56 protein-coding genes and 2 pseudogenes (2 of these 58 only partly in view) are annotated in these 55961 nt (G+C 72.5%); 20 read left to right on the forward strand and 38 right to left on the reverse strand.

The annotated features are described in order from the left end of the window. Both AC1DUE_RS01450 and AC1DUE_RS01455 read right to left on the reverse strand, forming a co-directional pair. Positions 1-83 carry the 5' portion of a hypothetical protein gene (locus tag AC1DUE_RS01450; protein ID WP_477037601.1) on the reverse strand. Its footprint begins 67 nt before the window's first position, so 83 of the gene's 150 nt are visible here — the first part of the coding sequence; it begins with the start codon at positions 81-83; the stop codon falls past the left edge of the window. Positions 84-199: 116 nt separating this feature from the next. Beyond that, complete coding sequence (locus AC1DUE_RS01455) at positions 200-1132, reverse strand: aldo/keto reductase (RefSeq protein ID WP_477037602.1); 933 nt, start codon at positions 1130-1132, stop codon at positions 200-202. A 142-nt stretch (positions 1133-1274) separates the two neighbouring features. Between AC1DUE_RS01455 and AC1DUE_RS01460 the strand changes: the two genes are divergently transcribed. Genes AC1DUE_RS01460 through AC1DUE_RS01470 form a run of 3 tightly spaced genes read left to right on the forward strand, consistent with a single transcriptional unit; the run spans position 1275 to position 3534 of the window. Further along, a complete protein-coding gene (locus AC1DUE_RS01460; protein WP_477037603.1) occupies positions 1275-2033 on the forward strand; it encodes a DeoR/GlpR family DNA-binding transcription regulator in 759 nt (252 codons plus the stop codon). Further along, positions 2026-3234, forward strand: a complete 1209-nt coding sequence (locus AC1DUE_RS01465; protein ID WP_477037604.1) for an MFS transporter — start codon at positions 2026-2028, stop codon at positions 3232-3234. Before AC1DUE_RS01460 ends, AC1DUE_RS01465 begins: the two co-directional genes overlap by 8 nt. Before the next feature lie 33 nt (positions 3235-3267). Next, entirely contained in the window at positions 3268-3534 is a 267-nt protein-coding gene (locus AC1DUE_RS01470; RefSeq protein WP_477037605.1) for a TFIIB-type zinc ribbon-containing protein, read from the forward strand. Here AC1DUE_RS01470 and AC1DUE_RS01475 read toward each other — a convergent pair. From AC1DUE_RS01475 to AC1DUE_RS01495, 5 genes are all read right to left on the reverse strand, one after another. Then, positions 3477-6464: an alpha-mannosidase gene (locus tag AC1DUE_RS01475; RefSeq protein ID WP_477037606.1), complete on the reverse strand. Its 2988-nt coding sequence runs from the start codon at positions 6462-6464 to the stop codon at positions 3477-3479. The two genes, AC1DUE_RS01470 and AC1DUE_RS01475, sit on opposite strands and share 58 nt — an antisense overlap. Positions 6465-6494: 30 nt before the next feature. Beyond that, a complete protein-coding gene (locus tag AC1DUE_RS01480) occupies positions 6495-7385 on the reverse strand; it encodes a carbohydrate ABC transporter permease (protein WP_477037607.1) in 891 nt (296 codons plus the stop codon). After that, positions 7385-8230, reverse strand: coding sequence for a carbohydrate ABC transporter permease (locus AC1DUE_RS01485; RefSeq protein ID WP_477037864.1), 846 nt, complete (start codon positions 8228-8230; stop codon positions 7385-7387). The genes AC1DUE_RS01480 and AC1DUE_RS01485 overlap by 1 nt, the downstream gene beginning before the upstream one ends. 105 nt (positions 8231-8335) lie before the next feature. After that, on the reverse strand, positions 8336-9703 hold the full coding sequence (locus AC1DUE_RS01490) for an extracellular solute-binding protein (protein ID WP_477037608.1): 1368 nt from the start codon (positions 9701-9703) through the stop codon (positions 8336-8338). A 156-nt stretch (positions 9704-9859) separates the two neighbouring features. Then, positions 9860-11092 (reverse strand): ROK family transcriptional regulator, encoded by a 1233-nt coding sequence (locus AC1DUE_RS01495; protein ID WP_477037609.1) that lies wholly within the window; start codon positions 11090-11092, stop codon positions 9860-9862. Positions 11093-11265: 173 nt separating this feature from the next. Between AC1DUE_RS01495 and AC1DUE_RS01500 the strand changes: the two are divergent. Continuing rightward, positions 11266-12186, forward strand: a pseudogene (locus tag AC1DUE_RS01500) (LacI family DNA-binding transcriptional regulator); the annotation flags it as partial. Between the two features lie 12 nt (positions 12187-12198). Here the strand turns inward: AC1DUE_RS01500 and AC1DUE_RS01505 are convergent. Further along, the gene (locus AC1DUE_RS01505; RefSeq protein ID WP_477037610.1) at positions 12199-14241 is read right to left on the reverse strand and encodes a carbohydrate-binding module family 20 domain-containing protein; all 2043 of its coding nucleotides are present in this window, start codon (positions 14239-14241) and stop codon (positions 12199-12201) included. Positions 14242-14468: 227 nt separating this feature from the next. Between AC1DUE_RS01505 and AC1DUE_RS01510 the strand changes: the two genes are divergently transcribed. Continuing rightward, positions 14469-15572: a serine hydrolase domain-containing protein gene (locus tag AC1DUE_RS01510; RefSeq protein WP_477037611.1), complete on the forward strand. Its 1104-nt coding sequence runs from the start codon at positions 14469-14471 to the stop codon at positions 15570-15572. On the opposite strand, the gene AC1DUE_RS01515 is transcribed toward AC1DUE_RS01510, so the two are convergent. Continuing rightward, entirely contained in the window at positions 15538-15831 is a 294-nt protein-coding gene (locus AC1DUE_RS01515; RefSeq protein ID WP_477037612.1) for a DUF1905 domain-containing protein, read from the reverse strand. The two genes, AC1DUE_RS01510 and AC1DUE_RS01515, sit on opposite strands and share 35 nt — an antisense overlap. 44 nt (positions 15832-15875) lie before the next feature. Between AC1DUE_RS01515 and AC1DUE_RS01520 the strand changes: the two genes are divergently transcribed. Both AC1DUE_RS01520 and AC1DUE_RS01525 read left to right on the forward strand, forming a co-directional pair. Beyond that, positions 15876-16847 carry an alpha/beta hydrolase gene (locus tag AC1DUE_RS01520; protein WP_477037613.1) on the forward strand — a complete coding sequence of 324 codons (972 nt, stop codon included), beginning with the start codon at positions 15876-15878 and terminating at the stop codon, positions 16845-16847. Positions 16848-16907: 60 nt separating this feature from the next. Further along, a complete protein-coding gene (locus AC1DUE_RS01525; protein WP_477037865.1) occupies positions 16908-17777 on the forward strand; it encodes an aminoglycoside phosphotransferase family protein in 870 nt (289 codons plus the stop codon). On the opposite strand, the gene AC1DUE_RS01530 is transcribed toward AC1DUE_RS01525, so the two are convergent. From AC1DUE_RS01530 to AC1DUE_RS01540, 3 genes are all read right to left on the reverse strand, one after another. Beyond that, a complete protein-coding gene (locus AC1DUE_RS01530; RefSeq protein ID WP_477037614.1) occupies positions 17774-18088 on the reverse strand; it encodes an ArsR/SmtB family transcription factor in 315 nt (104 codons plus the stop codon). The genes AC1DUE_RS01525 and AC1DUE_RS01530 overlap by 4 nt on opposite strands. Further along, the gene (locus tag AC1DUE_RS01535) at positions 18085-18567 is read right to left on the reverse strand and encodes an SRPBCC domain-containing protein (protein ID WP_477037615.1); all 483 of its coding nucleotides are present in this window, start codon (positions 18565-18567) and stop codon (positions 18085-18087) included. Before AC1DUE_RS01535 ends, AC1DUE_RS01530 begins: the two co-directional genes overlap by 4 nt. 71 nt (positions 18568-18638) lie before the next feature. Continuing rightward, complete coding sequence (locus AC1DUE_RS01540; protein WP_477037616.1) at positions 18639-18851, reverse strand: hypothetical protein; 213 nt, start codon at positions 18849-18851, stop codon at positions 18639-18641. Positions 18852-18855: 4 nt separating this feature from the next. On the opposite strand from AC1DUE_RS01540, the gene AC1DUE_RS01545 reads away from it, so the two are divergent. Genes AC1DUE_RS01545 through AC1DUE_RS01560 form a run of 4 tightly spaced genes read left to right on the forward strand, consistent with a single transcriptional unit; the run spans position 18856 to position 21411 of the window. After that, positions 18856-19350, forward strand: a complete 495-nt coding sequence (locus AC1DUE_RS01545; protein ID WP_477037617.1) for an FBP domain-containing protein — start codon at positions 18856-18858, stop codon at positions 19348-19350. Next, complete coding sequence (locus tag AC1DUE_RS01550; RefSeq protein WP_477037618.1) at positions 19343-20275, forward strand: DUF4037 domain-containing protein; 933 nt, start codon at positions 19343-19345, stop codon at positions 20273-20275. Before AC1DUE_RS01545 ends, AC1DUE_RS01550 begins: the two co-directional genes overlap by 8 nt. A 9-nt stretch (positions 20276-20284) precedes the next feature. Further along, positions 20285-20884 carry a dihydrofolate reductase family protein gene (locus tag AC1DUE_RS01555; RefSeq protein WP_477037619.1) on the forward strand — a complete coding sequence of 200 codons (600 nt, stop codon included), beginning with the start codon at positions 20285-20287 and terminating at the stop codon, positions 20882-20884. Then, positions 20884-21411, forward strand: coding sequence for a GNAT family N-acetyltransferase (locus AC1DUE_RS01560; RefSeq protein ID WP_477037620.1), 528 nt, complete (start codon positions 20884-20886; stop codon positions 21409-21411). Before AC1DUE_RS01555 ends, AC1DUE_RS01560 begins: the two co-directional genes overlap by 1 nt. Before the next feature lie 75 nt (positions 21412-21486). On the opposite strand, the gene AC1DUE_RS01565 is transcribed toward AC1DUE_RS01560, so the two are convergent. Further along, positions 21487-22644 carry a peptidoglycan-binding domain-containing protein gene (locus AC1DUE_RS01565; RefSeq protein WP_477037621.1) on the reverse strand — a complete coding sequence of 386 codons (1158 nt, stop codon included), beginning with the start codon at positions 22642-22644 and terminating at the stop codon, positions 21487-21489. Between the two features lie 144 nt (positions 22645-22788). Continuing rightward, the gene (locus tag AC1DUE_RS01570; RefSeq protein WP_477037622.1) at positions 22789-23544 is read right to left on the reverse strand and encodes a DinB family protein; all 756 of its coding nucleotides are present in this window, start codon (positions 23542-23544) and stop codon (positions 22789-22791) included. Between the two features lie 83 nt (positions 23545-23627). Between AC1DUE_RS01570 and AC1DUE_RS01575 the strand changes: the two genes are divergently transcribed. Continuing rightward, on the forward strand, positions 23628-24071 hold the full coding sequence (locus AC1DUE_RS01575; protein ID WP_477037623.1) for an NINE protein: 444 nt from the start codon (positions 23628-23630) through the stop codon (positions 24069-24071). On the opposite strand, the gene AC1DUE_RS01580 is transcribed toward AC1DUE_RS01575, so the two are convergent. The 10 genes from AC1DUE_RS01580 to AC1DUE_RS01625 form a co-directional block, all read right to left on the reverse strand. Further along, positions 24068-24253 (reverse strand): hypothetical protein, encoded by a 186-nt coding sequence (locus AC1DUE_RS01580; RefSeq protein ID WP_477037624.1) that lies wholly within the window; start codon positions 24251-24253, stop codon positions 24068-24070. The two genes, AC1DUE_RS01575 and AC1DUE_RS01580, sit on opposite strands and share 4 nt — an antisense overlap. A gap of 91 nt (positions 24254-24344) precedes the next feature. Then, the gene (locus tag AC1DUE_RS01585; protein ID WP_477037625.1) at positions 24345-25418 is read right to left on the reverse strand and encodes a hypothetical protein; all 1074 of its coding nucleotides are present in this window, start codon (positions 25416-25418) and stop codon (positions 24345-24347) included. A gap of 198 nt (positions 25419-25616) precedes the next feature. Next, positions 25617-26087 (reverse strand): hypothetical protein, encoded by a 471-nt coding sequence (locus AC1DUE_RS01590; RefSeq protein ID WP_477037626.1) that lies wholly within the window; start codon positions 26085-26087, stop codon positions 25617-25619. Beyond that, the gene (locus AC1DUE_RS01595; RefSeq protein WP_477037627.1) at positions 26065-28077 is read right to left on the reverse strand and encodes a DNA/RNA non-specific endonuclease; all 2013 of its coding nucleotides are present in this window, start codon (positions 28075-28077) and stop codon (positions 26065-26067) included. Before AC1DUE_RS01595 ends, AC1DUE_RS01590 begins: the two co-directional genes overlap by 23 nt. After that, a complete protein-coding gene (locus AC1DUE_RS01600; protein WP_477037628.1) occupies positions 28074-28367 on the reverse strand; it encodes a hypothetical protein in 294 nt (97 codons plus the stop codon). The genes AC1DUE_RS01595 and AC1DUE_RS01600 overlap by 4 nt, the downstream gene beginning before the upstream one ends. 9 nt (positions 28368-28376) lie before the next feature. Then, positions 28377-28874, reverse strand: a complete 498-nt coding sequence (locus AC1DUE_RS01605) for a hypothetical protein (protein WP_477037629.1) — start codon at positions 28872-28874, stop codon at positions 28377-28379. 15 nt (positions 28875-28889) lie between these two features. After that, complete coding sequence (locus tag AC1DUE_RS01610; protein WP_477037630.1) at positions 28890-29492, reverse strand: FMN-binding negative transcriptional regulator; 603 nt, start codon at positions 29490-29492, stop codon at positions 28890-28892. Beyond that, the gene (locus AC1DUE_RS01615) at positions 29492-29965 is read right to left on the reverse strand and encodes a GNAT family N-acetyltransferase (RefSeq protein ID WP_477037631.1); all 474 of its coding nucleotides are present in this window, start codon (positions 29963-29965) and stop codon (positions 29492-29494) included. The genes AC1DUE_RS01610 and AC1DUE_RS01615 overlap by 1 nt, the downstream gene beginning before the upstream one ends. A 37-nt stretch (positions 29966-30002) precedes the next feature. Next, entirely contained in the window at positions 30003-30401 is a 399-nt protein-coding gene (locus AC1DUE_RS01620; protein ID WP_477037632.1) for an SRPBCC family protein, read from the reverse strand. Between the two features lie 154 nt (positions 30402-30555). Then, the gene (locus tag AC1DUE_RS01625; protein ID WP_477037633.1) at positions 30556-32160 is read right to left on the reverse strand and encodes a glycoside hydrolase family 6 protein; all 1605 of its coding nucleotides are present in this window, start codon (positions 32158-32160) and stop codon (positions 30556-30558) included. A gap of 153 nt (positions 32161-32313) precedes the next feature. Here AC1DUE_RS01625 and AC1DUE_RS01630 point away from each other — a divergent pair, with 153 nt between their 5' ends. Together AC1DUE_RS01630 and AC1DUE_RS01635 are read left to right on the forward strand one after the other, a co-directional pair. Beyond that, on the forward strand, positions 32314-33396 hold the full coding sequence (locus AC1DUE_RS01630; protein WP_477037634.1) for a LacI family DNA-binding transcriptional regulator: 1083 nt from the start codon (positions 32314-32316) through the stop codon (positions 33394-33396). Between the two features lie 40 nt (positions 33397-33436). Then, positions 33437-33832, forward strand: a complete 396-nt coding sequence (locus tag AC1DUE_RS01635) for a VOC family protein (RefSeq protein WP_477037635.1) — start codon at positions 33437-33439, stop codon at positions 33830-33832. 1 nt (position 33833) lies between these two features. Here the strand turns inward: AC1DUE_RS01635 and AC1DUE_RS01640 are convergent, their stop codons facing one another. Continuing rightward, complete coding sequence (locus tag AC1DUE_RS01640; protein WP_477037636.1) at positions 33834-34514, reverse strand: pyridoxine/pyridoxamine 5'-phosphate oxidase; 681 nt, start codon at positions 34512-34514, stop codon at positions 33834-33836. A gap of 73 nt (positions 34515-34587) precedes the next feature. Here AC1DUE_RS01640 and AC1DUE_RS01645 point away from each other — a divergent pair, with 73 nt between their 5' ends. After that, positions 34588-35244 carry a TOPRIM nucleotidyl transferase/hydrolase domain-containing protein gene (locus AC1DUE_RS01645; protein ID WP_477037637.1) on the forward strand — a complete coding sequence of 219 codons (657 nt, stop codon included), beginning with the start codon at positions 34588-34590 and terminating at the stop codon, positions 35242-35244. On the opposite strand, the gene AC1DUE_RS01650 is transcribed toward AC1DUE_RS01645, so the two are convergent. The 5 genes and pseudogenes from AC1DUE_RS01650 to AC1DUE_RS01670 all read right to left on the reverse strand — a co-directional run bounded on the left by AC1DUE_RS01650 (position 35219) and on the right by AC1DUE_RS01670 (position 39665). Then, a complete protein-coding gene (locus AC1DUE_RS01650) occupies positions 35219-35671 on the reverse strand; it encodes a GNAT family N-acetyltransferase (protein ID WP_477037638.1) in 453 nt (150 codons plus the stop codon). The genes AC1DUE_RS01645 and AC1DUE_RS01650 overlap by 26 nt on opposite strands. Before the next feature lie 91 nt (positions 35672-35762). Then, positions 35763-36434 (reverse strand): DUF998 domain-containing protein, encoded by a 672-nt coding sequence (locus AC1DUE_RS01655; protein WP_477037639.1) that lies wholly within the window; start codon positions 36432-36434, stop codon positions 35763-35765. 61 nt (positions 36435-36495) lie between these two features. Beyond that, a pseudogene (locus tag AC1DUE_RS01660) lies at positions 36496-37436 on the reverse strand (carbon-nitrogen hydrolase family protein). Between the two features lie 52 nt (positions 37437-37488). Beyond that, on the reverse strand, positions 37489-39090 hold the full coding sequence (locus AC1DUE_RS01665; protein ID WP_477037640.1) for an FAD-dependent oxidoreductase: 1602 nt from the start codon (positions 39088-39090) through the stop codon (positions 37489-37491). 62 nt (positions 39091-39152) lie between these two features. Next, on the reverse strand, positions 39153-39665 hold the full coding sequence (locus tag AC1DUE_RS01670; protein WP_477037641.1) for an N-acetyltransferase family protein: 513 nt from the start codon (positions 39663-39665) through the stop codon (positions 39153-39155). 63 nt (positions 39666-39728) lie between these two features. Here AC1DUE_RS01670 and AC1DUE_RS01675 point away from each other — a divergent pair, with 63 nt between their 5' ends. Together AC1DUE_RS01675 and AC1DUE_RS01680 are read left to right on the forward strand one after the other, a co-directional pair. Next, complete coding sequence (locus tag AC1DUE_RS01675; RefSeq protein ID WP_477037642.1) at positions 39729-39881, forward strand: hypothetical protein; 153 nt, start codon at positions 39729-39731, stop codon at positions 39879-39881. A 3-nt stretch (positions 39882-39884) separates the two neighbouring features. Then, complete coding sequence (locus AC1DUE_RS01680) at positions 39885-40673, forward strand: alpha/beta hydrolase (RefSeq protein WP_477037643.1); 789 nt, start codon at positions 39885-39887, stop codon at positions 40671-40673. Between the two features lie 25 nt (positions 40674-40698). On the opposite strand, the gene AC1DUE_RS01685 is transcribed toward AC1DUE_RS01680, so the two are convergent. From AC1DUE_RS01685 to AC1DUE_RS01710, 6 genes are all read right to left on the reverse strand, one after another. After that, positions 40699-41652, reverse strand: a complete 954-nt coding sequence (locus tag AC1DUE_RS01685; protein WP_477037644.1) for a threonine ammonia-lyase — start codon at positions 41650-41652, stop codon at positions 40699-40701. 131 nt (positions 41653-41783) lie between these two features. Beyond that, complete coding sequence (locus tag AC1DUE_RS01690; protein ID WP_477037645.1) at positions 41784-42245, reverse strand: Rieske (2Fe-2S) protein; 462 nt, start codon at positions 42243-42245, stop codon at positions 41784-41786. Position 42246: 1 nt separating this feature from the next. Continuing rightward, positions 42247-42813 carry a DUF6529 family protein gene (locus AC1DUE_RS01695; protein ID WP_477037646.1) on the reverse strand — a complete coding sequence of 189 codons (567 nt, stop codon included), beginning with the start codon at positions 42811-42813 and terminating at the stop codon, positions 42247-42249. Between the two features lie 63 nt (positions 42814-42876). Beyond that, positions 42877-43536 carry a Type 1 glutamine amidotransferase-like domain-containing protein gene (locus AC1DUE_RS01700; RefSeq protein WP_477037647.1) on the reverse strand — a complete coding sequence of 220 codons (660 nt, stop codon included), beginning with the start codon at positions 43534-43536 and terminating at the stop codon, positions 42877-42879. A gap of 111 nt (positions 43537-43647) precedes the next feature. Beyond that, complete coding sequence (locus AC1DUE_RS01705; protein ID WP_477037648.1) at positions 43648-44217, reverse strand: hypothetical protein; 570 nt, start codon at positions 44215-44217, stop codon at positions 43648-43650. A gap of 59 nt (positions 44218-44276) precedes the next feature. After that, on the reverse strand, positions 44277-46037 hold the full coding sequence (locus AC1DUE_RS01710) for an MFS transporter (RefSeq protein WP_477037649.1): 1761 nt from the start codon (positions 46035-46037) through the stop codon (positions 44277-44279). A gap of 105 nt (positions 46038-46142) precedes the next feature. Between AC1DUE_RS01710 and AC1DUE_RS01715 the strand changes: the two genes are divergently transcribed. The 3 genes from AC1DUE_RS01715 to AC1DUE_RS01725 all read left to right on the forward strand — a co-directional run bounded on the left by AC1DUE_RS01715 (position 46143) and on the right by AC1DUE_RS01725 (position 50577). After that, positions 46143-46655, forward strand: a complete 513-nt coding sequence (locus AC1DUE_RS01715; protein ID WP_477037650.1) for an Lrp/AsnC family transcriptional regulator — start codon at positions 46143-46145, stop codon at positions 46653-46655. A 224-nt stretch (positions 46656-46879) separates the two neighbouring features. Further along, a complete protein-coding gene (locus AC1DUE_RS01720; protein ID WP_477037651.1) occupies positions 46880-48799 on the forward strand; it encodes an ATP-binding cassette domain-containing protein in 1920 nt (639 codons plus the stop codon). Then, positions 48796-50577 (forward strand): ABC transporter ATP-binding protein, encoded by a 1782-nt coding sequence (locus tag AC1DUE_RS01725; protein WP_477037652.1) that lies wholly within the window; start codon positions 48796-48798, stop codon positions 50575-50577. The genes AC1DUE_RS01720 and AC1DUE_RS01725 overlap by 4 nt, the downstream gene beginning before the upstream one ends. Before the next feature lie 41 nt (positions 50578-50618). Here AC1DUE_RS01725 and AC1DUE_RS01730 read toward each other — a convergent pair whose 3' ends face one another. Next, positions 50619-53351, reverse strand: a complete 2733-nt coding sequence (locus AC1DUE_RS01730; protein ID WP_477037653.1) for an FtsX-like permease family protein — start codon at positions 53349-53351, stop codon at positions 50619-50621. After that, positions 53348-55961, reverse strand: the 3' portion of a protein-coding gene (locus AC1DUE_RS01735) for an FtsX-like permease family protein (RefSeq protein ID WP_477037654.1). It continues 560 nt past the right edge of the window; the window shows 2614 of its 3174 coding nt (coding positions 561-3174); the start codon falls outside the window, past its right edge — the gene reads right to left on this strand; it ends in the stop codon at positions 53348-53350. The genes AC1DUE_RS01730 and AC1DUE_RS01735 overlap by 4 nt, the downstream gene beginning before the upstream one ends.

The following is a 55961-nucleotide window of genomic DNA, read 5'->3' on the forward strand; positions in this document are numbered from 1 at the left end:
CAGATGAGCAGGCTGCCCAGACCCGCGAACCCGAGCGCGGCCAGGCCGACGCCGATCAGCGCGATGATGAGCCAGACCGGCATGTCTTCTCCTCGGAGGTCGCGGGGAGCGCCACCGTACAGCGGGCGCGGGCGACGCTCGCCCGGGCCGGCCGGCTGGGGCGTGCCAGCGGCTGACCCGGGCGAGGTCGCGACGAGCGTCAGGGGACGATGTGCCCCGCGGCGCGGAAGAGCTCGTACCACTGGGCACGGGTCAGCGGGATCTCGGAGCCGAGGGCCGCACCCCGCACCCGGTCGGGGCTCGTCGTGCCCAGGACCACCTGCATCTGCGCGGGGTGCCGGGTGATCCAGGCCGTCGCGATGGCGATCGGCGGCACGTCGTACTCCGACGCCAGCCGGTTGATGACCGCGTTGAGCTCGGGGTACTCCGGGTTGTCGAGGAAGACGCCCGTGAAGAACCCGGCCTGGAACGGCGACCACGCCTGGATGGTGATGTCGTGCAGGCGGCAGTAGTCGACGATGCCGCTGTCGCGGGAGATCGACTGGTCCTCGTCGAGCATGTTCGACGAGACCCCCTGCGCGACGATCGGCGCGTGGGTGATCGACAGCTGGAGCTGGTTGGCCACGAGCGGCTGCTTCACGTAGCGACGGAGCAGCTCGATCTGCCCCGGCGTCTGGTTGGAGACGCCGAACGCGCGCACCTTGCCGGCGGCGTGCAGCTCGTCGAACGCGCGGGCGACCTCCTCGGGCTCGACGAGGGCGTCGGGGCGGTGCAGAAGCAGGATGTCGATGTAGTCCGTGTCCAACGCCGCGAGCGAGCCGTCCACCGACTCGACCAGGTGCTCGTAGGAGAAGTCGAAGTACGGCCCGCTGGGCACGATGCCGGCCTTCGTCTGGAGGATCAGCTCGGCGCGGTCGGCGGGCGTGAGGCGCAGCGCCTCGGCGAACCGGCGCTCGCAGCCGTGCAGCGGGGACCCGTAGACGTCGGCGTGGTCGAGGAACGCGATCCCGGAGTCGCGCGCCGCGGACACCAGCTCGCGGACCTCGTCGTCGGTCTTGTCCTGGATACGCATGAGGCCGAGCACGACGTTGGGGACGACCATGTCGGTGCCGGGCAGGGTGAAGGTCTTCACAGCGGTGTGGTCCTCTCGGTGGTTTAGTCCACCGTCGAGACTAATCCCCTCAGGGTGTCGGTGGGTCGCCGAGGACCTGGAGCTCACGGCAAACGATCACCTGAAACTTGCGTTCGTAACCACAGCACGTATGTTTAACGCCATGGACAGCCCCTCCCGCCAGCACCTGATCGTGCAGCGCCTCCGCGAGACCGAGCGGCTCGACGTCGCCGACCTGGCCCTCGAGCTCGACACCTCGGAGGTCACCGTGCGCCGTGACCTCGACGCCCTCGCGGCCGCCGGCGCCCTGCGCCGGGTGCACGGCGGCGCGGTCAGCCTGCTGCTGCGCGGCGAGGAGCTGCCGTTCGCGCTGCGGGAGGTCGAGTCGTCCACGGCCAAGGAGGCCATCGCCGCCGCCGTCGCCGGGATGATCAGCGACGGTGAGGCCGTCATCCTCGACAGCGGCACCACGGGCCTGGCGCTCGCGCGCCGGCTGGTGAACCGGCGCCTCACGGTCGTCCCGCTCTCGCTGCCCGCGGCGCACGTCCTGTCCGCGAGCCCCGAGACCACGCTCAAGGTCCCCGGCGGCACGTCGCGGTTCGGCGAGGGCTCCCTCGTCGGCCCCATGACGGAGGCGTCCCTGCGGGCGCTGCGCGTCGACACCGCGATCATCAGCTGCTGCGGCCTGTCGATGGCCGACGGCGTCACCGCGTACGACGACGTCGAGGCCGCCACCAAGCGCGCCGCGATGGCCAGCGCCCGCCGCACGATCCTGGTCGGCGAGGCCGCCAAGTTCGTCCGCACCGCCCTGGCGGTCGTGTGCCCGCTGACCGAGTTCGACGTGCTGGTCACTGACGACGAGACCCCGCAGGACACCCTCGACGAGCTCCGCCGCGCGGGGATCGAGGTGCACGTTGCCTGAGCAGGTCACGACCCTCAAGAACGCCCGCGTCGCCGTCGCCGTCCTGTTCTTCACCAACGGCGCCGTCTTCGCCAACCTCTTCCCCGAGTACCCCGCCATCAAGGAGGACCTCGGCCTGAGCAACGCCCAGTACGGGCTCGCGATCGCCGCGTTCCCGGTCGGTGCGCTCCTGGCGGGCCTCGCCGCAGGCGTCCTGATCCGACGCTTCCGCTCGTCCCGCGTGGCCGTCGTCGGCACGGTCCTGACCGCGTTCGGCGTGCTTCTGGCCGGCGTCTCGGGCACGTGGGCGCTCCTCGCGCTCGGCCTCCTGCTGGCCGGTTCGATGGACGCGATCACCGACGTCGCCCAGAACGCGCACGGCCTGCGCGTCCAGCGCCGCTACGGCCGATCGATCCTCAACTCCTTCCACGCGGTCTGGAGCATCGGCGCCGTGACCGGCGGTCTGATGGGTGCGGCCGCGGTCGCGACGGGCATGGCCCGAGGGCTGCACCTCGCCATCTCCGCGGTCGTGTTCGCGGTCGTCGCGCTGTCCGCGTACCGGTTCCTGCTCCCGGGTCACGACGAGGACGACCGGCCGGCGTCCGACGAGGCCCGCACGAACCGCAGCGTGTGGTCGCCGGCGCTCGTCGGCACCATGGCCGCTCTCGTCCTGATCGCCGCCGCGGGCTCGATCGTCGAGGACTCCGGCAGCACCTGGGGTGCCGTCTACCTCTCGGGCTCGCTCGGCGCGCCCCTGTCGATCGCCGCTCTCGGTTTCGTCGCGCTCACCGGTGCGCAGTTCGTCGGCCGCACCATCGGCGACCGGATGGTCGACCGGTTCGGGCACCGCGCGATGGCCCGCTCCGGCGGCGCGCTCGTCGCGGTCGGCATGGGCCTGGCGCTCGCCGTCCCGACGGTCCCCGGCACGATCGCGGGCTTCGCGGCCGCCGGCTTCGGCATCGCGACCCTCGTCCCGTCGGCCATGCACGGCGCCGACAGCCTGCCGGGCCTGCGCGCCGGCACGGGTCTGGCCGTCCTCGGCTGGCTCATGCGCGTCGGGTTCCTGCTCTCGCCGCCCGTCGTCGGCCTGATCGCCGACGAGACCTCGTTGCGGGTCGGCCTCCTTGTCGTGCCCCTCGCCGGTCTGGTCGTCGTCGCGGCGTCGCAGGTGCTCGACGGACGCCGCGTGCCCGAGCGCGAGGAAACCCTCGACCGGGTCTGATCGTTCACCGGGTACCAACCCCGGGAGGATCCGATGACCTGTCCCAAGTGCGGCGCCGAGATGCGGATGTACGAGCGCAACGGCGTCACCGTCGACCAGTGCACCGGCTGCCGCGGCGTGTTCCTGGACCGCGGCGAGCTCGAACGGCTCATCGACGCGGAGGGCTCGTACTACGGGTCTGCGCAGCAAGCGGCCACGCCGGCGCCACGGACCGACGACCGGTACCGCGGCGACGACGAGTACTACCGGGCCAAGAAGAAGAAGCGGCCGGGCGGGTTCCTCGAGGACCTGTTCGGCTGACGCACGAGAGGTGGGGGGGGGGGGGGGGCGCSCCCCCCCCCCCCCCCCACCGCGAAGGACGGCGTGAGCGTGCCCTTCGCGTGTCCCCCGAGCGACTCGTACAGCCGCACGACCACGTCACCGCTGCGGTCCTCGGCCAGCTTCACGGCCTCGACCACGATCGCCGGGTTGTCGACGACGACCAGCGGCGCCACCGGACCGGCACCCTGCACGACGCGCGCCGGCAGGTTGGTCCGGTAGCCGTCCTCGATCGCGTCCGCGATGCCCGCGCCGGGGTGCAGCACCGTCGTGAGGCGGTGGTGACCCTGGTCGGCCTCGGGGTCCGGGAACACGGGCGCGCGCAGGAGGGACAGACGGACCGTCGTCCCGGTGCCGCCCTCCCGACGCGTGACGTCGTGCCCGTACGTCGCGTCGTTCGCGATCGAGACCCCGTAGCCGGGCTCGCCCACGTGCAGCCAGCGGTGCGCGCAGATCTCGAACCGGGCGGCGTCCCACGACGTGTTCGTGTGCGTCGCGCGGAACACGTGGCCGAACTGCGTCTCGGCGGCGGACCGGTCGGCGTGCACGTCCAGCGGGAAGGCGAGCTTGAGCAGCTTCTGCCGCTCGCGCCACTCGATGTCCGTGACGATCTCGATCGCCGCGCTCCCGCGCCGGAACGTGAGCTCCTGCACCAGCGTCGATGAGCCGAACGTCCTCGTGGTCCGCACCACGACGACGTCGGCGGTCTCGGTCACCACCTCGCGGCTGTCCGCGTCGAGCAGGTCGGTACCGACCCGGCGGTACTCCGTGTCGATGTCCCAGGCGTCCCACTTGGCCGGGGTGTCCCGGTGCAGCTGCAGCAGGTTGGCCAGCGTGCCGGCCGGGATGACCTCACGGTCGGCCACGAGGTCGACGAGAGAGTCGATCTGGCCGCCCGAGGTGAGGTGCACGTCGATCAGGCCGTTGCGGATGCGGATGGTCGCGTCGTCGGCGCGGAGGAGCTGGACCGGGTCGCCGACGGGCGCCTGCGTCTCACCGGCCCCGAGGGCGGCGACGCCGTCCCGGCTGTGCGGCGCGGCGTTCAGCAGCAGCGGCGTGTCGCCCGAGCCGACGACGGCCTGCGTGGAGGCCGCGATCAGCGCCTCGAGCTCGCCCCCGATGCGGGCGTACGTCTCCTCGGCCTGGCGGTGCACCCAGCCGATCGACGACCCCGGCAGGATGTCGTGGAACTGGTGCAGGAGCGCCGTGTGCCAGAGCGTCTCGAGCTCGTCGTACGGATACTCGACGCCGTTCTGTACAGCCGCCGTCGTCGCCCAGAGCTCGGCCTCGCGCAGCAGGTGCTCGGTGCGACGGTTGCCCTGCTTGGTGCGAGCCTGGGACGTGTACGTGCCGCGGTGGAACTCCAGGTACATCTCCCCGGACCACACCGGCGGGTGGGTGAACTGCGACTCCGCGCGCTCGAAGAACGTGTTCGGGCTGCCCAGCTCGACGCGCGGCGCACCCTCGAGGTTCTCGAACCGTCGGGCCGACGCGATCATCTCCCGCGTCGGACCGCCACCGCCGTCGCCCCAGCCGTAGGGCACGATCGACGACGCCGCGACGCCCTTCTCGTTGAAGTTCGCCTCGGTGTGCAGCAGCTCCTTGGCGGACAGGTCGGAGTTGTACGTGTCGACGGGCGGGAAGTGCGTGAGCACGCGGGACCCGTCGATGCCCTCCCACGTGAACGTGTGGTGCGGCATGCGGTCGGTGTCGTTCCAGGACAGCTTCTGCGACACGAACCACTTCGAGCCGGCCGCGCGCACGATCTGCGGCAGCGCGCCCGAGTATCCGAAGGAGTCGGGCAGCCAGACGTCCTGCGTCTCGACGCCGAACTCCTCGAGGAAGAACCGCTTGCCGGCGACCATCTGCCGGGCCATCGCCTCGGAGCCGGGCATGTTGGTGTCGGACTCGACCCACATGCCGCCGACGGGCACGAACTGACCGGCCGCGACCTTCTTGCGGATGCGGTCGAAGATGTCCGGGTAGAACTCCTTCATCCACGCGTACTGCTGCGCCGACGAGCACGCGAACACGAAGTCCGGGTTCTCGTCCATGAGAGCCAGCACGTTGGAGAACGTGCGGGCGCACTTGCGGACCGTCTCGCGCAGCGGCCACAGCCAGGCGGAGTCGATGTGCGCGTGGCCGGCGGCGATGGCCAGGTGTGCCGAGCTCGAGGCAGGGGCGTCGAGCAGCGGACGCAGCGCGGCACGGGCCACGCCCGCGGTGCCGGAGACGTCGTGCGGGTCCACCAGGTCGATGACCGCGTCGAGCCCGTACCGGATGCTCGCGGCGCGCGTGGAGTCCGCGGGCAGCTCCTTCATCAGCCCCACCAGGGCGACGAGGTCCTGCCACAGCTCCCACACCGCGATGTCGCGCAGCGCGATGTCCACGACCTTGAGCTCGTACTGCGGGTCGGTGCCCGCGGTCGCCCGGTCGCCGTAGGGCGTCGGGACGAAGCCGAAGTTGCTCGCGATGTTCGGGTTGCCGGCGGCCTCGACGTAGACGTCGACGGACGACCCCTCCGACCACGGCACCGCCTGGTTGAACGGCGAGACGCCTTTGATCGTCGTGCCGTCGGCGCGCCAGACGAGACCCTCGGCCTGGAAGCCGGGGTTGTCCTTGTTGAAGCCCAGGTCGACGACGAGCTCGACAGCCGTGCCCGCGAACGGCCAGCCCTCCGGGACCGACCCGGTGACGTGGAACCAGGTGGTGCTCCACGGAGCGCCCCAGGCCAGACCCGGGGCGACCGGCTCGTACGACTGGGCGACCGCGTCGCGGAACGGCACCGGTTCACCGGGCGCGGACCAGGCCGTCAGGTCGAGCGCCACGCGGTCGCGGTAGATCGCGGGGACGATTCTCTCCGAGACGAACCGGTCGATCCGGCCTTCGGTGAGCAGGGGGTTGCCGTGCATCGTGCTCCTCTTTCCGTACGGGTATCGGGGTCAGCCCTTGACGGCGCCGGCCATGGCGAACGAGCCGCCAGACAGCCGCTGGACCAACAGGTAGAGCGCCAGGACGGGAGCGGCGTAGAGGATCGAGAAGGCAGCGAGCTTGCCGTACGCGACCGAGCCGTAGGTCCCGAAGAAGTTGAAGATCGCCACCGCAGCCGGCTGGTGCTCCGGGCTGAAGATGAGGACGAACGGGACGAAGAAGTTCCCCCACGCCATCGTGAAGGCGAAGATGAAGACGACCGCGATCCCGGGTCGCATCAGCGGCAGGACGATCCGGACCAGGGCCCGCATCGCGCTCGCGCCGTCCACCCACGCCGCCTCCTCTAGGGAGATCGGCACCGAGTCCATGAAGTTCTTCGTCATCCAGATCGACATGGGCAGCCCCGCGGCGGCCATGAAGAAGATGGTCCCGGGCACCGAGTCGAGCAGGTGCAGGTACACGAAGAGCGAGTAGACCGGCACCATCATCGCGGTGATCGGCAGGCCGGTCGCGAAGAGGATGGTGTACAGGAACGAGCGCCGGAACCGCATCTGGTAGCGCGACAGCGGGTAGGCCGCGAGCACCGAGACGACGATCGTGATGAGCGCGGTGCCCATCGAGATGACGAACGAGTTCCACAGCGGCAGCAGCGTCTGCTCGTAGGTGAACACCGACGAGAAGTTGTCGAACGTGGGGTTCGACGGGACCTTCACGCTGACGGTCGCCTTGGGGTCGAACGCCGCGAGCAGGATCCAGCCGAGCGGGATCAAGAACGTCAGGCCGATGAGCCCGAGGATCACGGTCGAGACCCACTTGGTGTTCCGGCCACGCGGTGAGGCCAGAGCCGTTTTCTCCCGCAGCGTCGGCGGGACCACGGGGACCGGTGTGTCGATGACAGCCATCAGTCCACCTCCGGCTTGAGCGCCTTGATGTACACGATCGAGAACAGCGCACCGATGAGCAGAGTCACGGTCGCGATGGCAGTGCCGTAGCCCACCTGCGAGAACTTGAACGCCTCCTGGTACGCGAGCACCGGCAGGGTCGAGCTCTTGATGCCGGGTCCGCCGCCGGTCATCACCCAGATCAGCGTGAACACGCCGAGCGTCTGGAGGGTCGTGAGCATGAGGTTGGTCGAGATCGACCGCCGGATCATGGGCAGCGTGATCTGGAAGAACCGCTGGAACATGTTCGCCCCGTCGATCTCCGCCGCCTCCGTGATCTCCGGTGGCACCTCGGCGAGCGCGGCGTTGTAGACCATCATCGAGAAGGCCGTGCCGCGCCAGATGTTCGCCAGGATCACGGCGAACATCGGGAACGAGATGAGCCACGTCGTGTTGGCCACGCCGAACCAGCCGAGTATCGCGTTCAACGTGCCGTCGGTGGAGAAGAAGGCGTAGAGCGCGAACGCCGCGACGATCTCCGGCAGCACCCACGCGCAGACGACCAGCGCGCCGACGATGGACCGCATCGGCTTGGCGGCCGACCGCATGAGCAGCGCCAAGAGCATCCCCAGCACGTTCTGCCCGATGACCGCCGACGCGAACACGAACAGGACCGTGAGCCACAGCGAGTTCCAGAACTCCGGGCTCGTGAACAGCTTGGTGTAGTTGTCCAGGCCGATGAACTCCGGGTTCGCCGCCTTGTAGCCCGTCAGGGCCGTGTTGGTCAGGGAGCCGTACAGCGACCAGATGATCGGGCCGGCCAGGAAGATCGCCAGGAGGGCGACAGCGGGGCCGAGCGGGAGGATCCGGAAGAACCCCTCGCGGCGGGACCGCCGCCGCGGGCCGGGGGGGGGGGCGGCCCCCCCSGSCCACGACCTGCCTGTGCAGGCAGTGCGAGATCAACCACCAGATCAGTCCGAGGTGGTCTTGTCGTCGCCGACGATGCCCTTGACGGCCTCGTCGTACGCCTTCGCCGCGTCCGCGGGCGACTGCTGCCCGGTGGCGACGGCCTCGGTGGCGACCTGGATGTTCGACGAGATCTGCGAGTAGTCAGGCGTCGCCGGACGGAAGTGCGTGACGTCGACCAGGTCCGAGAAGAACTTGAAGGTCGGGTTGTACGCGATGTACGCCGGGTCCTCCGCCACGTCCTTGCGGACGGCGATCTGGCTGTTCTCGGTGTCGTACTTGAAGGTGTTCTCCTTGTTCAGCGCGGTCGTGATGAAGTCGAACGCCGCCTGCTTGTTCTTGGCGTTCGCACCGACCGCGAGCGTCCAGCCACCCGACATCGAGTTGAACTTCGGGTCGGAGCCGTCCTGCGTCGGCATCTTGGCCAGGCCGAGCGTGTCGTTCCACTCGGGCCACGCGTTGTCGCCGGAGATCCAGCCACCGGGCTGCCACGAGCCGTCGATCGCCATCGCGAGCTTGCCCTGCGGGAGGAGCTCGGTGCTCACCTTGCTGCCGATGGACGCGTCGAGCGCGAGGTCGAGCGGCGTGCCGAGGCCCTCGTCGTAGACGGTCTTGTAGAAGTCGAGCGAGTCCTGGAAGCCCTTCGACCCCACGACCCACTTGCTCGAGTCGGTGTCGTACAGCGTGTCCTTGGTCCCGTACAGGAGCATCTCGAAGCCCTGCATCGTGGTGGCCTCACCGGCGGCCTTGCCCGCGTAGATGTTCAGCGGGATGGCGTCCGGGACCTTCTCCTTGATGGTGCGGGCCGCGGTGAGGATGTCGTCCCAGTTGTCCGGCTGCCAGTCGGCGGGGAGGCCGGCCTGCTCGAAGATGGTCTTGTTGAAGTAGATGCCGCGGGTGTCCGTGCCCATCGAGACGCCGTAGGTCTTGCCGTCGTCGCCGAGGCCGGCCTGCTTGGCGTTCTCGTAGAACTGGGAGTCCCAGTCGCCCCACTTGGCGAGGTAGTCGTCGAGGGGAGCGAGGTAGCCGGCCGCCGCGTCCGAACGGATCTGGAACGTGTCCTCGTAGATCACGTCGGGGGCGGTCGAGGGAGAGCCGTTCATGAGGGCGAGCTTGGTGAAGTACTGGTCCTGCTCGGCCTCGATGGGCTGCAGGTCGATCGTGATGTCGGGGTTGTCGGCCTCGAACTGGGTCTTCGCGACCTGCAGCATGTCGTCGAGCTGGTGGAACGCGGTCGTCTTCTGGTACGCGACCTTGACCGTCGTGGCGCCGCCGCTGGCGTCGTCGCCGCTGTCGCCGTCACCGCTGCTGCAGGCGGTGAGCGCACCGAGCGCCACCACCGAGACCACTGCCATTGCTGACTTGAGACGCATGGGGGCTCCCTTGCTCCTGTGCTTCCTCGCGTGCAGGGCTTCGTCGCCGCACGTCGGTGGTAAATATTAACGCGAAAGGACTTATTAACGTCGAGACCATACACGTCTCGGAACGGTAACGATCCGGGACGGGTCGTTCAGACCGGGCAAAACCGGTCAGGCGAGGAGCATCAGGTCCGACGGCCGCGGCGTGAACGCCTGGCTCAGGAGCAGGCAGCCGGCCCCCACGGCACCCACCTGCGGCCCCAAGGGCGATCCCAGCACGGCGATCGAGTGCGCGCCACCGGGCACGTGGTGCTCCGAGACGTGCTTGGCCATGCCCGGCATCGCGTGCCGTTCCATGCGGGACCAGAGGGGTCCGCCGACGATCACGGTGTCCAGGTCGCACAGGTCGGTGATCACCGTGGCGGCCATCCCGAGCCGTCGGCCGGCCGTCTCGAGGACAGCGACCGCCCGCTCGTCGCCGTCGTCCGCGGCCGCGCAGAGCGCGGTGAAGGCCAGGTCGATGTCGCGGGGGTCGGTCATGTCGCCGGTCGGCATACCGACCCCGGCGGCGAGCCCCTGCTGGACCAGCATCTCGGCCCGGAGCAGCGCGCCGAGGCAGCCCCGCTTGCCGCACTCGCAGTCCGGCCCCGAAGGGTCGACGACGAAGTGGCCCGACTCGCCGGCGTTCCCGGAGATGCCCCGGACGACCTCGTCGCGGATCACCAGCGAGAGCGCGACACCGGTGCCGAGGTAGAAGAACGCGAACTCCGTGGACCGGTGCACGCCCGGGTTCCACAGGTGCGCGGACGCCGCCGCGATCGTGTCCTTGTCCAGCATCACGGGCAGGTTGGTGCCGGTGGCGACGTCGTCGCGCAGGGGGACGCCGTGCCAGCCGGGCAGGTGCGGCGGGTCGAGCACCACGCCGCGGTCGACGTCGATGGGCCCCGGGGTGGCGATACCGACGCCGAGCAGCAGGGACCGGTCGATCTCGGCCGACTCGATCAGGTCCTCGATGGCGCCGACGATGCCGGCGATCACCTGGTCCGGCTGGTCCGGCAGGGGTGTGGGCATCTGGGACTGCGCGACCGGCGTGCCCGCCAGGTCGAGGATCACGAACGTCATGACGGCGGGGTCGAGGTGGACGCCGATGGCGTACCGGCCGCTCGGGTCCAGGTGCAGCAGGGTGCCCGGCCGGCCCGGCCCGGGGCGGGAGCTCTCGCCCTCCTCGCGGACCAGCCCCTGCTCGAGCAGGCGACGGGTGGCGTTGGTGACCGTCTGGGCGGACAACCCCGTGCGCCGGGCGAGCTGGGCGCGGGTCAGACCCGAGTCGGCTCGCCGGACGACGTCCAGGATCACCGTCTGGTTGAACCCGGCCACGCGCGGCAGGTTCGTCCCTCGGCGCATCGCAGTCTCTCCCGTGGTGGTCGTCGTCGGCCGTGCTCTGTGACGGTCGCACAGGTGTTCCCACCGGTTCGCGCCCGCCGAGCGGGGCCATCATGTCACCGCGCCTGCACCTTGCGGCTACCCCCGTAGCCCGGTCACCGTGTCGCGAACCTGCGGAGCGGTACCGTGCGCTCGTGCGGACACGACTGGCTGACCTCGCCATCCAGGCCGGCGTCAGCACGGCCACGGTCTCCCGCGTGCTCAACGGCAAGCCGGGTGTCTCCGACGACGCGCACCAGCGTGTCCTCGCCGCCATGGACGTGCTGGGCTACGAGCGACCGACCAGCCTGACCGCTGCCCCGATCGGGCTGATCGGGCTGATCGTGCCTGAGCTGACCAACCCGGTCTTCCCCGCTTTTGCGCAGGAGATCGAGACGCTGCTGTCCGCCCGAGGGTTCACGCCGCTGCTGTGCACGCAGTCGCCGGGGGGCACCACGGAGGCCGAGTACGTCGACGTGCTCCTGCGGCACAACGTTGACGGGATCGTCTTCGTGTCCGGGCTGCACGCGGACTCGCGCGCGGACCTCTCGCGGTACAAGCGGCTCAGCGCGAGCGGGATGCCGATGGTGCTGGTCAACGGGTACGCGCCCGACATCGACGCGCCGTTCGTGTCGCCCGACGACGTCGCCAGCATCGAGCTCTCCGTCCGGCACCTGCAGTCGCTGGGCCACCGCCGGATCGGGCTCGCGATCGGCCCCGAGCGCTTCGTGCCGGCGCACCGCAAGATCGCCGCGTTCACCTCGGCGCTGGTCGTGCGGGGGCTGGCCGCCGACGAGACCGAGGCCGCCACCCACGTCGCGACCTCGCTCTACACGCTCGAGGGCGGGCAGGCGGCGACCACCCAGCTGCTGGCCGCGGGCCACACGGCGATCGTCTGCGGGTCGGACGTCATGGCGCTCGGTGCGCTGCGGGCCGCGCGGTCGTCGCGCCTGCGCGTGCCGGAGGACCTCTCGATCATCGGGTACGACGACTCGCCGTTCGTCGCGTACACGAACCCGCCGCTGACCACCGTGCGGCAGCCGGTCGAGGCGATGTGCCGCGCCGCCGTCGACTCGTCGTCGTCGAACTCAGCTGCGCCAGGTGTCCGTGAAGGTCACGGTCCCGCCCGAACCGACGGTCCCCGTGCGGTTGGCGCCGGACTCCCAGGTGACGTTCCCCGAGGTGTCCTTGCGGATGTACTTGTACTGGAACGACGTGCCCGCGGGCAGCTCGACCGTGGCCGCCCAGACCGGGTAGGTGGCCGCCGACAGCGGCTTGGCCGCGGCAGTGCTCCACGCGCCGAGGCCGACGGCGTCACCGACGACGTAGATGTTCTGGCCGAGCACAGTGGTCGCGGTGACCTTGAACGTGGCCCCGCTCGGCGCGACCGGGCCGTTGCACGGGTTGCTCGCCGTGACGGTCCCCGCGGACACCGCGACGTTCGCCCCCGAGAGCGAGTAGTCGCGGGACCCGTTGTTGTCCCACGTGCCCGAACCGTTGGTGAAGGCGGCGGTGATCGTCGCTCCGTCGGTGGTGATCGTCCTGCTCACCCACCCTGCGCAGGCTGCTGTCAGGTCGACGCCCGGTGCCGTGGTCCACGCACCTGTACCGATGCGGTAGTGGATCTTGTACGTGCTCCAGCCGCCCGCGGTCGAGTAGAAGACGGTCGTGGTGGTCACGCCCGGATCCGGGTTGCCCCCGGTCGTCGTCGCGCCCACGTGCAGGGCGACCGCGCCGTTGGCCGGCACCGTCGTCGTGAAGGAACCGCGCGCAACGGTGACCTTGGCCGAGCAGTCCGCGGCCGCGATCACGTTGCAGTAGGTGCCGGCGGGAAGCGACGTGGTGAACGTGCGCGTCACCGGCGAGCCGGAGTTGTTGATGGCGACGTAGCCCTTGGACCCGCGGCCGAAGCCGATGAGGTTGGACCCGTCGTCGGTCCAGTCGGTGACGCCCGTGCCGGCCACCGCGTTGTGGAAGCCGACCATGCCCGAGACGTCGGTCCAGCGCTGCACGCAGGTCCAGTCCGCCGACGCGCAGCTGGCGTCCGGCACGTCGGTGCTGGTGGATCCCGGGGCACCGGCTTGCGGGTCGCTGAACCGGTAGCCGGTGTAGACCGCCGGCGAGCCGTAGGGGTAGGCGAGCATGAAGGTGTTGGCGAGGTTGTAGCGCGCCCCCGACTTGTACGTCAGGGTCTGGCCGTTGCGCTCGGTGTCGTGGTTGTCGACGAACACCCCGGCGTTCGCCGAGGGGATCAGTCCGTCGGCGATGGTGCGCAGGCCCGCGATGCTGCCCTCGAACCGCGACTTCAGCGTCCGCGCGTAGTTGAACTCGTGCGTGTCCCCCGAGCCCCAGTACTCCGAGGGCTGCACCGGCTCGCCGGAGGCGCCGATGACCTCCTCGACCCAGTAGATGTTCGGGTTGCTGAGCCGCGACTTGATGGCTTGCAGGTCCGCTGCGGGCATGTGCTTGGCGGCGTCGATGCGGAAGCCCGAGACGCCCAGGCCGATGAGGTCGTTGAGGTAGCCCGCGATCTTGCCGCGCACGTAGTCCGAGCCCGTCCTGAGGTCCTGCAGCGAGCTGAGCCGGCAGTTCTGCACCTGGTACCGGTCGCCGTAGTTCGCGATGTCGGTGCGGCAGGTGTTGTAGTCGTCGTACCCGTACGGCACGCCCGGCGTGGAGTCGACGCCGTACGGCGTGCCCGCGACGCCCACGCCGCTGCCCCGGTCCGCCCCGGTGGTGTGGTTGATGACCGCGTCGACGATGACGCCCACGCCCACGGCGGCGCAGGAGTCGACCATCGCCTTGAACTCGGCGCGGGTGCCGAGCTTGGACTCGATCTTGTAGCTGACGGGCTGGTACGAGGTCCACCACTGCGAGCCGGTGACGTTCTCCTGCGGCGGGGAGACCTGGACGTAGCCGTAGCCGGCCGGACCGATGCTGGCCGGGCACTCGGACGCGACCGCGTTCCACGTCCACTGGAACATGTTGAGGATCACGTCCCCTTCGGCGTGCACGGGGGCCGAGGCGCTGCTCGAGGTCGAGGCCGCGACCAGGCCGGTCACGGCGAGTGCGGCGGCCGCCGCGAGCGCGGCCAGGCGGTGCTGTCGGGTGGCGATCGTCGTCGTTCGCATGGGTCTTCCCTCTCGGACGGACCGGCACCGTTGCCGGGTCCTCGGAGATGCGCTTGCAACGTTGCTGCAAGTTGCACCGTTGTTGCAGGACCGTATCAAAGGGGTGGCGATCGGTCGAGAGCGGACGTTCATCTCGCTGCGGTTGTCACACTCACGACGGCCCCTACAGCTTCGGCGAGACGATGACGACCGACCTATCTGTCGGTGGTCTGCGGCACGCTGAGCACATGGATCCTGTGCGGGCTGCGGTCGAGGGACACATCGGCGACGAGGTGCGCGGGGCCGCGTGGCTCGTGGACCGGGGTGGGGCCGTCTCGGCCGGTGCCGCGGGCACGTCGACGCGCGACTCGATCTTCCGCATCTCGTCGGTGACCAAGCCGATCGTCGCCGCGCTGGCCATGACCCTGGTCGACGACGGCACGCTGGTCCTGGACGACCCGGTGGACGTGCTGCTGCCGGAGCTCGCCCACCGGCGTGTGCTGCGGACGCCCGGGAGCCCGCTCGACGACACGGTCCCGGCCGACCGGCCGATCACCGTGCGGGACGTGCTGGAGTTCCGGCTGGGCATCGGCATGGACTTCGCCGGCCCCTACCCGGGCACGGTGCTGGGCGCGCTCGCCGAGCGCGGCCTGGCCGTGGGGCCGCCCGCACCCCAGCACGGACCTGCACCCGACGAGTGGATGCGGGTCCTCGGAACCGTGCCGCTGGCGTTCCAGCCCGGCGAGCGCTGGCTCTACAACACGGGCGCGCAGGTGCTCGGGGTCCTGGTCGCGCGGGCGGCGGGACGACCGCTGCCGGCGCTGCTCGAGGAGCGCGTCACCGGTCCCCTCGGCATGCCGGACACGGCGTTCCACGTGCCGGCCGACGAGCTCGGCCGGCTCGGCCCGCTGTGGTCCGGCGGGGACGTGTACGACGAGCCCCGCGGGCAGTGGTCGCGGCCGCCCGCCTTCGCCGMCGCCGGCGGCGGCCTGGTCTCGACCGTCGACGACCTGCACGCGTTCGCGACCGCCCTGCGCGACGGGACGCTCCTGCCGCCCGATCGCGTCGCGGAGATGGTCGAGGCCTCCGTGGACCCGCACGACGCCGAGGGCACCGAGGGGTGGGGGCTGGGGATCGGCGTCGCGGTGGCGGACCGCGCCGACGGCCGGCACGCCGGGTCCTACGGGTGGGACGGCGGAATGGGGTCGACGTGGTGGACGGACCCCGTCACCGACACGGTCGCGATCCTGCTGACGACGAACTCGTGGGCCTCCCCGCAGCCCACGCCGATCTTCACGGACTTCTGGCGGGCGGCGTTCAGCGCGGAGGCAGGACCGTCAGCCGCACGGTGACCGTGTCGCCCAGCTCGATGTCCTCGGCCTTGCGCACCCAGTCCTTCAGGGGGATCACGTAGAGCCCGTCCTTGGGCCACAGCGCGGTCTCCCAGACCGTCGACCCGATCATGAGCTGCACCGGGATCATGCCCCAGCCGTAGGTGACCGCCGACGAGACCGCCTTGATCGCACCCGCCTCGGGCTGCTGGACGGTGACGAAGTGATACGGCGCCGGACCGCGCCAGTGCCACACCTCGCCGGTGATCTCGAACTCCATCGCGCCAGGATCTCGGGCGCGGGGTGTTGGGCACAATGGCCCACGTGACGCGACGGTGGTGGGTCCTCGGTGCGGTCGTCGGCGTCGGCGCGGTCGTGGCGGCCGTGCGCAGCCCGTGGCCGTCAGCCTTCGTGATCCGTGCGGCGTTCACGAAGGGCGGGCGCGAGACCGACGCGCGGCTGCGGGAACGGGCTCCGTCGACAGTCACGCGCACCGCCGACGTGGGCTACGCGCCCGGCGACCGCGACGCACTGCTCGACGTCTACCGGCCGACGGACGCGACCGTGGACCTGCCGACCGTCGTCTGGGTGCACGGTGGCGGGTTCGTCGCCGGGAGCAAGGACGAGCTGGTCGGCTACCTGACGATCCTCGCCGCGCAGGGATACACGGTGGTCGGCGTCGACTACACACGCGCCCCCGAGGCCACCTACCCGACGCCCGTGCGCCAGGTCATGGCCGCGCTCGGACACCTCGCGGCACACGCCGGATCGTTCGGTATCGACCTGTCCCGCGTCGTCCTGGCGGGTGACTCGGCGGGCGCGCAGATTGCCGCCCAGACGGCGAACATCCTGGTCAGCCCGTCCTACGCGCGGGCGGTCGGGATCGCGCCGACCATGAGGCCGGTCGTCGGCACCGTACTGTTCTGCGGCGCGTACGACCTCTCGCTCGCGCGCGGCTCGTCGCGCGCCGGCGACTGGTTCGTCGCGACCGTCCTGCGCGCGTACCTGGGCACGCGGCGCTGGACCAGGTTGCCGGGCGCCGAGTACTTCTCGCTCGTCGACCACGTCACCGCGGACTTTCCTCCCGCGTTCGTCTCGGCCGGGGACGCCGACCCGCTGCTGCCGCACTCGTCCTCGCTCGTCGCCCACCTCACGGACGCCGGCGTCGAGGTGGAGGCGCTCTTCTTCGAGCCCGGTCGCGGTCGCGGCCACGAGTACCAGTTCGCGCTCGACACCGATGCCGGAGCCGAGTCGTTCGACCGGATGACCGCGTTCCTGCGCCGCCGGATGGGCTGACCCGGCCCAAAACTGCTTGTCGCATCCGAATGTCGCTGGTCGACTGGCGCCGTGACCCGCATGCACGCCGACGAGCTCGACATCCCCGTCGACCTCGTCGAGAGGCTCGTCGCGACCCAGCTGCCGCAGTGGGCCGGGCTGCCCGTGCGACGGGTGGCGTCGAGCGGCACGGACAACGCGATGTTCCGGCTCGGCGACGACCTCGTCGTCCGCATGCCGCGCATCCACTGGGCGTCCGGGAGCGTGGACCACGAGGCTCGGTGGCTGCCTCGGATCGAGCTCCCCGTGACGATCCCGCGGCTGCTCGCGGTCGGGGTGCCCGCGGAGGGCTATCCGTGGACCTGGTCGGTGCTCACGTGGGTGCCGGGGCAGAACCCGGTGCCGGGCGCGCTGCGGGACCCGGACGGGCTGGCGCGTGACGTGGCCGGGCTGGTGCGGGCGGTGCGCGCGCTCGACCTGCCCGGGGGTGAGCAGAAAGCCGGACCGCTCAGCGCCCGCGACGCCCAGGTCCGCGTGGACATCGCCGCGCTGGCCGACGACATCGACGGGCCGCTGGTCACCGCGATCTGGGAGGACGCGCTGGCGACCGCCGAGTGGACCGGTGAGCGCACGTGGGTGCACGGCGACATCGCGCCCGGAAACCTGCTGCTCGTCGACGACCGGCTGACGGGTCTCATCGACTTCGCGGGCATCGGCGTCGGCGACCCGACGCTGGACCTCGGGATCGCGTGGAACCTGCTGCCCGCGCCCGCCCGGTCGGTGTTCCGGGAGTCGTTGGGGGTCGACGACCCCGACTGGAAGCGCGGCAGGGCCCGCGCGCTCGCGCAGGCCCTGGTCCAGCTGCCCTACTACCGCGACACCAACCCGGTCCTCGCCACCAACGCTCGGCACGTGATCGCCGAGGTCACGGCGGACGCCACGACGAGCTAGAGCGACTCCGCGATGCGGGCGATCGCCGACAGCCGGCGGTCCCACTCCGCGCCGATCGCCTCGAGCGCGCGGGCCGTCTGGTTCAGGCGGGACCCGAGCGCGCGGTAGCGGATCTCGCGGCCGACGCGGACCGGCTCGACCAGGCCCGCGTCCGCGAGCACGGTCAGGTGCTTGGCGATGGCCTGGCGCGTGACCGGCACGACCGTGGCCAGCGCGGACGCGGACAGGTCGGCGCGACCGAGCTCGGTCAGGATCGCCCAGCGCGTGTCGTCCGCGAGCGCGGCGAAGACCGGGACGAGGGTCCGGTTCACGCCGAGCCCTCGAGGTAGGCGACGAGCTCGTCGAGCTCCTCGGTCCAGCCCTGCCGGTTGGAGTTCATGGCCTCGACCGGGTCGCGGCTGAGCAGCCCGAAGCCGGACTCGACGACGGACAGGATCGTCGCGTCACCGTCGGGGACGAGCGTGTAGCGGACCTGCGTGGAGTTCTCCGGCGTCATGTTCGACGGTTCTCCTGCGCGGGGCGCGGGCGGGGTGCCCCAGGTGAACGCGAAGACGGCGGGCTCGTCGTACTCGTCGATGCGGACGGGGAACTCGCCGTAGCCCTCGAACCCGAACGTCCCGGTGCCACCGACTCGCAGGTCGGGCAGCTCCGCGGCGTTCCCGAGCCACTCGGTGATGAGCTCCGAACGGGTCAGCGCAGCCCAGACGCGGTCGGGCGTCGCCTTGATGTGCACGGTGCGCGTGATGCTGAAGTTCTCGCTGTCGATGACGGCGGCGGGCTGCTGGGCCATGGGTCGTTCCCTTCGTACGGACGTCGTGTGCAATCACACAGTTGCACATTGTTCTGCCAAACGGCAACCCCTCAGTTGCAGATCGGGTATCGCGGTGGACTCACGGAGCGGTACGGCGCATCATCGACGTGCCGCGCGGCGAGCGCGGGAGCGACGACGACGAGGTGCACGACGATGCAGCGGGGAAGCGAGGCGGCCGTCCTGGCCTGCTCGGGCAGCGACCCGACGCCCGCGGCCTGAACGGCCGGCGGGCCACGTCCGCTGCCCTCCCACTCGAGAGACATCGACATGCTCCCCCTGACCGAACCCCAGATCCGCGCGTCCTTCGTGAACTGCTCCCGCGGCGAGGCGTCCAAGCTCACGCTGCCCGCCGACCTCGACGAGACCCGCTGGGACCGCCTCGACTACTACGGCTGGATCGACCGCAAGGCACCGCTGCGGTCCTACGTCGTCGTCCCGGTGGACGACGCCGTCGTGGGCATCGCCCTGCGCGCGCCCGAGGACGCCGCCAAGCGCAAGCGCGCCGTGTGCGCCTGGTGCGAGGACGTCTACGCGACCGACGAGGTGTCGCTCTACGTCGCCCGTCGCGCCGGCGCTTCCGGTCGCAACGGCGACACGCTCGGCACCCTGATCTGCACGACGTTCGGGTGCTCGCGCAACGTCCGCCGGATCCCCCGGATCGTCGAGGCCGGCGACGACCCCGACGGCCTCGTGCTGCGGCGGATCGACGGGCTGCGCGAGCGGTCCGTACGGTTCGCCGAGGAGGTCCTGCGCGGTGCCTGACCGCGGCGCCGCCCTCGCGGAGCGCTACTACCGGCAGGTGGTGCGCCCTCTGGTCCAGGGGCGCTGGCCGGGGTTGCCGCACACGGCGGCCCGCCTCGGCGGCGGGTCGGACGTGCTCGGGTACGACGACGAGGTCTCGCGCGACCACGACTGGGGGCTTCGGCTCGACCTGCTGGTCGAGCCCCACCGGGTGGCCGTCGGCACGGTCGACGGGCTCGTCCGGGGCCGGCTCGGGTTCGGTGCGTCCGAGCAGCCGGGCCTCGCCGAGTGGCTGTCGGTGACCGGTCAGGCGGTGCTCGAGGTCACCGCCGGCCCGGTGTTCGAGGATGCCGAGGGGCGGCTGGCCACGGTCCGGTCGCGCCTTGCGTGGTTCCCCGACGACGTCTGGCGGTACGCGGTCGCCTCCGACTGGGTGCGGGTCCGCGAGGAGCTGCCGTTCGTCGCGCGGACCGGCGCCGGCGGCGACGAGCTCGGTTCGCGGCTGGTCGCGGCGCGGCTCGTGCGGGTGCTCGCCCATCTCGGCTACCTGCTCGACCGGCGCTGGCCGCCCTACGCCAAGTGGTTCGGACGCGGGTTCGCGGAGCTGCCGTCGTCGTCGGTCGCCGCCGACGAGCTGCGCCGAGCGCTCGCCGCCGCCGACTGGCCGCAGCGCGAGGACGCCCTGTGTGTCGCCGCCGAGCTCCTGCACGCGGTCCAGCGCGATGCCGGGCTGCCGGTCGCCGAGACCGCCGTGGTTCGGTTCTTCGATCGCGGCTCACGGGGCATCGGGCGCGTGCCCGAGGCCGTGACCAGCGCCGTCGTGGACGAGGACGTGCGGGCGCTGCCCGTCGGCGTCGGCACCGTCGAGCAGTGGGTCGACGACGTCACGGTGCTCATGGACCCGTCACGCCGATTACGTGCGGCGTGGGCAATTCTGGACCGCTAGCGTCGACGGATGGCAGTGATCCTCGACATCACCATCTCGCTCGACGGCTTCGTGACCGCACCGAACGCCGGGCCGGACAACGGGCTCGGCGACGACGGCCTGGCCCTGCACGCCTGGGCGATCGGCGACCGGACCCCCGAGGACCTGCGGATCCTGTCCGCGGCGACGGAGGCAACGGGCGCCGTCGTGATGGGCCGCAACACGTTCGACGTGGTCGACGGGCCGGGCGGGTGGAACGACGACCGGCACTACGGCGCCGACCAGGGCGAGGTCCCTCCGCCGTGCTTCGTCGTGACCCACGAGGCGCCGGCGCACGTGCGGCTGACCGACCGGATGACGATCGTCACGACGGGCCTGCGCGACGCGATCGACCAGGCCGTCGCCGCGGCGGGCGACAAGCACGCCGTCGTGATGGGCGGCGGGTCCGTGTGCGGTCAGGCGCTGCGCGAGGGTCTCGTCGACCGCGTCCACCTGCACGTCGCTCCCCTGGTGCTCGGCGCCGGGACGCCCTTGTTCGACGGCGGTCCGCGGGTCGAGCTCCGCCTCGACGAGGACGCCACGGTGGTGACCCGGAACGCCGCGCACCTGGTCTACGACGTGGTCCGTTGATGCCGGTGATCGTCCGCCGGATCCGCGCCGAGGAGTGGCCGCAGGCGCGCGCGCTCCGGCTCGACGCGCTCCGCGACCCCGACGCCGACCTCGCCTTCCTCGACACCTACGAGCACGCGGCCACGTTCCCCGACGAGCTGTGGCAGGGTCGCGCCGCCGCCTCGGCGCTGGGCGACGACGCCGCGCAGCTCGTCGCGATCGATGACGACCTCTGGGTCGGCTCCGTGACGGTCCTGGTACAGCGGGCCGGCGCGCAGGACCACCACGGCCGGCCGATCGGGCGCAGCCGCGCCCTGCTCGTCGGCGTCTACGTGCGCCCCTCGCACCGCGGCACCGAGGTCATCGCGGACCTGCTCGACGCTGCGGCGGACTGGTGCCGTTCGCGGGACTTCACCGAGCTCACGCTCGACGTCCACCGCGACAATGCCCGCGCGATGGGCGCCTACCGACGGGCCGGCTTCGTTCCCTCGGGCGTGGCGTTCACCAGCACGATCGGCCCCGAGATCGAGATGGCCAGGGCTTTGTGACGACCGTCTACCTGCCCCGCGCCCTGGGTTCCGACGAGGTGGCGCCGGTCGTCCGACGCCACCTCGCCTGAACGGTCAGCCGTCGGAGGGGGTGGGCTCCGGCTCCGGGGACTGCGTCGGCTCGAGCAGGGCGGCCAGCGCCGCCTGGAACGCCGCGATGGTCGCCGCGTCGACCGCGCCCGTGGGCGGGACACCGAGGGTCGTCTGCGCGGAGGCCAGCGCGGCCGTCAGCTCGTCCGTCCACACCCCGTCGACCGGCCCGTCCCAGAACCCGGCGAGCTTGAGTGTCTGCTGCAGCGCTGCGGTGGTGATCGCGGTCGCCTGTGCGGCGGCCCCGCCGGCGGCCTCGAGCTGGGCCCGGAGCGCGGCGTCGGTGGCCTTGTCCACGGTGCCCGTCTGGGGCAGCCCGTTCGCGGCCTGGAGGTCGATGACCGCCTGGACCGTCAGCGGGCCGTAGATCCCGTCGATCGGACCCGTGTAGTAGCCGGCGGCGGCGAGCGACTGCTGGAGCGCGATCGTGTAGTCGGCGATGACGGCGGAGGCCTGACCCTGCCGCTCGTCGGTCAGGCAGCCGGACTGGGCGAACAGCTGGATCCAGGAGATCTCGAGGGCCACCACGGCGGCGTTGAACTGCTCGGACGCCTCGGTCAGCGGGGTGTCGTCGGAGATGCCCTCCTGCGTCGACGTGAAGTCCGTCTCGGCCTGCTTGACCCGGTCCACCGTCGCCGCCGGGAGGATCGGCGTCGCGCTCGGGGTCGGGGTGTCCTCCGGGGCGGGCGGCTCCTCGCCGGCCTCCTTGGCCTCAGCTGCCGCCACGGCGGCCTCCGCGTCCGCGACGTCCTGCTGGGCGGCGGCGACGTCGTCGCGGGTGCTGACCACGGTCGTGGCTGCGTCCTGGGTCTCGGTGCTGGGGTCCTTGAGGTCCGCGCCACCGCTCTTGACGTCGCCGACCGTGACGGCCGACTGGTTGAGCAGGTCGCCGTAGCGGTCGAGCGCCCTGATGTACGACTCCGCCGACGTGCAGAAGGCGGAGGCAGCATCCGAGGCCGCAGCGTTGGCGGCGTCGAGCGCCTCCTGCTTCTTGGTCAGGTTCGCCTGCGCGAGCGACAGCTCGGACTCCGGCGTCTCCTCCGGATCGTTCGAACCGCTCGTGCAGGCGGCCGTGAGGAACAGCGCGGCGGCGACCAGGACCGCGCCGAGCCGGGCAGATCGCTTCTTCGTCCGGGCGTCCACAGGAGCCCCTCCCTCTCGCGCGACGTGGCGGTGCACGACGGTGTGCACGGCCTCGGGACGGTGCCCCGAGAGCGACGGTAGCGGGTGAGCGGACCGAAACGTCAGAGTTTGCTGCGAATTCGCCGTTTCGACCGTTCTTCCAGGTCAGCCGCGTGACTCGAGCTCTGTCAGGTCGCGTTCTGCGTACCGGCGGTGCCACCACTCCTCGTTGAGCACGACGCGCAGGCACTGCCGGGCGGTGAACGTGTCGCCCTCGTCCGGCCACCCCGGACCGACGAGCGGGGCGCACGCGACGTCCAGCGCCTCGTCGGTCAGGCCGTCGACGACTCCCCGCACGAGCGCCATGGCCTCGAGGCGCAGGGCGAGAGCCTCGTCGAGCGACGGACGGGCGTCCCGGTCGTGGGGCACGCCCTCGCGCGGCGCCATCTGGTCCCACGGCAGCGACATCGGGTGCCACGGGCGCGGGTCACCCAGGACGGCGCGCCCCACCCAGGACTCGGACGCGAACGCGAGGTGGCGCAGGGTCTGGATGAACGACCACTCGCCGTCGACGGACTCGTGCAGCCGCTCCTCCGGCAGCCGGCGCGCACGCTCGACCGTCTGCGCCCACATCCGCTCGTCGATCGCCCACGCCTCGCGGAACCCGTCGGCCGTCGTCGGCCGGAACGCAGGGCGCTCGGGGTAGCGCCGGTCCAGCTCCGCCTCGACGAGCGGAGCGACGTCGACGCCGTTGAGGACGAGGTTCTCGAACTCGCCGTCGATCCTCGTGTTCGAGATCTCGACGTCACGCATGACGACGCCGTGGAACCCGACCGAGCGAAACGTGGCGCCGGTGAGGTTCACCATCGAGAACTGCGCACCCGTGAGGTCGACGTCGTCGAAAACCGCCTTCGGCTCCATGAGGCAAGGCTAGGAGCAACGTCTGACATCGGGAGGATTCCGGCTTAGGCTGGCGTCAACCGCCCTCACCCCACGGAGCCCCCGTGACCGACCTCATCGACCGTCCCGCGGACCTCGACGACTGGTTCGAGCGTCCGGTCATCACGCGCATACCGCCGCGCCCGCCGGTCGACGAGGTCGCGCCGCTGTCCGCCACGGTGCGCTACCCGCCCGGTCGGGTGCCCGACGTCGAGGACGCCGTACCGGTCCCGAAGCGGGTGCGCGAGCCGCGGGTGTGGATCCGCTCGCGCGTCTTCGCCGGGCTGCTCGGGGTGTTCCTCGGTGGCCTCGGGCTGCACCGGATGTACCTCGGGTACTACCGCCGCGGGTTCACGATGCTGGCGATCTTCTTCATCGGTGGGTTCTTCACGCTCGGGCTCGCGACGCTGGTCGTCTGCCTGGTCGGGTTCACCGAGGGGCTGCTCTACCTCGCGTCGCGACGAGGCCGGTTCGCCCGCGACGCGCGGGGTCGACCGCTGCGCGGCTAGCCGCCGTAGACGCTCTTGAGCAGCTCGTAGACGAGCACGCCCGGCCAGATCAAGGCCTTCGGGACCGCGAGCACGAACTCCCAGAACGTGTCGGCGTCCTGGAAGTAGTAGACGGCCGCGCCGATGAACCCGAATCCGTAGACGACCCCGCCGCCGGCACCCTTGGCCGAGTCCTTCGCCATGTCGGGCCCCCTTCGTTGTCCGCGCTGACACGGTCCTCCGCGCGGTGGGCCGCGGTCAAGCCGCGTCCACCGGGACCCACCGACGCGGCGTTCAGCCCGTCGCGCCGAGCTGATCCTCGAGTCCCTCGAGGTCAGCAATCAGCGCGTCGATGCGTGCACGCTCCGTCGCCGACGACGCCTCGGCCGCGGCGAGCGTCGCGTCGCGGCCGGCCAGGGCCGCGTCGTCGCGCGCGAGCAGACCGGCGGCCGCCGCGAGGGTGTCCTGCGCCGGTGCCATCGGCAGGTCGGTGCCGTCCCACCACACCCAGGACAGCCGGAGCCGCGACCGGTCGTCCGCCGACATCGCGGCGACCTCGTCGACCTTGGCCTGGTACGTCTGCCGGTACACGTCCCGCGACGACACGTCCGCCGTGAGCTGCGCCCGCGCCTGCGCGTTCGCGACCTCGGTCTCGGTCAGGGCCTCCGAGGACATCCGGATGGTGGCCGCCAGGTCGTCGAGGAGCGCCTCGAGGTCCTCGTAGACGCCGACGAGCGACGCCCGGTCCGCGACGAAGCGCAGGTACGTCTGCTCGAGGACCGGGTCCAGCCCGCGCACCTGCGTCCCGAGGTAGGCGAACAGCTCGGTCGGTCGGCTCTCCGGGTGGTCGCCGACCGACGCCGCGACCTGGGCGTGGACGCTGTCGTCGGGGGGGACCGCCGCGATGGCCGCCTCGAGAAGCGGCGTGAGCTCGTCGCGCTCCGCCGGGGTCAGCCGCTCCCACGCCGCGTGGAGCGTCTCGTGCGCGGCGGTGACCACGGCCTGCCCGGCCACCCGCGGGTCGGCCGGGCGGTAGACCACGATGGCGTCCAGGCCCGGCCGGTAGCAGCCGACCCGACCGCCGGCGCCCAGCCGCGGTGCCGTCTCGTCGTTGCATCGACCGGCGAACGCGGCGGCATCGAGGATCTCGGGGCGGGTGCCGTAGAAGATCTCGCGGCCCTCGTCGGACAGGAACGCGGCGTCCGCGAGCGCGATCACGTCGGCCGACGGCACAGGCACCTCGGCCGGTCCGCCTCCGGCCTCGCCGATGACCGGGATCTGGGGGTCGTACAGCGCCGTGACCAGCTGGTCGGTGTGCCCGCGCAGCAGCCAGGCACCGGCGAGGAGTGCGACCAGGAGCGTGATCACGGCTCCGCGGCCGCGCCGGGGCGGACGCCGGGTGCGGTGGCGCGGCGCCTCGACCTGGGGCAGCTGTGCGGCGGCTCGCTCGTCGACGAGCCACTGCGGTACGCGCCCGCTCGGAGAACGCGGGAGGTCGTCGGACGCGGGATGCACCTCGGGGCTATCGGTCGACGGACGCTCCGACTGGAGCCCCTGGGTGCAACGTCAGCCCAGACGCCCGGCCAGCTCCTCGAGCTCGGTGCGGTGGCGCTCCAGGTAGTCGTGCACGGGGCGCGACGACGACTCGTCGCGGATCCCCACGAGCAGCTTGGGCGAGTCCTGCGTCACCGTCACCGACCAGCTCCCGTCCCGGTCGACGACGAGCAGGAACGTGATCGACTCCGTCGGGGACTGCGACGCGAGCTCCTCGAGCAGGTCGCTGACGACGAAGAACAGGTCCCGCGGCGCGTCGTAGTCCTGCTGCACCAGGCCGTCGGGCGTCTCGACGACGACGATCTCCACCATCGCGATGTCGGCGCTCGACCCGGACCAGGTGCTCTCCTGGCGCGAGACGATCCGCAGCCACCCGGCGGGCGCCGAGGACGGGAAGCCGGTGGCGATCCGCTCGACGACCGCACGCTGCTCGGGGGTCAGCTCGACCGTGGGGGCGTCGTCAACCTCGGGGTTGGGCATCATTGGTCCAGTTGTACTTGAAGGTCTCCCCGTCGATCTTGAGGTCGACGAGGAACCTGTCCGGTCGGGCGGTCCCGTTGGTGTCGCGGTACATCGGCTGGATGTGGATCTCGACGTTGCCGGGCGCCTCCCCGCGCAGGGCCGCGCGGATCTTGCGCTCCATCCTGGCCCAGTCGCCCTGGTTCAGGTTGACCTTGCCGGCGTACGGCTTGCCGTTGCCGGGCAGCACGTTGAGCCGGTTCGTCGGCCCGCCGAGCGAGTCCGCGACGAGGTGGAAGCCGATGTCGTTGGGCAGCCCCTCGTTGCCGATCGTCGCGGTCAGCGTGCTGTTGCGGCCGCCGTCGCCGAGCTTCATGCTGCCGCTCACGCTGTTGGTGCGGCCGAGGGCGTCGGTCTCCCACGCCATCCCGTTGAACTCGTAGATCGCGTTCGGGTGCGGGGCGTTGGCGGCCCGGTTGAACGCGTCCATGTTGTCGAACTTCAGGTGCGGGATCGGCACGCCGTCCGCGCGCGCCACCACCGACAGGGTCGCGTCGAGCGAGAGCAGCTTGTCGACGTCGACCCCGTGGTCGATCAGCTCGGCGATCTCCTCGGCCTTGAGCGCGCGGCGCGTCCACTTGCCGCCCACCGCACCCCAGCCGAGGAACGGGATCATCGACGCGCTCGACAGGCCCGCGTCGATGACGTTGCCCTCGGCCGCGTACCAGACCGCGTTGATCGCGTCCGCGCCCTCGCCGATGAACGGGATCAGGCCCAGCCCGTCGAGGACCATGTGGCCGATGTCCGAGACCGGGTTCGCGTTCTTGCGACGCTCCTCGATCTCGGCGGCCATCACGTCGATGACCTCGCGCGTGTCCGTCGCGATCGAGGCGCTGATCGTGCTGCCACCCTCGAACGGGGTGATCGCCGCCGCGATGGCCGCGTTCGACCCGGCGCCGTCGTCGACCGGCCAGCGCCGCTCCGCGAGCACGTAGTTGAGGAACGCGTTGACGTCCGCCGACTTGCCGCCGCCCTCGATGTGCACGGTGTCGCCGGTGCTGAACAGCCACTGCGCGGCCTCGGGCGAGCGGCCGACCGCGGCCATGATCCCGGCCAGCGGGTCGTAGGTCTCGGTGTAGCCGGTGGGGGCCCCCTCGTCGTCGCCCTGGACCGGGTCGATCGCGCCGAAGCCGTCGCCCAGACCGTGCGACCGGTCGTACCACATGTCCCGCGTGTCGTAGCTGCGCTCGTAGTCGTAGACGTCGGAGGCGACGGTCTCCAGGAAGGGGGCCGAGAACGTCCCGCGCGAGATCACCAGCCCGAGCGCGCTCGCCTGGCCCAGCACCTTCGGGTACTCCTCGGTGATCGCCGCCGACCACCGCTGCGCGTACCCGGGCGGCAGCGCCAGGTCGCCCGTGCCCTGGGTCGCCGTCCCGAACGTGACCCCGAGACCGGTCAGCACGGCCTCGTAGTCGTCGTCGAACGCCTCGATGTCGCTGATGTCGGAGCTCATGCCGCTCTGCTCGGCCATGACGCGGCGCGTCGAGGACGCCTTGATGACGAGGTCGGCGACCTGCTCGGGGGACAGCCGGGTGGCCAGCTGGTGCGCGAAGTACGGGTCGGTCGCGTTCGCGTTCAGCAGGTCGACGAGCTCCTGCGGCAGGTCCCCGTCGTCGTAGTCGTCGATGAGGTCCGCGGCCCGGTCGGCCCGGGCCTGCGCCTCCTGGGGCGTGGCCGTCGGGAGCTTCGCCTCGTCGAGCTGCACGAAGTTCTGGAACCCCGGCACCTGCGACTCGATGAACCGCGCGAGCGCGAGCCGGCGACGCAGCCCGGGCAGCTGCCCGTCGACCCAGGACTGCACCCCGTCGAGCCGGTTCAGCTCCTCGGCGTAGAGCATCACGTTCTCGAGGCCGTACTTCAGCGACGAGCGGTGCGACGACACGTCGGACGACGCGGTCTCCATCGCGCGCACCATCGCGTCGAGCTGCCGCAGGTCGATCGACGCGATGCTCACCGCAGGTTCCTCCAGCGGGTCTGCCAGGCGCCGAGCTCGACCTGCTCGGGTTCCGACGAGATCGCGTGGTCGAGGGTCGTCATCGCGCCGTCCGCCGCCGTCGTCAGCGCGCGGCGGTGTCCGGTCAGGTCGGTGTAGAAGTCGTCGGCGACCGGGCTGACCCACGCCCCCGCGTCCATCGCGCGGACCACCGCGTCGAGGTCGTCGCGCAGGTCGTCGGAGACCGGCTTGGCCCGGGCGCGCGCGCTGCGCAGCGCAGCCAGGTACGGGTTCGGGATCTCGCCGGTCACGGGGCCGCCTCAGGTCGCCGGGGCCGCCGGGACACGCCCGTGCTCCGCGACCCAGACGTCCAGGTAGGTCTCGAACCGGCCCAGGGACTCCTCGTCGTGGATGCCGTTCGTGCGCTTCGGGGTCTCGTAGCCGAAGTCCAGCTTCACGGAGCCGTCCGGGTCGAGCAGAAGGTCGAGGGTGGTCCAGCGGCGGTCGGGGCCCTCCTGCGCGGAGAGCTCGTTCAGCTCGGCGACGGCGTCGTAGAGCGGCTCGTCGTAGGGGACCTGACCGTAGAGCCACCGGTCGCCGCCGTTGACCACCGCGGTCGTGATCCAGTTCAGCGACACCTCGCCCGGGGCGACCGGGCTCGCCTCCCAGTTGCCGACGAGTCGCGCCCAGCCGGCGGGCGCGATCTCGGCGAACCGGCGCGCCACGACGCCCAGCTGCTCCTGCTGCTCGGCGAGTCCCATCCGGCGGCCCCCTTCGTCGTCGATGTCCGGGTCCATGATGCCGGTCGGGACGGACACCCGGCATCCCGAGTCTCAGGCGCCGGCGTGCCGTCGCATCTCGTCGGCGAGCTCGGGGTTGCTCGGCTCGAGGTGCTCGATGACGTTGCGGACCACCTCGGGCTGCTTGTTCTGGCTGAGCTTGGCGCGGGCCTCGAACCGGGTCACCCGCATGCGCAGGCCGACGGTCCCCTTCGCGATCCGACGGGTGCCCTCCTCGTCCTCGGCGAGGCTGCGACCGCCCGGGCGGTGCCCCTCGAAGTGGTCGGTGAGCCGGCCGAGCATCGCGTAGTTCTCGTCGTCGGACAGGACGTCCGGGGTGCCGTACAGGTGGGCCGTGACGTGGTTCCACGTGGGGACGAGGTCTCCCGGCGCGTACCAGCTGGGCGACACGTAGTCGTGCGGGCCCTGCACGATCACGAGGATCTCGTGCTGCCCGAGCTCGTGCTCCACCTCGTCGGGCCGCCCGAAGTGGCTGATGATCGTGAGCTCGTCCGCCTCGTCGTCCACGAGCGCGGGGTAGTGCGACGCGACGAGCCCGCCGGACGCCGGTGAGACGAACGTGGCCCAGGGGTGGTTGCGGATCAGCCGCCGGACCTCGTCGGGGTCGGTCATCAGGTACCGCGGGGTGTGGCGCATCAGCGTCCTTCCGTCCGGGTGAGGTCGAGCCGGTAGAACGCGCTGTTCGGGTCGAGCCGGTAGTCGGCGAACGGCGGGCACGCGACGAAACCCGCACGCTCGTACAGCCGGCGCGCAGCGGCGAAGTAGTCCTGCGTCCCCGTCTCCAGGTGCACGGTCCGGTAGCCGCGGTCGGTCGCGTGCGCCAGCACGTGCGCGAGCAGGGCGGTGCCGACGCCGCGTCCGCGCGCCTGCTCCGTCGTGCGCATCGACTTGAGCTCGGCGTCCGCCGGGGCCAGCTGCTTGAGCGCGGCGCAGCCGAGCAGGTCGCCGGACTCGTCGCGGGCCGACCAGAACGTGATGCCCGGTGCCGACAGGGCCGTGGGGTCCAGGGCGTGCACCGACTCGGCCGGGGACGTGGCGAACATGTCCGTGAGGTGCTCCCCGAGCAGGGCGAGGACGTCGGGGCGCTGGGGGTCGTCGACGGCGATCATGGGCAGCATGCTCGCCTGCCCGGGCGGCCGTGCCAACTCAGCCGTGCTCGAGCACCTGCTTGAGCTGCGCGAGGTCGCCGGTCACCTGGACCGCATCCCGTTCGAGCTCGTCGTCGGTCATGCCGGGCGCCCGGCGCAGCGTGAAGACGACCTCGCAGCCGTCGCCGTCGGCGAGCGCGCGCAGCGGGACGTGCACCGTCTGACCCAGCGGCGTGCGGACCTCGTGGTCGAGCACCCCGAACGGGTTCTGGGCGGCGAACTCGACGCGCGCCCGTCCGTCGGGCGTCTCGACGAACCACCCCTCGTCGGTCCGGACGACGTCGCCGCCGAGGCCGCGCGCCCACCGAGGCAGGTTGGCCGGGTCGGAGACGAACGCGTAGACGTCGTCGACAGACCGCTCGATGTACACGCTGAGGTGCCGCGACTCGGTGCTCACCCGGCGATCGTGGCACGTCTGGTCGGCTCCGGCGGCCGGACCGGCACGTTCGCGACGACGACCAGCGGCCACCGGCTCGACGGTCGCGAGCGCCCGCCAGGGACGCAGCGAGGGGCCGGATGCACGCATCCGGCCCCTCGCTGTGTCGTGCCGGCTAGGACGTGCAGGCCTGGCCGTCGAGCCGGAACTGCAGGGGTGCCTGAGCCTCGCCGGAACCGGTCACCAGCAGGGTGGCCTTCTTGCCCGGCGCCAGCGTCGGCAGTGCTCGGGGTGCCGTGACGGTGACCGCGTTGCCGGACTGGACGAACGAGCCGCCCACGACAGCCCGCACCCGCTGGTTGCCCTCGAACTCCCAGGACAGGTGCCACGGGCTCAGTCGCTGCGTCCCGCGGTTCTCCACCGTGAGGGCCGCGACGAAGCCGCGGTTCTTCGGGCCGCCGACGCTGGTTCCGACCACCTTGACGTTGCAGGTGAGCGGTGCCAGCTGAGGAGCGGCGAGGGCGATGAGCTCGCGAGCCTGCTGCGTGAACCACTGCCCGGCGGCGGGGTCCGCGATGCCACGCTCAGGGTCGAGCGGTCCGGCCGTGCCACGGAAGCACTGGCCGTCGGACTCGCCCGGTACCTTGATCCACAGGTAGGCGTCGACGAGCGCGGAACCGGTCGAGGTCGTCGGGCGCGCGCCGAGCCCGCGGTCGGGCGGGTTGCACCAGTCCTCGTGCGCCGGGTAGACGTTCGGCGGGTACTGCCACGGCCCCAGCGCGTTCCGGCTCGTGTCGATCACGAACGTGGCGGTCGGCTGGACGCCGCCGAGGATCGAGGCGTAGCGCGAGTCGATCCCCGCCGTGCTCAGCGCGGGATCGGTCGCGTCCGGCGTCCACCGGCCGTACTGCGACATCGCGGTGCCCTGCCAGCCGTTGGCCGGACCGCCGTTCCAGTACTGGTTGCCGCAGCCGGCGTAGTCGCCGGGGACCACCTGGGTGGCGTAGGCGATGCACGACGAGACCCAGGTGCCGTATGCCGTGCCGTTCTCGGTGAACTGGTAGTTCGAGGCGTTGAGGAAGAAGCCGGTGGCCTTCTGCACGCCGGCCTTGACCAGGCGGTCGCTGATCTCACCGACGTTCAGCCAGGCCGACGACGTGCCGTCGAGGTAGACCTTCACGTCGGGCAGAGCCGAGAGCACGTCCACGGCGTGGTTGAGCTGGGCGAACCGGGCCGCGGTGGCCGTCGCCGCGTCGACCTCGGCCGGCTGGCACCAGTCCATCGAACCGTCGAGGTTCGTGTAGTGGGGGATGATCCCGAGCCCGTCGGGTTCGAGGATCACCGTCGCCGAGCGGTTGCCGATCCCGGCGGCGAACCCGTCGATCCAGGCGGCGTATGCCGCGGTGTCCGCGGCTCCTCCGGCGGAGTACTGCGCGCAGTCGCGGAACGGCAGGTTGTACGCGACGAGGACCGGCAGCTGGTGGACGGCCGACGCGGCGGAGACGAGCCGGTCGACGTCGGCGCCCACCTCCTGAGGCGTACCTCCGGTGAACCAGGTCGCCGACGGGACGCTGCCGAGCAGCTGGGCGTCGGCCCGTGCCTGCCCGCTGAGGGTCTGCGCGGCTTCCAGGGTCGTGCTGTGCGGGTCGGCGTAGAACGTCGTGCCCGTCGGGGGGGCGGGCTCGGCCGCATGGGCGGGGGCGAGCATCGTGAGCGAGACCGCGAGTGTCGCGGTCGCCGCCAGGGCCGTGCGGCGCATCGGGGCGCGAGTGCGGGGCATGTCTCTCCTGAGTCGTCGTTGACCAGATGGAACTGGAAGCGCTCCCATTTATTTCCACGCCATTCTGCGCACATCGGGCACGGAACGTCAACGCCGCGGGCGCCAGCCGGCTCCAGCCTCGGAACCGACGCGTGCGCCGGTAAGGTTCGGGGCATGGCAGACCCCACGACGGCTGGTCCCGGGGACCAGGGTCGCGAGGGGTCGCCCGAACCCGGCCCGGTGCCCGCGTTCCGGGTGGCGACGCTCGACGAGGTCGCCCTCAGGGCCGGGGTCTCGCGATCTGTGGCGTCGCGGGCGATGAACAACGCCCGCAACGTCAGTGCGCCGAAGCGGGAGGCAGTCGCGCGGGCGGCGAGCGAGCTGGGTTACGTCCCCAACGCGACGGCCCGTGCCCTGGCGACGAGCACCGTCGGGTCGGTGGTCCTCGCGGTCTCCAACGACGACCCTTCGCTGTTCGGGGATCCGTTCTTCTCCCAGGTTCTCGTGGGTGTGGCTGCGGCGCTCGACAGGTCGGAGCTGGACCTCACGCTGATGCTGGCGTCCTCGGAGCGGGGCCAGGCACGGCTCGAGCGGCTGCTGCGGTCCCGCCGGTCGGACGGGGTGATGCTGATGGCCCTGCGCAGGGATGACCCGCTGAACCGGGTGGCTGCCGCGACCGACCTGCCGGTGGTCCTCGGGGGCCGCCCGTTCGATGCGGACGCCCGGTGGTACGTCGACGTCGACAACCGCGGGGGCGCGCGCCTCGCCGCGGAGCACCTGCTGAGGTCGGGGCGTCGCCGCCTCGCCACGATCGCCGGGCCGGCAGATCTGCAGGCATCGGTGGCCCGGTACCAGGGGTTCGCCGACGCCCTGGCGGTCGAGCACCTCCCCTCGGACTGGGTCGAGCACGCAGACTTCACGTTCGAGGGCGGCTCCGCGGCGATGGCGCGACTGCTGGCAGCGCACCCCGAGATCGACGGCGTGTTCGCCGCGTCCGACAACATGGCGGCCGGTGCCCTGCGCGCACTGCGGTCCGCCGGCCGCCGCGTCCCCGAGGACGTCGCCGTCGTCGGTTTCGACGACCTGGAGATCGCGCGCCACACCGAGCCGGCGCTCACGACCGTCAGCCAGCCGATCCGCGGGCTCGGCCACGAGATGGCCACCATGCTGGTGCGGCTGATCGACGGGGACTCACCGACGCCGATCATCCTGCCGACCCGCCTGGTCGTCCGCGGCTCGGCGCCCGGCGCGACCTGACCGTCGCGCCGGTGAGCCGTCGGTGGTGGAGCATGGGGTCGTGGAGATCCAGCTCAGCATGCTCGGCGTGATCGTCAGCGACATGCCGACCGCACTGCGCTTCTACCGGCTGCTCGGGCTCGACATCCCGGCGACCGAGGACGAGAAGCCGTTCGTCCTGCACCGCATGGGCAGCGGCGTGACCCTCTTCTTCGACACTGTCTTCGCCCGCCGCTACGACCCGGCGCACACCCGCCCCGCCCCGGGCGGCTACCAGGCGCTCCTCGAGTTCTACCTCGGCGACGACCGGGCGGTGGACGCGAAGTACGCCGAGCTGACCGACGCCGGGTACCACGGTCGGATGGCGCCCGAGCAGACGTCGGGCCCGTACGCGGCGATGGTCGACGACCCCGACGGCAACGTCGTGCTGCTCACTTCGGACGACGCCCTCGGCTGACTCACGGCTGGCGGCGGACGACGACCCACGCAGACCCGTCGTCCAGACCGCCCGGACCCGTGCGGACGAACACCAGCCGGTCGTGCAGCCGGTCGCGTCGACCGGCCCAGAGCTCGACCTCGGAGCAGTCGATCCGCCAGCCGCCCCACCCGTCGGGCACGGGCACGTCGTCGGGCGAGCCGGTGTCCGGAAAACGTCGTGCGCAGTCGTCGAAGGCGGCGACGAGCGTCGAGCGGTCCGCGACCGGCCGGGACTGCTCGGACGCCCAGGCGCTGATCCGCGACCCCCACGGCCGCGCGCGGAAGTACTCGGTGACCTCGTCGCGAGGAAGCGGGACCGCCTGCCCGCGGAACCGGACGGCCCGGAACATCGACGGCCAGGTCAGCGCGGCCGCGATGCCGCCGGTGGCCGCGATCTCGGTGCCCTTGGCGGAACCGAGGTCGGTGACGAACCCGGGGCCGGCGTCGTCGAGGAACCGCAGGAGGACCGTGCGGACGTTCGGCATGCCGGCGGCGTCGACGGTCGCGACCGCGAACGCCGTCGGGAACGGGACGTCCCCGAGCCGCGCGTCGCGCTCCTCCGCCTGGGCCAGCCAGTCCCGCACCTGCTGCAGCGGGGTCGGCGCGAGGTCGGTCTCGCTCAACCCCTCGCCCGGGTAGTCCTGGTGCACGACGTGGCTCATGGCCGAAACCCTAAGCCGGACGACGGCGCATAAGGAGTTGTCGGGGCACACCGCTCGGACGACCATGCGAGCCATGGCTGGGCAGGGCACCGCGGGACGCAGCGAGCTCGCGCGCCGGGCGCTCGACGGGTACGAGCACGGTCCCGACGCTCCGCAGCGCGCGACCGCGGAGGCCTGGGCGAGAGCCGACGGCGCCGACGTCGTGGTGGTCGTCGAGGGCATCAGCGACCAGATCGCGGTGGAGACGGCCGCGGCGAGTCGCGGTCGGAGCCTCGCCGCGGACGGGGTGGTCGTCGTCCCGATCGGCGGGGCCCACGCCGTCCACGGGTTCCTGGGCCGGCTCCGCACCCCGGCGCGGCTGGCCTGCCTGTGCGACGAGCGCGAGCAGGGCATCTTCCGGGACGCGCTGACCGCCGTCGAGCACCTCGGGCTGTTCGTCTGCGTCGAGGACCTGGAGGACGAGCTGATCCGGGCCGTCGGGGTCGGCGGCGTCGAGGCGCTGCTGGAGTCGCAGGGCGACCTCGGGTCGTTCCGCTCGCTGCAGCACCAGCCGGCCTGGCGGGACCGGGAGGTCGACGCCCAGCTGCGGCGGTTCCTCGGCAGCGCCGCACGCCGCAAGCTCCGCTACGCGCGGCTGCTGACGCAGGAGGCTGTGCGCCGGGACACCCTGCCGCGCCCTCTCGACGCGCTGCTCTCCGTCGCGCTCAGACCGGCCCCGAGCCCCAGCTGAAGAACGAGGTGGGTGACTCGCTCGCGCCGAGCGAGCGGTAGAACTCCAGGGCGTGGGTGTCCTCCTCGTCGGCCGGGACGAAGACCTCCGTGATCCCCGCCTCGGCCGCCAGCCCGCGCAGTGCCACGACGAGCGAGCGACCGACGCCGTGCCGTCGGAAGCCCTCGTGCACGGCCAGGTCGTAGACGAACAGCTCCGCCGACGGCGAGCGGGTCATCGGGATCGTGTGCGCGGTGATCCCGCCGACCACGCGTCCACCCTCGAACGCCGCCACCGCCCAGAACGCGCCCGAGGCCAGCAGCCCGTCCAGGTACTCGTCGCCCAGCGGCTCGGCGCCCTCCTCGAACGCCGCCGCCATCAGGGCGAACATCTCCCGAGCGTGCTCCTCGTCCCCGGGGCCGAGGCGCTTCGTCCAGGAGATCGTCATGACCTCATCGTCCTGCGTCACGGCTCACGCCCGCACGTGCTCCACCGCCGCCATCTCCAGCTCCCTCCCCAGGTGCCGTCAGCCTCGCAGATCAGCCGTGCCCGGGACCATCCGTCCGCGGCGGGTGGGCCGCGAGCAGGCCGAGGCACAGGATCCAGCCGCTGATGCAGGCGATGTGCACCCGCTGGCTCGCGCCCACCGCCCACGCGGGGTCCTCGGTGCTGTGGAACCAGGCGAACACGAGGGTCGACGCGAGACCGCCGATCCACACGAACCACCAGGCCACCCGCTTGAACCACGCCGGCCCGAGCACCCGGACCGACAGCCACGCCGCGGCCGCACCGACGTACAGCGCCGTGTCCGAGACGATGCTGCTGGCCTCGTGCACGCCCTTCGCCAGCTCCTCGCCCGACCCGTCGCACGGGATGCCCGACCCGCAGGAGGTCGCCACGACCGCGGCCAGCGCCGCGCCGAGCGCGAAGACGAGGGTCCCGCCGACGAACACCTCCCGCCAGACACCCGACGGAAGTCGCCGCCGCACGGCCGGCAGCAGGCTCACGACGAGCACGGCGCAGATCACGTCGGTCACGCGCAGGAGCGTCGCGTTCGGCTGTCCGGGCGCCTCCAGGAGGCTGACCACCTCGCCCATCCCCGTGAAGCCGCGCAGCACCCAGTCGAGCAGGAAGTTGCTGTAGAGGAGCGCCGCGCAGACGCCGACGACGATCGGCGCGGCGCGCAGCGGTCGCTCGTCGGGCAGAGGCACAGGGGCATCCTCCCCGAGCGCGGGCCTGTCGGCTCGCGCGGCCCACCGGCCGACCCGGGTGCTAGTCGCCGCCGGTCGTGAAGGCCGGTCGGGGGCGGGTGTCGACGGTGAGCCTGAAGACGTCGGGTCGGTTGTAGTGCCCGGCCGGGTCGAACAGCCGGCGGGCGGCACGCACCTGGGCCAGGTCGATCTCCGCCGTGAGGATGGCCTCCTCGTGCCGGACGGGACCGGCGAGCAGCTCGCCGTTCGGGCCGACGATGACGCTGTTCCCGGGTTCGACCCAGCCGCCGTCCCCGTCCTTGACGGTCCAGACCTGGTCGCGGTGCGGGAAGTCGGACGGGATCTGGTCGACGTGCGTGCACGGGTTGACGCCGATGACGTAGCAGCGGCCCTCGCGCGCGATGTGGCGCAGGGTCGCCACCCAGCCGTCACCACCGGCGAGCGTCGGAGCCGTCCAGATGTCGACGCCCTGCGCGTAGAGGTAGAAGCGCGCCAACGGCATGTAGTTCTCCCAGCACGTCAGGCCGCTGAGCCGGCCGAACGGTGTGTCGACGACCGGCAGCGTCGAGCCGTCGCCATCCCCCAGACGGTGCGCTCCGACCCGGTCGGCACGAGCTTGCGGTGCTTGCCGAGCAGGCTCCCGTCGGGACCGAGGTAGAGGGTCGTGTTGTAGATCGTCGACCCGTGCTGCTCACGCTCCTCGACGTTGATGACGACGTACGCGTCCGCGGCCTTCGCAGCGGCGCCGAGCGCGTCGGTCACCGGGCCGGGAACGACGACCGCCTGGTCGACGAGGAGGGCGAACCAGTCCTCGTCGCCGTCCCAGATGGGTCTCGAGTCCATCCAGATGGGGGTGCCCGGGATGAAGACCTCGGGGAACACCACGATGCGGGCGCCCTCGGACGCTGCCCGCTCGATCAGCAGCACCGCCTTCTCCAGGCAGGCCTGCTGGTTCATCAGCACGGACGCGGCCTGGACCGCCGCCACTCGCGTGAGAGCCATGGTCGGCACCTCCTCGGACCCTGTCCGACCAACGTACTCGCGGGTGCGTCGGCTACGTGAGGGCCAGGTACTGGTGGACGAACGCGATCACCATGCCGCCCTCGCCGACCCCGGCGGCCACCCGCTTGACCGAGCCCGACCGCACGTCGCCGGCCGCGAAGATGCCCGGCACGGTCGTCTCCAGCGCGAACGGGTCCCGTGCCAGCGCCCAGCGGCCGCCGGCACGGGCGTCCGCACCCGTCAGCACGTAGCCGTTCTCGTCGCGCGCGACCTCGTCGGGAAGCCAGGACGTGACGGCGTCCGCGCCGATCATCACGAACAGGACCTCGATCTCCCGCTCGTCCACGGCGCCCGTGCGCCGGTCGGCGACGTCGATCCGCTCCAGCCCGTCGGCACCGCGCAGCGCGACCACCTCCGACCGCGTCTCGACCGTGATGCGCCGGTGGGACGCGATCTGCTCGATCAGGTAGGTCGACATGCTCGCCTCGAGCGACTCGCCCCGCACCACGAGCGTCACGGACCGCGCGTACCGCGAGAAGAACAGCGCCGCCTGCCCCGCGGAGTTGCCCGCCCCGATGATCACGACGTCCTTGCCGTGCGCGAGCCCGGAGTCGCTGCGCGCCGCCCCGTAGTACACGCCCTTGCCGACGAAGCGGTCGATCTCGTCGATCGCGACGTGCCGCCACTCGACGCCCGACGTCAGGACGACGACCTTCGCGCCGACCCGCGTGCCCCCGTCGAGGGTGAGGATGTGCCCATCGGGCTCGATCCCCTCGATCGACCGGGTCACGACGATCTCCGCGCCCAGCCGCTGCGCCTGCCGCAGCGCCTTGCTCGCGAGCTCGTCGCCCGAGACGCCGAACGGGAAGCCGGTGTAGTTCTCGATGCGCGTCGAGGTGCCGGCCTGGCCGCCCGGCGCGAACTTCTCGACGACGAGGGTGCGCAGCCCTTCGGCCGCGCCGTTGACCGCCGCCGTGAGCCCGGTCGGCCCGCCGCCGACGATCACCACGTCGTACTCGTCGGTCGTCGGGACCACCGACAGCCCGCCCGCGAGCGCGATCTCGCGCATCGTCGGGTTCGCCAGGACGCGACCGTCGGGTAGCTCGACGACGGGCCCGGCCTCGGCGCTCTCCACCGTGTCCGACGAGATGCGGTTGCGGTGCAGGAACGTACGGATGTCGTGCACGCGCGGGTCGGACAACCGTCCCCGGACCACCATGTCGGGGGTCGGCTTCTCTGCCGCGATCTCCTTGAGCCCCTCCATGCGGCCCTGGGCCAGCGCACCCACCGTGGCGACGACCTGCGGGGCGCTCGCCGCCAGCGTGAAGAACGTGCCGACGTCCAGCCGCAGGATCCGCGACGGCTCGACGGCCGCACAGCTCGCGGGCATGTTCATGCTGAGCATCACCGGCACCTCGCCGTACAGCTCGCCCGGTCCGCGCGGCCCGATCACGCGCTCGACGCCGTTCACGTTCTTGGTGAGCTCGACGAGTCCCTCGACGACGACGAACAGCGCCCGCTCGTCGCCCTCGTGCACCGCGAACTCGCCCGGAAGCAGCGCGATGTCCTCCACCGACCGGGCCAGGAGGTCGAGCTGCTCGGGCGTCAGGTCGGCGAACAGCGGGATCGCGGTGAGCTCGTCGGGGCGGATCACGGGACCTCTTCGTGGTGCGGCGCGGGACGTCGACATCGTCGCAGATCAGGTCTCGCACGCCGCTAGCCCGCGCCCGGCCCGCGCAGGTCCCGCGCGCGCCAGACCACGGCCCGGGCCGGATCGCCCGTCGTGCCGGCGTCGACGCGTTCCACGACGAAGCCCTCGCGCTCGTAGAAAGCCGCCGCACGCTCGTTGGCCGCGACGTGCTCGACGTACAACCTGTCGATGCCGGCTGGGAGCTGCCTCACCAGGGCGTCCACGAGCTGCGGGCCTACGCCTCGACCTCGCAGGCGCGGCGCGACGTAGAGCTTGTAGACGACGTGGTCGGCGCCGTCGCGCCCGCGCTGGGCGACGCCGACAATCCCCTCCTCCGACACGGCGACGACCACCAGCCCCGCGCCGACCGCGGCCGCGACCTGCTCCTCGCTCCACCACAGCCGGACCTGCGCGTCCGCTGCCTCGGCGCCGATCAGCGGCGCGTAGTGCGGCCGCACGTGCGCCTCGCCGAAGCCGCAGATGCCCGCGACGTCCTCGGGCCGGGCGTCGCGCACGACCACGTGTTCTCCCGCTGTCATCTGGCTCCTTCCTGCCGGTCCGGTCCGCCCGCCGCCGATGTCGGAGGCTCCTAGCCTGCCGGGATGCACGTCACCTCGCGCGGCACCGGAACGGCCCTCGTCCTGCTCCACGGCGTCCAGGTGGACCACCGCCTCCCGCTGCCGCTCGACCCGCGACTGACCGCGGCCCTGCTGACGGACTGGCTCGCGCGCATGCACGGGTCCGTCGCAGACTGAGGCGTGCTGGTCGATGTCGCACGCCTCCGGAGCGAGGCCCACGAGCGCGCGGTCGCTCGACAGAGACGCCCGTTCGCGGGCTCGGTGGAGGACCTGTCGCCGGACGGGCCGTCGATGCGCCGCTACACGCCCGACGTCGCGCCCACCGGGCTCGCCGTCGTGTTCCTGCACGGCGGGTACGGGCTGTTCGGTGACGTGGAGCTGCAGGACGGGTACTGCCGGCTGCTCGCCGGGACGCTCGGCGCGGTCGTCGTCTCGGTCGACTACCGGCTCGCACCGGAGGGCACCCTCGACGACGCCGTGACCGACGCCCTCGCCGGAGTTCGTCTCCTGGAACGCGACGGGGCGACCGACGTGTACCTGTGCGGAGACTCCGCCGGCGGTGCCGTGGCGACTCTCGCCGCCGCGCGGCTAGACCGGCGGCTGGCGGGTCTCCTGCTCACGAACCCCAACCTGGACCTCACCCTGGCGTCCTTCGACACCGAGCGGACCGGCGGACCCGACCGGGAGCTGTCCGCGTGGTCCTTCCGAGCCTGGGCGCAGGTGACCGATCTCGCCGATGCCCCGCGCCTGTCCCGGCTCGCCGCGGCTCTGCCACCCACCGTGGTGGTCGTCGGGACGCGGGACTCGCTCCTGCCCGAGGCACGTGCGCTGGCCGAGGCCTGCGAGCGTGCGGGCGTGGAGTGCCGCCTCCTCGAGCTGGAGGCAGCCGAGCACGGGTTCGTCGGGACCGGCCGTGCCGACGAGGCGCTCGCGGCGTTCCGAGAGCTGACGGCTCGCCCAGGCGCGTGAGGTGCGACGACCGGTCCCGTCCTCCTCATCGGGTCCAGCGATCGAAGTCGGCGGGCGCGACGTTGCTGCCGCAGAGGATCGTCGCCACGGTCCTGCCGTCGAACCGTCCGGCGCCCTCGAGGATCGCCGCGACGCCCAGCGCAGCGGCCGGCTCGACCACCAGGCCGGCGTGGCCGAGGAGGAGGCGCATCGCCTCGACGATGCTCGCCTCGGAGACCAGGACGGCGTCGTCGACGACCTCCTGGAGGTCGGCGAGCACCTCAGGGATGACGTACCGGCCGGCGACACCGTCGGCGATCGTGTCGGGCCGGCCCACCTCGACCGGTGCCCCGGCGCGCAGGGCGAGCGTCATGGCGGGCGCGTTCTCCGGCTGGACGCAGACCACCTCGGTGCCCGTGCTCAGGCTCTTCAGTGCGAGGCCGACCCCCGACGCCATCGCGCCCGCTCCCAGCGAGACCAGGACCGCGGCGAGGGGATCCGGGTGCTCCGCGAGCTCGAGCCCGATCGTCCCCGCGCCCTCGCACGTGTCGACGTCCTTGCTGTCCTCCACCAGGTAGGCGCCGGTCTCGTCGGCCAGCCCTACGGCCACCTCCAGGGCGCGCTCGATCTCGCCGTCGACGAGCACCACGGTGGCGCCGAGGGCCTCCATCCGCCGCAGCTTCAGCGGGTTGGCGGCCGACGAGGCGACGACCGTGACGCCGATCCCGCGCGCCCGACCGCCGAACGCGAGCGCCTGACCGAGGTTGCCGGCGCTCGCGCACACGACGGCGTCCGCCGACCCGCGCTCGAGGAGCCGGGCGAGCACCGTCTCCGTCCCGCGGCCCTTGAACGAGCGGACCGGGTTCAGGGTCTCGACCTTGAGGACCAGACGGCAGCCCAGCACCGAGCTCAGCGGCTCGCACTCGTACTGCGGGGTGTCGAGGAACAGCGGGCTGATCTGGCTGCGGGCACGAACGATCCGGTCAAGCTCGAGCCGCACGGGAACCTCCCGCGCGCTCGGCCACGACTCCTCGGCAGCGTCTCAACCGCGCAGCCCTGCCAGCAGCGCGCCGGCGGTCGCGGCGGCGGCGGCGATCCACACCAGGGTCGGCAACCGTTGCCAGAACGGCTTCATGCGCGCACCACCTCGCCCTGGTCCGTGACCTCGACGTCGACCGCCTCGAGCGGCTCGGTCGCGGGCCCCTGGACGACCTGGCCCGTGGTGGCGTCGAAGCCGCTGCCGTGGCAGGGGCACCGGATCACGCCGCCGCTCACGCCGCCGACGAGGCATCCCTGGTGGGTGCACACCGCGTCGAAGCAGTGGACGGTCGTGCCGTCGCGGGTCAGCACCAGCTTCTCGTCGGGGAGCACGAGGCCGCCGCCGTCGGGCACGTCGTCGATCGATGCCAGCGGGCCGGAGCCCTTGCCCTTCCCCGAGCTGTCCTCGGTGCCCGGGTAGTCGTCGCTGCCGGAGTCGTCGCTCGTGGGTGCCGGCCCGAGCGCCACGAAGCCGAGGTAGCCCGCCGCTCCGGCCGCGAGCGCGACGCCGGTCCCCTCGAGGACCGAGCGGCGACTGACCTCAGACCCGGTCATGTCAGTAGCTCGCATACCCGGACTGCCCGAAGAACCAGAAGGCGGAGCTGAACCAGACGACCACCAGCACCCCGGCGAGCAGCCCGCCCAGCACCGGCACCGTGGCCGACGGGAGCCCGCGCAGTCGCAGCGCCAGCATCTTCGCCGCGAAGACGCCGTAGAAGACGCAGCCCGTGACGGAGTGCAGCAGCACTCGCGTCGAGCCGTCCTCGAACCCGAGCGACCACACGCAGTGGAAGACCACCGGCATCGTCAACAGGAACGCCGCGACGCCGGTCCAGCGATGCAGGCCCACCACCCAGCCGGGTGCGACGCTGACGCCGGGCAGCTTCCCCCACATCGCCAGGGCGGAGAGCACCTGGACGACGACGAGCGCGGTGGCCGCCGTGGTCAGCCACGCCTTCATCTGCAGCATCCCGCTGAACCCGAACGTAGTCAGCGCGGCTCCGTCGCCCGGGTGCACCTTCGCGTACGCCGCGAGCGCAGCCGCGACCGCCAGGGCGAGCGCGCCGAGCGCGGCCAGCCCCCACTGCGACGGCTGTCCGGCCGCATCCACCTCTGTGCCCACCCGTCGATCGTGCTCTCCGTGCAGGGTCGGGCGATAGCCCCAGCCCGTGCGAGGAGACGGCGCCTACCCGAACCTCGTCCACTGGCCTTCGGAGATCACCTCGACGGTCCCGTCGACGACCTGGATCGCCGTCTGCTCGTCGATGGCGTAGGCCGGGCCGTCGATGTCCGCGGCCCACCGCTCGGCGTGCGCCAGGGTGTTCGTCGGGAACGCCTCGAGGTGCGGGAAGATCGAGAAGTCGACCACCCCCAGCGTCCGGTCGTCGGGCGCAGACGCCCACTCGACGAAGTAGTCCCCGATCCGGGGCGTCATCACCATGCTCCCCGCGCTCACTCCCACCCACACCGTGTCGGGCAGCGTCGGCAGCAGGTCGGCCAGCCCGGACTCCCGCATCCAGTGGCTGAGGTACGTCGCGTCACCGCCGTCGACCAGGAGCACGTCGGCTTCCTTGACCCAGGGCACCCACCGGTCCGCGCCGATCGTGGGCAGCGCGGTGAGCTCGAGCACTCCGAGCGACGCCCAGCCCAGGCCGGAGAAGTACCGGAAGTCGGGATCCGCGGCCACCAGGCCCCGCACCGACTCCGGCCCGCACATCGGGTGACCCCACTGGGCGGTCGGGACGACCAGTGCACGGCACGCGTCGATCGGCTTGCCGAGAAGCTGCACGAGCGCCGAGCGGATGCTCGGGTTCGTGACGCCACCGGACGTGAGCAAGAGCTTCACGGTGCCTCCAGGTCCGGGCGTGACAGGGATGCTGGATCCTCCCGCAGGACGAGCCCGGACACGAGCCGGAAACCAGCGGTGCGCTCGATCCGCGGCGGGCACAGGCCGCCGTCACGACCCCGGGAGTCCGCCGAGCCGACCGGCGACGTCCACGGCCAGGGCGATCTGGTGCTCCAGCGCGGGCGCGCTTCCCCACCACGAGACCGAGGTGACGACGAGGCCCTCGCGGGTCACCTGCATCGACCACAGCTCGGCGGGCCGCACGCGTCCGTCGCCGTGGGCGGCGTCCGGCCAGTGCTCGACCCGGTGCCGGAGCTCGGCGTCCACGATCCCGTGCGGATCCGTGTAGGCGTACCGACCCTCGGCGAGCGTCGACGAGGGGCGTCCTGCGAGGCGGCCGAACCACGCGCCGACCTTGCCCAGGTCGGACTGTGGGCCGACCCGGTGCACGTCCAGGGTCGGCGACGCCGACGAGTGCACCGTCCGCAGCGCCGGGGCGACCCACCTGACGAACGACGTGGGGTCGTTCTCGCCTGTCGGCGTGCCGTCGTCGAGATCGCAGTACCAGCCCGGAGGCTCACCTGCGGGCTGGAGACGGGCCGTGTGGGCGCCCGTCCGGGTGACCAGCAGGCCGCGGGAGTGCGCCACGTCATCGACGAAGCCGTTCGCGGAGGCCGCCACCACGGCATCGTAGGTCGTGCCTCCCGAACGCTCGTCAGAGCGCTTCGTTCCGGCGGCGCTCAGTGGCCCCCGGCGTCGAACGCCGGTGCGAACCGCAGCTCGCCCCGCGGTGGAGGGCCGGAGAAGGTGATGTGCTGGACGACGGCCCGGTCCAGCTCGTGGTGCGACAGCTGGCCGTCGCCCGTGAAGCCCATACGGCCGTAGATGTTCGGGTCACCGATCAGCGCGCAGCCGCGCGCCTCGCGATCCCGCAGCCGGCGCAGACCCTCGGCCACGAGCGCCCGACCGATCCCCCGCCGTTGCCGGTCGAGCCGGACGGAGATCGGCCCGAGCCCGAACCAACCGTCGTGCGCCCCGTCGATCGTCACGGGCGAGAACGCGACGTGACCGATGACGTCGCCGTCGTCCTCCGCCACCAGCGAGAGCGTCAGGTCCCCGGTCGCCCGCAGGGCCCGGATGATCGGCGCCTCGGAACCATCGCTGAACCACTGCGGCTCGAAGGCCTCGATGGTCAGCCGATCGACGGCGTCGACATCGGCGGGACGTTCGGGTCGGATCAGCACCGTCGCCTCCGGCTCGCGGGGAGCGCCCAGCTCGGGCGCGCCTCGCAGCGTAGGGCCGGGTGGCGCGGAGCCGAAGCGGATATGCGCCGGCCCACTGAGCAGCAGAAGCGCCGGCACGAGGACGATGGAGCCGGCTGCGAGAGTCACCACGGACCACCCACCGACCACCAGGAGCATGGTCGAGGTCAGGGTGCCCACGGCGGCCGAGATCCACACGACGGCCTCCGCCATACCCTCGACGCCCGCGCGCTGCTCCTCGGGCAGCCCGACGGCCAGCGACGCACTCCCGCCGACGAAGCACAGGTTCCAGCCGTACCCGAGCACGAACAGACCCATCGCCTGGGGGACGAGGTCGCCGGATGCGGCAACGAGGGTCGAGGCGAGCAGCGTGGCGAGGCCGAGCGCCATCACGGGTCCGGGGCCCAGGCGGTCGACCAGGCGCCCCGTGACCGGCGACAGGACGAACATGCCGAGCGTGTGAGTCGCGAGGACGAGCCCGACGACGTCCAGACCGTGATGGTGCAGGTGCAGCTGGACCGGCACCGACGTCATCACGACGGCCATCACGACCTGCCCGGTGACCATCACGGCGAGGCCGTCGCGCCCCGCCCGGGACACCCAGATCGTCCGAAAGGGCGCTCCGGACCTGCTCGCGGGTCGTCGGGCCGTGCGCAGCCTGCTCACGGCCAGCGCGGCAAGCAGGCCCGCCGGCACGCTGAGCAGGAACGCACCGGAGAGTGCCGGCTGTCCGAGGGTGTGCGCGAGGCGCGCGGTCGGGAGCAGGAGCAGGGGGCCGCCCACGGCGCCGACGGTGCCGGCCCAGACGATCAGACCGATGGCGAACCCTCGGCGTCGCGTGGGCACGAGCTCGGCGGCCACGTACCGGGACAGCTGCGCGGCAGCGTTCCCCAGGCCGATCAGGAGCATGGCGACGACGAGCAGTCCGACGTGGCCGAGGGGCACGGCCACGGCTCCGGCCGCAGCGCCGAGCGCAGTCGCCAGATACCCGAGCCGCAGGGCCGTCGGGGTTCCGGAGCGGCGGGTGAGCGACGTGACCAGGAGTGCGCCGACCCCGGTTCCGACGACCGCCGCGGTGCCGGGCACCCCGCCCCAGGCCCGCCCCAGGACGTCGACCGCGACCAGTGCGGCGACCGTGCTGGTGGTCGCGATGACCGCGCTGCTCAGGGCGGCGCCGACGAACAGCGCCGACGTCGCCGGGGCGATGCGGGTGTGGAGGCCTGTCGTGCTCTGCACCATGCGATCGACGCTACGAAGGCCCGGCGGCCCGGTGAATGGCCGATTGCAGGTGTTGATGGTCCTTCGCCTGTCGATCACGAGGTGTTCCGGCGCTACGGTTTGTGGATGAGCAAACCGCTCGACGGCACCGACTGGCGCATCCTCTCCGAGCTCCAGGACGACGGCCGCTTGTCGTTCAACCAGCTCGGCCGGAAGGTCAACCTCTCGGCGCCCGCAGTCGCTGACCGGGTGCGCCGGCTGGAGGATGCCGGCGTGATCGCTGGCTACGAGGCCCGGATCGACCCGGCTCGCGCGGGCCTCCCGCTGACCGCGTTCATCAAGCTGCGGTGCTCACCCGGGCGCTGCCTGCTCAAGACGACCGCATCCGACGAGTTCCCCGAGGTCGTCGAGATCCACAAGCTCAGCGGCAGCTCGTGCACCCTCCTGCGGGTCCGCGCCGCATCGATGCCGCACCTGGAGGAGATCTTCGAGCGGATCGGGAGGCACGGCGAGATCGACACCCAGATCGTGCTCTCCACCCAGTACGAGGGCCGACCCGTCACCGAGCCGCCCGCGCACACCCGGTCCGCACAGCCGTCGCCGGGATGGAGCCGTGGGCTGCAGGCGGACGACGCCTGAGTCCGGTGTCCGGCTCCGACCTGCGGCTCGTGCGGCTGGTCCCCGGTCATGCAGCGAAGCCGCTCGGTCAAGGGTGAAGCACGTCGCGGCGTGTCTCGCCCTCGGAAGGACTAATCGCGGGCGACCGTGGGAACGCTTCCGCTAGCGTGTGGCGCGGCACTCGACGCGGCCCGCGGTCTTCGGGCCGGCAGCCATTGGGGGCAACGGTGACGGACGCGGCCAGCGTGACGGACGTCGAGCAGATCGGTGCGGACGCCGCCCGCCCGACGTTGCGGGGTCTCGGCCGTCGCCTGACGCAGCGTCGGACGGCCGGCAGGCAGCTCCGGCGGCTGACCCGATACGCAGGTACGCCGTTCGTCGTCGGGACCACGGCGGTCCACGTCCTCGCGGGCCTGGCGCCGGTCGTGTTCATGATCGGCACCGGCCTCGCACTGCAGCACCTCGAAGACGGCGGCGCCATGCCGTGGCTGGCGCTGGCGATCGGGGCGTTCCTCGGTCAGCAGCTGCTCGCTCCCGTCCAGCTGGTGCTCTCCAAGGCGGTCGCCCGGCGGGTCGACGCCGCATGCCTCACCCGCTTCACCGGCTTCGCGTTGGAACGCGCGGAGCTCGCGACCCTGGAGCGGCCCGAGGTCGCCGACCGGCTGAACCAGGCCGACGAGGCGTTCGAGCAGTGGACTCTGACCCCGGGGACGGCCGTCGAGGGCGCCCTCGCGCTCACCGCCAGATACACACAGCTCGTCGGAGCCGTCGTCCTGCTCGCCGTCGCGGCAGGCCCGTGGGCCGCGCTCGCCGGCGCCGTCGTCGCGCTGGTCGCTCGGGCCGGCCAGACGGAGGCGTTCTTCCGCTGGGGCCAGCTGATCCGCGGCTTCCAGCCGCTGCGCCGCCGCGCTACGTATGTCCGCGAGCTTGCGACGAGCACCCGCGCGGCGAAGGAGATCCGCACGCTCGGCCTGGTCGACTGGCTCGACGAGCGCTACACGGCCGAGAACCAGGCCGTGCTCCGACCGTTGTGGCGCTGGCGGCGACGCGTCTACGGCGTCCCGTTCGTCACGTACACCGTGATCGCACTGGTGGGGTCCGTCGTCGCGTTCGTCGTCATGGCGCAGTCGACGTCCAGTGGGCGCGTCGGCGCGGCGGCGGTCGCGGTGCAGGCCCTCGTGCTGTGCGCGCGGTTCGGCGTGATGTTCCCCGAGTCCGACGTCAAGCTCGTCTACGGCCGCAGTGCGTGGGAGGCCCTGCTCGAGTTCGAGGCGCTCGCGGAGCAGGATGCCGGACCTGACCTGGCGGAACCGTCCGCAGCCCGCACCACCCCCGCGGACGCGATCAGCATCCGGCAGGTCCGGTTCGGCTACCGACCCGACCGCCCCGTGCTCGACGGCCTCGACCTCGAGCTTCCCGTCGGGACGTCGACGGCTCTGGTGGGGGTGAACGGCGCCGGCAAGACGACGCTGGTGAAGCTCCTGACCGGCCTGTACCGGCCAGACGCCGGGACGGTCAGCGTGGACGGCGTCGACCTGCGCCGCCTCGACGTCCACGCCTGGCAGCGAGCGTTCGCGATCACGTTCCAGGACTTCCTGCGCTACGAGATGCCGCTGCGCGAGAACGTCGCCATGGGTGCGATCGAGCACCGGAACGACGACGCCGGTCTCGAGGCCGAGGTGCGCCGGGTCGGGCTCGGCGACCTGCTGGACGGCCTGCCCCTCGGCCTGGACACTCCCCTGACGCGCGGACTGCCCGGCGGTCGGGACCTGTCCGGGGGGCAATGGCAGCGGCTCGCTCTCGCCCGATCGTTGTTCGCTGTCCGCCACGGAGCGTCCGTGCTGGTGCTGGACGAGCCGACCGCGCAGCTCGACGCTCGCGGCGAGGCCGAGTTCTACGACCAGTTCCTCGACCTGACCCGCGGCGTCACGAGCCTCGTCATCTCGCACCGATTCTCCTCGGTGCGGAGGGCCGACCGCATCGTCGTGCTCGACGGCGGGCGGATCACCGAGGCGGGCAACCACGACGAGCTCGTCGGCCTCGGCGGCACGTACGCGGGGATGTTCGAGGTGCAGGCACGGCGCTTCGGAGAGGCACGGAGCGGACGGGCCGACGGCGCCACCGTGAACGTCGAGCAGGACGAGCGGGGGAGGGCGCAGTCATGAGGGACGTGATGTTCTGCCTCGGGCGACTCTTCGCGATCGGCTGGCGGCTCGACCGGCGCCGCCTGCTCGTCGGCGGCGGCCTCCTGCTCCTCGGCGCACTGGCCACGCCCCTCGTGGCCGTCGGCGCGGGTCGATTCGTCGACGCCGTCACGCTCGGCGCGGTCGGGGACGCCACGACCTGGGGCGTCGTCGTCGCCGTCGCGCTGACCGGCGAGCTCATGCTCGGGCACTTCGCGCACCTGTACTACTTCGAGCTCGCGGAGCTCACCGAGGAGCGGTTCAACCGCGAGCTGCTCCGGCTGGTCAACGGCCCCGAGGAGCTCAGTCACGCGGACGACCCGGCGTTCGCCGACCGCGTCGACCTGCTCCGCCAGGACGTCATGCAGCTGCGCTCGACCGTGCAGTTCGGGCTCCAGCTCGGTGCGGTGGGCGTGCAGCTGCTGCTCACCGCCCTCGTGCTCGGGGCGGTCTCGCCGTGGCTGCTGGCGCTGCCGGCCGCTGCCGTGGCGCCCGTGGTCCTCGGCCGCCGCGCCGAGGCGGGTCTGCAGGCGGCCCGCGAGCAGCAGGCACCGACGACGCGCGGCATCCGCTACCTACGCCGGTTGGCCGCGAACCCGGCCTCCCAGAAGGAGGTGCGACTCGCCGGAGGCGCCGACTTCCTGCTCGCGCGGCAGTCGGCGCTGCTCGACGAGTACGGCTCGGCGATGGCGAGGGCGGACCGACGCCACGCACTGCTGCGCGCCGCAGGGCAGCTGGTGTTCGGTCTGGGCTACGTCGCGGCGGTGCTCTGGGTGTACGAGCTCGCTCGCACCGGCCGGGTCTCCGCCGGCGCCGTGGTCGTCACCGTCACGCTCGCCACGCAGCTCGGATCGCAGGTGTCGTCGGGGATCGAGCTCCTGGGTTCCGTGCACCGCGCCGCGGCCGGCCTACGCCGCTTCGTCGCGTTCGACGAGGAGGTCGCGCGAACCACCGCCCCCGTGCGCTCCGGTCAGATCCCGGCTCACACAGTCGACGGAATCCGGCTCGAGGGGGTGGTGTTCCGGTACCCCGGGTCCGACGAGGACGCGCTGCGCACCCTCGACCTGCACCTGCCCGCGGGGGTCTCGGTGGCACTCGTCGGTGAGAACGGCGCCGGCAAGAGCACGCTGCTCAAGCTGCTCACCGGCCTCTACCGGCCCTCCGCCGGTCGCATCCTCGTCGAGGGCGTCGACCTGCAGGAGGTCGCCCCGGCAGCCTGGCGTGCTCGCACGGCAGCGCTGTTCCAGGACTTCGCCCGGGTCGAGCTGTCGCTGCAGCACAGCGTCGGCATCGGCCGGCTGACGCAGGTGGACTCCCCCGACGCCGTCACCACGGCGGCGAGCCGCGCCGGCGCGGGGGCAACCGTCGAACGCGTCGGCCTCGACGGAGTGCTCGGGCTCGGGTACGCCGACGGCGAGGACCTGTCGGGCGGCCAGTGGCAGTCCGTCGGGTTCGCGCGCACCCTCATGCGCACCGACCCCCTGCTGCTCACTCTCGACGAGCCCGCCGCGGCCCTCGACGCGCTCGCCGAGCAGCGTCTCGTGGACGCCTATCAGTCGACCGCGGCCGAGGTGGCCGCGACCGTCGGCGGGGTGACGATCTTCGTCACGCACCGCATGTCGACCGTGCGGCTCGCCGACCGGATCGTGGTGCTCGACGGCGGCCGTGTCGTCGAGCAGGGCAGCCATTCCGAGCTGTTGGCCGCAGGCGGCCCGTACGCACGGCTCTGGGCGCTGCAGGCCCGGGCCTACGCCGACTGACCGGGAGTGCCGACGGACCCAGGGCGGTCCTGGCCTCGTCGTCAACGCACACGCAGCACCTGGCCCAGCCGCTCGCGGCGGCGGGCGGAGGACTCGACCGCCACCACCACCAGAACGGTCGCCCCCAGGAGCACGACCGGCACCACCGCCCACCACGGCAGCACCACCCCCGGATCGGTCGCCTGCCCGGTCACGAGCCGCAGCGCGAGCGGGGAGACGAGCGCGCCGACGAGGACCAGGCCGAGCAGCACGCCGCCCGCCGCGGCCACCAGGGTCGACGGAAGCAGCTCTCCAGCGGCGACCCGGGCCGTGGCCCGTGGGCGAAGTCCGAGCACGCGAGCTGTCGCGAGTGACGTGGCGCGACCTGGGGCGGATGCGGCGGCGCCCAGCACGACGACGAGGATGGCGTACCCGGCGGAGAGGGCAGCGACCAGCGCGACGAGCATCAGGAGCCCGCCGATCAGCGGGTCGGACCGCCGATCCGCGAGCCACTGCGCGCGGGACAGCACGGTCACGCCCGCCGCAGGGGCAGCCGCACGCGCCACCGCGGAGGCGTTCGGGCCGACAGCCCATACGGTGTCCAGGCCCACCACCTCCGCCTCGACCGACGCAGCGCCCGTCTGCTCGGCTCGTCGGACGGCTGCCTCGAGGACGGCGGACAACGCTGCACGGTCCACCACGACGGTCGGGCCGGCCGGCGTCCCGTCGGGTTCCTGCTCCTGCAGTGCGGGCACCTGAGCCACGGGTTGGAGGTCGACAGTCACGTTCCCCCAGCGCACGGACGGCCGGGTGCCGAGCAGGGCGGCCGGGACCAGCGCCGGCACCAGACCGGGTGTGGCGCGGGTCGTCGCGTCACCGGACGCGTCCGCCAGAGTCGCGAACGCAGGGTCGGCCCCGAACGGCGTGCGAGCGAGCAGCTCCCCGTACGGCACCGGATCGACGGCGAGCACCCGCACCGCGTCGACACCGTGCACGCCGAAGAGCTGGCTGCGGGCCCGCACCCTGCCGACCGCGACCGCGTCGACACCGTCGGCGCCGGCCAACCGGTCCGCGACGTCCTGGAGGGACGCGTCGGGCAAGGTCGTGCGCACCACGACGTCGGCGCCGACCCGGTCCCACGAGCCGCCCACCTGACCGGCGCGCGCCGTGCCGGCGAGCGCACCGCACAGCGCGACGAGCGTCGTGACCACGACGAGGGCGACGAACGGCAGCACAGCCCGGGTGGAGCCGGCTCGTGCCACGGCGAGCAGCGGTCCGGCCCTGCGGGACGTGCGCGCGACGCGCAGCGCTCCGCCGAGCAGCAGGGGGACGGCGCGCCACAGCAGCAGGGCGACCGCCGCCGCCACCAGCACAGGGGCGGCCGCGAGCAGCAGGTCTGCGGGACCCGACATCGACACGACGCCGCGTCGACGGAGGGAGACCAGGGCTGCGAGGGCGAGCACGATCAGCGCAGCCTCGAGCGACGCCCGCCGCACAGTGCGGACGCGCTGCGCGAGCCGGCGGCGGTGCCGGTCGGTCGGGACGCGGCGGACATCGCTGCGCGCTGCGGTCACCGTCGCGAACGCCGGCGGCGCCAGGACCGCCACGGTCACCATGAGGACCACCCAGGGCCAGGCCACGGAGCCAGGTGCCGCGAGCTGGCCGAGCGCCAGGCCGGCCGTGACTCCCACGCCGACCACCACGGCCGCCTCGATCCCCGCTCGCCACGCGACGCCCGACAGGGAGGCGCCACGGGCACGCTGGGTGCGGAGCGCCGCCGACCGACGGCGCGCCAAGAGGTCCGCAGCGACCAGGAGCACGAGGACGGCGCCGAGGGCCAGCCCGACGAGCACGACCATCGCCTGCGACCAGGTCGCCGCCACCCGTGCGCGCGCCTGCGTCAGCACGAGGTCGAGACGCGATGTCACCGTTGCCGCGGGCCCGGGAGCCAGCACCAGATCCGGCGACGCCTCCAGAGCGGCGATCTGTGTGGCCAGCGCGCCGGAGCTGCCGTAGTCCAGCGCCTGCGGATCCACGGGGAATCGGAAGGTCCGGGTCACCCCGTCCGGCTCGAGCGCGACGCGGGCCGCGGGGAGCGAGGCGGCGGACAGCAGCCCTCCCACGACGGTCGTCGGCGCGTTGGTCTGCCCGACCACCCGCGGCCGCAGGACCTCCGGCCGCGCCGCCCACACAGGGTCCCGCGGGTCCTCCGCCTCGAACACGCCCGTGACCAGCACCGGCAGAGCCGAGTGGTCGGGCTTCGTGGCCCGGAAGGTGTCACCCGCTCCGACGCCCAGCACGCGAGCCACGGCGTCGGAGAGGGCGATCTGCACGGCACCGTCGGGCCCCGGGCGGCCGGGTGCGCTCCCCGCGACCCATCGGACGGCGGGCTCCCGTCCCGCCCACAGGTAGGTCATCCACAGGACGCCACCGGTCGGCATCCCGGGGGTGCTGAGTGACAGGTCCGTGCTCGTGGCCGAGGCGACCGGAGGCCCGAGCACAGGCTGGAGCGACGGCGGCAGGACGCTGTCGATCCCGAGCGCCGCACCGTCGACCCCGGCCCTCGTGTCCCTGGCATCGGCGGTCGGGTCCGACGCGCCGGGACCGTACGTGCTGGTGATGACGAAGTCCGCGGGCGGATCTGCATGCGCGACGGCCGCCCGGACCGCCACGTCGGCGCGGTGGCTCAGGAGCCGCGGGACGGCGTCGGTGACGCCGACCGTGAGCGCCACGACGAGTGCGGTGACGACCAGCGGCCACAGGTCGGCGCGGGCCCGTCGCCACGCGGCCCTCACGTGCCCGGCTCCATCCGCAGCCGCGCGACCGTCGATCGACGCACCGCGCGTGCGGAGAGGGGCACGACCAGCGCGGCGCACCCGGCCAGCAGGACGACGAGCGTCGCCACCTGGACCGCCCACGGCCAGAGCACGACGGCGGCCGGTACGGGCGGGAGTCCCTGTGCGGAGAGCGCCAGCAGCGGGCCGACCGCCCAGCAGGCGAGGGCACCCAGCAGCCCGCCGACGAGCACGGGCACCCCGACGAGGACGGCCTGCTCGGCGAGCACGGACCGGAGCACCGAGCGCCGCGGCACGCCCAGGCCGCGCAGGCGGGCCACGTCGACCTCGCGCGCCTCGAGCGCGGTCGTGGTGTGCAAGGCGGTCCCGACGAGCGCGAGGACGAGGGCGGCGACGACCAGGAGCGCGGCCGCCGCCCGCTGTGCGGCGCGCAGGGGACCGGCGACGCTCTCCTGCGCGACGGCCTCGCGATCGGTCACCGGCCCGATGCCCTGGGCCCGCAGCGTGGCCGCGGCATCGGGTGGCATGTCGCCACCGACCCACCACGCGTCGGTCAGGGTGTCGAGGTTGCCCTGACTGAGGGCCGCGCGCGACAGCGTGTCCACGTCGGCGAGCAGCGCCGCCGACCGTGGTTGCGAGGGGACGTACGCGGTGATGCCGACGACCTTCGCAGGCACGGGGGTCAGGCCGAGCGCGAGCTGCACCCCGTCGCCGACCGTGAGCCCGAGCTGGTCCGCCAGCCGCTTCGAGACCACCACCGGCACGTCGTCGACGGGGGGGAACGCGAGCGCGCCGAGGGTGCCCTCGGCCCAGTACAGCCCGGGCAGGTAGGCCGTGCCCTGCAGCGTCAGCCGCGCACCGCCGGACACCTCGGTGGCCTCGATGTCGGTCAACGCAGCCACGACGTAGTCGCTGGTCGGCGGGTGCGCTGGTGACCATGTCCCGGGCACGAGGGCTGCGCCCGGCATCTGCACGTCGATGTCGAACGCGGCTGAGCTCTCCTGGTCGGGGTCGGCCACGTCGCCGACGCCCGTGAGCCGGGTGTCGACAGCCACCACCCGGACGCCCGGCGGCACGGCCACGGCGAGGTCGTGCGGGGTGCCGTCCAGCGCCACCGCCCCCGCGGGCACGGCAGCGCGCGCGCCGTCGTCGTCCTGGACGACCAGGGTGAGGTCAGCCGTGATCTGGACGTCGTCGGCCACGTGCCCGGTGACGACCAGGTCGGCGCTCGTTCCGGGCAGCTGCACCCCCCCGACCGGCTCCGCCGGCGCCAGCCCCGACGTGACCTCGGCCCAGCCACCGGTCGGCACCCGGCCGCGCAGCAGGCCGTCGGCGTCCCTCGTGTCGACGGCAACCAGGCGTACGGCCTGGTCGCCGGCCTGTGCACGCGACCCGAGCGTGACGGCTCGGCTGGTGACGGGGCTCACCCGTCCGCTGGTCGCTGCACGCAGGGCCGCGCCCGCTCCGAGCGCATCCAGCTGTGCGGGCACGGACAGGTCGGTGCCGACGCTGGCCGCCGCCTGATCGTGCTGGGACTGCGCCCATGTCGCGGCGAAGCCGACGCCGAAGGTCGCGCACGCCGTCGCGAGCACGAGAAGGAACGCCGCCGCGGCTCCCTGCGGGCGACGTGCCACCCCCCAGGCGGCGAGGGGCAGGGTCAGCGAACGGGCCGAACCGGCGCGTGCGTCGGCGCGGCGGGCGAGAAGCGGCAGCGGGCGCAGGAGGAGGGCCGCGCCGGCGATCATGCACAGCACGGGGGCGACGACGAGAACCGGGTCGGCCGTGACCCCGCTCGCGACCCGGTGGGCACGCAGCTGGAGGTAGGCGACCACCGCGAGGACGAGGAGCAGCAGGTCGGCGCCGGACCGGGCCACCACGCCGGCACGCTCCTCGCGGGTGCCGCGATCCGTCCCGGTGCGCAGCCAGGGCAGCACGAGGAGGCCGCCGAGTGCGACCGTGACCGCGGTGACGGCTCCGACGAGCGGACCGAGGCCACCCTCGGGGATGCCCGTCGGATCGAGGCCGACCGCATCCGCCAGAACGAGGTACAGCGCGAGCGCCAGCGCCGTAGCCGGGACGATCGCCACGACGGCGAGCGCGGCGGCCTCCGCGGCGGCCTGGGCGACGAGGCGACCTCGGCCCACCCCTCGGGCGCCGATCAGCGCCGCCTCGGCCGCACGCCGGCCCGCGACGAGGCGGGCGGCAAGCACCACCGTCGTCACCGCGAGGGCGGCGCCCAGCAGGGCGACCGCGAGCACGCCGGAGCCGGTGATCCTGCCCTGCTCGCGGGCAGCGTGGATCGTGCGCGCGAACGGCAGGTCCACCACGACGTTCTGCGTGCGGTCGCCCAGCGCGCTGTCCAGCTCGGACGTGAGTGCGTCGACACCCGCTCCGGCCGAGACCAGGTCGGTGGCGTCCGCGCCGGAGAGATCGGGGTCGAGGCGCACGGTGACCCGGCGCAACGGGATCTGGCCCGCGGCAAGTCCACCCGGCGCGACGACGAACGGACCGTAGGCCGTGATGTATCCGCGGTAGTTCGGGCTGACCCCCGTGCCGCCCAGCGGGTCTTCGTCCCACGCGGTGGAGGGTCGTGGCACGAACGTGCCGACG

This window comes from Cellulomonas sp. P4_A2 (genome assembly GCF_056402515.1).

Coding starts and splice junctions, on each gene's coding strand:
- AC1DUE_RS01460 (WP_477037603.1), top strand. CDS start 1,275: ATGGACAGCCCCTCCCGCCAGCACCTGATCGTGCAGCGCCTCCGCGAG.
- AC1DUE_RS01470 (WP_477037605.1), top strand. CDS start 3,268: ATGACCTGTCCCAAGTGCGGCGCCGAGATGCGGATGTACGAGCGCAAC.
- AC1DUE_RS01480 (WP_477037607.1), bottom strand. CDS start 7,385: ATGGCTGTCATCGACACACCGGTCCCCGTGGTCCCGCCGACGCTGCGG.
- AC1DUE_RS01490 (WP_477037608.1), bottom strand. CDS start 9,703: ATGCGTCTCAAGTCAGCAATGGCAGTGGTCTCGGTGGTGGCGCTCGGT.
- AC1DUE_RS01495 (WP_477037609.1), bottom strand. CDS start 11,092: ATGCGCCGAGGGACGAACCTGCCGCGCGTGGCCGGGTTCAACCAGACG.
- AC1DUE_RS01505 (WP_477037610.1), bottom strand. CDS start 14,241: ATGCGAACGACGACGATCGCCACCCGACAGCACCGCCTGGCCGCGCTC.
- AC1DUE_RS01515 (WP_477037612.1), bottom strand. CDS start 15,831: ATGGAGTTCGAGATCACCGGCGAGGTGTGGCACTGGCGCGGTCCGGCG.
- AC1DUE_RS01525 (WP_477037865.1), top strand. CDS start 16,908: ATGCACGCCGACGAGCTCGACATCCCCGTCGACCTCGTCGAGAGGCTC.
- AC1DUE_RS01535 (WP_477037615.1), bottom strand. CDS start 18,567: ATGGCCCAGCAGCCCGCCGCCGTCATCGACAGCGAGAACTTCAGCATC.
- AC1DUE_RS01540 (WP_477037616.1), bottom strand. CDS start 18,851: ATGTCTCTCGAGTGGGAGGGCAGCGGACGTGGCCCGCCGGCCGTTCAG.
- AC1DUE_RS01545 (WP_477037617.1), top strand. CDS start 18,856: ATGCTCCCCCTGACCGAACCCCAGATCCGCGCGTCCTTCGTGAACTGC.
- AC1DUE_RS01555 (WP_477037619.1), top strand. CDS start 20,285: ATGGCAGTGATCCTCGACATCACCATCTCGCTCGACGGCTTCGTGACC.
- AC1DUE_RS01560 (WP_477037620.1), top strand. CDS start 20,884: ATGCCGGTGATCGTCCGCCGGATCCGCGCCGAGGAGTGGCCGCAGGCG.
- AC1DUE_RS01570 (WP_477037622.1), bottom strand. CDS start 23,544: ATGGAGCCGAAGGCGGTTTTCGACGACGTCGACCTCACGGGTGCGCAG.
- AC1DUE_RS01580 (WP_477037624.1), bottom strand. CDS start 24,253: ATGGCGAAGGACTCGGCCAAGGGTGCCGGCGGCGGGGTCGTCTACGGA.
- AC1DUE_RS01590 (WP_477037626.1), bottom strand. CDS start 26,087: ATGATGCCCAACCCCGAGGTTGACGACGCCCCCACGGTCGAGCTGACC.
- AC1DUE_RS01610 (WP_477037630.1), bottom strand. CDS start 29,492: ATGCGCCACACCCCGCGGTACCTGATGACCGACCCCGACGAGGTCCGG.
- AC1DUE_RS01615 (WP_477037631.1), bottom strand. CDS start 29,965: ATGATCGCCGTCGACGACCCCCAGCGCCCCGACGTCCTCGCCCTGCTC.
- AC1DUE_RS01625 (WP_477037633.1), bottom strand. CDS start 32,160: ATGCCCCGCACTCGCGCCCCGATGCGCCGCACGGCCCTGGCGGCGACC.
- AC1DUE_RS01630 (WP_477037634.1), top strand. CDS start 32,314: ATGGCAGACCCCACGACGGCTGGTCCCGGGGACCAGGGTCGCGAGGGG.
- AC1DUE_RS01640 (WP_477037636.1), bottom strand. CDS start 34,514: ATGAGCCACGTCGTGCACCAGGACTACCCGGGCGAGGGGTTGAGCGAG.
- AC1DUE_RS01645 (WP_477037637.1), top strand. CDS start 34,588: ATGGCTGGGCAGGGCACCGCGGGACGCAGCGAGCTCGCGCGCCGGGCG.
- AC1DUE_RS01650 (WP_477037638.1), bottom strand. CDS start 35,671: ATGACGATCTCCTGGACGAAGCGCCTCGGCCCCGGGGACGAGGAGCAC.
- AC1DUE_RS01670 (WP_477037641.1), bottom strand. CDS start 39,665: ATGACAGCGGGAGAACACGTGGTCGTGCGCGACGCCCGGCCCGAGGAC.
- AC1DUE_RS01675 (WP_477037642.1), top strand. CDS start 39,729: ATGCACGTCACCTCGCGCGGCACCGGAACGGCCCTCGTCCTGCTCCAC.
- AC1DUE_RS01690 (WP_477037645.1), bottom strand. CDS start 42,245: ATGACCGGGTCTGAGGTCAGTCGCCGCTCGGTCCTCGAGGGGACCGGC.
- AC1DUE_RS01710 (WP_477037649.1), bottom strand. CDS start 46,037: ATGGTGCAGAGCACGACAGGCCTCCACACCCGCATCGCCCCGGCGACG.
- AC1DUE_RS01715 (WP_477037650.1), top strand. CDS start 46,143: ATGAGCAAACCGCTCGACGGCACCGACTGGCGCATCCTCTCCGAGCTC.
- AC1DUE_RS01725 (WP_477037652.1), top strand. CDS start 48,796: ATGAGGGACGTGATGTTCTGCCTCGGGCGACTCTTCGCGATCGGCTGG.